Annotated in this window: 41 protein-coding genes; 23 read left to right on the forward strand and 18 right to left on the reverse strand. The window is 38.1% G+C overall.

Annotation, left to right across the window (positions count from 1 at the left end; all coding sequences use genetic code 11):
• Window positions 1-85 precede the first annotated feature (85 nt).
• Together FD29_RS05605 and FD29_RS05610 are read right to left on the reverse strand one after the other, a co-directional pair.
• Complete coding sequence (locus FD29_RS05605) at window positions 86-1066, reverse strand: ribose-phosphate diphosphokinase (protein WP_057887970.1); 981 nt, start codon at window positions 1064-1066, stop codon at window positions 86-88.
• A gap of 15 nt (window positions 1067-1081) precedes the next feature.
• A complete protein-coding gene (locus FD29_RS05610; protein ID WP_057887971.1) occupies window positions 1082-1462 on the reverse strand; it encodes a YueI family protein in 381 nt (126 codons plus the stop codon).
• 120 nt (window positions 1463-1582) lie between these two features.
• On the opposite strand from FD29_RS05610, the gene FD29_RS05615 reads away from it, so the two are divergent.
• A complete protein-coding gene (locus FD29_RS05615) occupies window positions 1583-1822 on the forward strand; it encodes a hypothetical protein (RefSeq protein WP_057887972.1) in 240 nt (79 codons plus the stop codon).
• 84 nt (window positions 1823-1906) lie between these two features.
• Here the strand turns inward: FD29_RS05615 and FD29_RS05620 are convergent, their stop codons facing one another.
• The gene (locus FD29_RS05620; RefSeq protein ID WP_057887973.1) at window positions 1907-2572 is read right to left on the reverse strand and encodes a type 1 glutamine amidotransferase; all 666 of its coding nucleotides are present in this window, start codon (window positions 2570-2572) and stop codon (window positions 1907-1909) included.
• 197 nt (window positions 2573-2769) lie between these two features.
• On the opposite strand from FD29_RS05620, the gene FD29_RS05625 reads away from it, so the two are divergent.
• Complete coding sequence (locus tag FD29_RS05625) at window positions 2770-3663, forward strand: hypothetical protein (RefSeq protein WP_057887974.1); 894 nt, start codon at window positions 2770-2772, stop codon at window positions 3661-3663.
• Window positions 3664-3705: 42 nt separating this feature from the next.
• Here the strand turns inward: FD29_RS05625 and FD29_RS11260 are convergent, their stop codons facing one another.
• Window positions 3706-4506, reverse strand: a complete 801-nt coding sequence (locus tag FD29_RS11260) for a MerR family transcriptional regulator (protein ID WP_083477785.1) — start codon at window positions 4504-4506, stop codon at window positions 3706-3708.
• A gap of 121 nt (window positions 4507-4627) precedes the next feature.
• Here FD29_RS11260 and FD29_RS05635 point away from each other — a divergent pair, with 121 nt between their 5' ends.
• Entirely contained in the window at window positions 4628-5428 is an 801-nt protein-coding gene (locus tag FD29_RS05635) for a hypothetical protein (protein ID WP_057887975.1), read from the forward strand.
• A gap of 378 nt (window positions 5429-5806) precedes the next feature.
• Here the strand turns inward: FD29_RS05635 and FD29_RS05640 are convergent, their stop codons facing one another.
• A complete protein-coding gene (locus FD29_RS05640; protein ID WP_057887976.1) occupies window positions 5807-6757 on the reverse strand; it encodes a zinc-binding dehydrogenase in 951 nt (316 codons plus the stop codon).
• A 206-nt stretch (window positions 6758-6963) separates the two neighbouring features.
• Entirely contained in the window at window positions 6964-7725 is a 762-nt protein-coding gene (locus tag FD29_RS05645; protein WP_057887977.1) for a glycosyltransferase family 2 protein, read from the reverse strand.
• Window positions 7726-7790: 65 nt separating this feature from the next.
• On the opposite strand from FD29_RS05645, the gene FD29_RS05650 reads away from it, so the two are divergent.
• From FD29_RS05650 to FD29_RS05660, 3 genes are all read left to right on the forward strand, one after another.
• Window positions 7791-8543 carry a tyrosine-protein phosphatase gene (locus FD29_RS05650; RefSeq protein ID WP_057887978.1) on the forward strand — a complete coding sequence of 251 codons (753 nt, stop codon included), beginning with the start codon at window positions 7791-7793 and terminating at the stop codon, window positions 8541-8543.
• 532 nt (window positions 8544-9075) lie between these two features.
• On the forward strand, window positions 9076-10428 hold the full coding sequence (locus FD29_RS05655; protein ID WP_057887979.1) for a zinc ribbon domain-containing protein: 1353 nt from the start codon (window positions 9076-9078) through the stop codon (window positions 10426-10428).
• Window positions 10429-10582: 154 nt separating this feature from the next.
• Entirely contained in the window at window positions 10583-12604 is a 2022-nt protein-coding gene (locus FD29_RS05660) for a hypothetical protein (RefSeq protein WP_057887980.1), read from the forward strand.
• Between the two features lie 430 nt (window positions 12605-13034).
• Here FD29_RS05660 and FD29_RS05665 read toward each other — a convergent pair whose 3' ends face one another.
• The 4 genes from FD29_RS05665 to FD29_RS05680 all read right to left on the reverse strand — a co-directional run bounded on the left by FD29_RS05665 (window position 13035) and on the right by FD29_RS05680 (window position 17583).
• Complete coding sequence (locus FD29_RS05665) at window positions 13035-13778, reverse strand: glycerophosphodiester phosphodiesterase family protein (protein WP_057887981.1); 744 nt, start codon at window positions 13776-13778, stop codon at window positions 13035-13037.
• Between the two features lie 146 nt (window positions 13779-13924).
• The gene (gene nagA / locus FD29_RS05670; protein ID WP_057887982.1) at window positions 13925-15085 is read right to left on the reverse strand and encodes an N-acetylglucosamine-6-phosphate deacetylase; all 1161 of its coding nucleotides are present in this window, start codon (window positions 15083-15085) and stop codon (window positions 13925-13927) included.
• A 136-nt stretch (window positions 15086-15221) separates the two neighbouring features.
• Window positions 15222-16157: an L-lactate dehydrogenase gene (locus FD29_RS05675; protein ID WP_057887983.1), complete on the reverse strand. Its 936-nt coding sequence runs from the start codon at window positions 16155-16157 to the stop codon at window positions 15222-15224.
• Window positions 16158-16671: 514 nt separating this feature from the next.
• Window positions 16672-17583 carry an L-lactate dehydrogenase gene (locus FD29_RS05680; RefSeq protein ID WP_057887984.1) on the reverse strand — a complete coding sequence of 304 codons (912 nt, stop codon included), beginning with the start codon at window positions 17581-17583 and terminating at the stop codon, window positions 16672-16674.
• A gap of 477 nt (window positions 17584-18060) precedes the next feature.
• Between FD29_RS05680 and FD29_RS05685 the strand changes: the two genes are divergently transcribed.
• Window positions 18061-19095, forward strand: a complete 1035-nt coding sequence (locus tag FD29_RS05685) for a helix-turn-helix transcriptional regulator (protein ID WP_057887985.1) — start codon at window positions 18061-18063, stop codon at window positions 19093-19095.
• A 294-nt stretch (window positions 19096-19389) separates the two neighbouring features.
• The gene (nagE, locus tag FD29_RS05690) at window positions 19390-21366 is read left to right on the forward strand and encodes an N-acetylglucosamine-specific PTS transporter subunit IIBC (protein WP_057887986.1); all 1977 of its coding nucleotides are present in this window, start codon (window positions 19390-19392) and stop codon (window positions 21364-21366) included.
• Window positions 21367-21502: 136 nt separating this feature from the next.
• On the opposite strand, the gene FD29_RS05695 is transcribed toward nagE, so the two are convergent.
• Complete coding sequence (locus FD29_RS05695; RefSeq protein WP_057887987.1) at window positions 21503-22558, reverse strand: D-alanine--D-alanine ligase family protein; 1056 nt, start codon at window positions 22556-22558, stop codon at window positions 21503-21505.
• 175 nt (window positions 22559-22733) lie between these two features.
• Between FD29_RS05695 and FD29_RS05700 the strand changes: the two genes are divergently transcribed.
• The gene (locus FD29_RS05700) at window positions 22734-23678 is read left to right on the forward strand and encodes a DUF1002 domain-containing protein (protein ID WP_057887988.1); all 945 of its coding nucleotides are present in this window, start codon (window positions 22734-22736) and stop codon (window positions 23676-23678) included.
• 470 nt (window positions 23679-24148) lie between these two features.
• Here FD29_RS05700 and FD29_RS05705 read toward each other — a convergent pair whose 3' ends face one another.
• Window positions 24149-24814 carry an MmcQ/YjbR family DNA-binding protein gene (locus FD29_RS05705; RefSeq protein WP_057887989.1) on the reverse strand — a complete coding sequence of 222 codons (666 nt, stop codon included), beginning with the start codon at window positions 24812-24814 and terminating at the stop codon, window positions 24149-24151.
• 226 nt (window positions 24815-25040) lie between these two features.
• Between FD29_RS05705 and FD29_RS05710 the strand changes: the two genes are divergently transcribed.
• Complete coding sequence (locus tag FD29_RS05710; protein WP_057887990.1) at window positions 25041-27755, forward strand: HAD-IC family P-type ATPase; 2715 nt, start codon at window positions 25041-25043, stop codon at window positions 27753-27755.
• 71 nt (window positions 27756-27826) lie between these two features.
• Here FD29_RS05710 and FD29_RS05715 read toward each other — a convergent pair whose 3' ends face one another.
• The gene (locus FD29_RS05715; RefSeq protein WP_057887991.1) at window positions 27827-28519 is read right to left on the reverse strand and encodes a ribonuclease H family protein; all 693 of its coding nucleotides are present in this window, start codon (window positions 28517-28519) and stop codon (window positions 27827-27829) included.
• 69 nt (window positions 28520-28588) lie between these two features.
• Here FD29_RS05715 and FD29_RS05720 point away from each other — a divergent pair, with 69 nt between their 5' ends.
• The 7 genes from FD29_RS05720 to FD29_RS05750 all read left to right on the forward strand — a co-directional run bounded on the left by FD29_RS05720 (window position 28589) and on the right by FD29_RS05750 (window position 36231).
• Window positions 28589-29344, forward strand: a complete 756-nt coding sequence (locus FD29_RS05720; protein WP_057887992.1) for an alpha/beta hydrolase — start codon at window positions 28589-28591, stop codon at window positions 29342-29344.
• A gap of 98 nt (window positions 29345-29442) precedes the next feature.
• On the forward strand, window positions 29443-32145 hold the full coding sequence (locus FD29_RS05725; RefSeq protein WP_186810610.1) for a YhgE/Pip domain-containing protein: 2703 nt from the start codon (window positions 29443-29445) through the stop codon (window positions 32143-32145).
• 27 nt (window positions 32146-32172) lie between these two features.
• Complete coding sequence (locus FD29_RS05730) at window positions 32173-32622, forward strand: hypothetical protein (protein ID WP_057887993.1); 450 nt, start codon at window positions 32173-32175, stop codon at window positions 32620-32622.
• 5 nt (window positions 32623-32627) lie between these two features.
• A complete protein-coding gene (locus tag FD29_RS05735) occupies window positions 32628-33320 on the forward strand; it encodes a zinc metallopeptidase (protein ID WP_057887994.1) in 693 nt (230 codons plus the stop codon).
• A 234-nt stretch (window positions 33321-33554) separates the two neighbouring features.
• Window positions 33555-35021 (forward strand): cardiolipin synthase, encoded by a 1467-nt coding sequence (cls, locus tag FD29_RS05740; protein ID WP_057887995.1) that lies wholly within the window; start codon window positions 33555-33557, stop codon window positions 35019-35021.
• Between the two features lie 76 nt (window positions 35022-35097).
• Window positions 35098-35745, forward strand: coding sequence for a pyroglutamyl-peptidase I (gene pcp, locus FD29_RS05745; RefSeq protein WP_057887996.1), 648 nt, complete (start codon window positions 35098-35100; stop codon window positions 35743-35745).
• 150 nt (window positions 35746-35895) lie between these two features.
• A complete protein-coding gene (locus FD29_RS05750; protein ID WP_057887997.1) occupies window positions 35896-36231 on the forward strand; it encodes a hypothetical protein in 336 nt (111 codons plus the stop codon).
• Between the two features lie 62 nt (window positions 36232-36293).
• On the opposite strand, the gene FD29_RS05755 is transcribed toward FD29_RS05750, so the two are convergent.
• Window positions 36294-36560, reverse strand: coding sequence for a hypothetical protein (locus FD29_RS05755; protein ID WP_057887998.1), 267 nt, complete (start codon window positions 36558-36560; stop codon window positions 36294-36296).
• Between the two features lie 151 nt (window positions 36561-36711).
• Here FD29_RS05755 and FD29_RS05760 point away from each other — a divergent pair, with 151 nt between their 5' ends.
• Window positions 36712-37362 carry an endonuclease III domain-containing protein gene (locus FD29_RS05760; protein WP_057887999.1) on the forward strand — a complete coding sequence of 217 codons (651 nt, stop codon included), beginning with the start codon at window positions 36712-36714 and terminating at the stop codon, window positions 37360-37362.
• Here FD29_RS05760 and FD29_RS05765 read toward each other — a convergent pair.
• A complete protein-coding gene (locus FD29_RS05765) occupies window positions 37333-37938 on the reverse strand; it encodes a TetR/AcrR family transcriptional regulator (RefSeq protein ID WP_147007932.1) in 606 nt (201 codons plus the stop codon). The two genes, FD29_RS05760 and FD29_RS05765, sit on opposite strands and share 30 nt — an antisense overlap.
• Window positions 37939-38128: 190 nt before the next feature.
• On the opposite strand from FD29_RS05765, the gene FD29_RS05770 reads away from it, so the two are divergent.
• On the forward strand, window positions 38129-39055 hold the full coding sequence (locus tag FD29_RS05770) for an ABC transporter ATP-binding protein (RefSeq protein ID WP_057888001.1): 927 nt from the start codon (window positions 38129-38131) through the stop codon (window positions 39053-39055).
• Window positions 39045-40661 carry an ABC transporter permease gene (locus FD29_RS05775; RefSeq protein WP_057888002.1) on the forward strand — a complete coding sequence of 539 codons (1617 nt, stop codon included), beginning with the start codon at window positions 39045-39047 and terminating at the stop codon, window positions 40659-40661. The genes FD29_RS05770 and FD29_RS05775 overlap by 11 nt, the downstream gene beginning before the upstream one ends.
• A 109-nt stretch (window positions 40662-40770) precedes the next feature.
• Here FD29_RS05775 and FD29_RS05780 read toward each other — a convergent pair whose 3' ends face one another.
• Window positions 40771-42036 (reverse strand): methionine gamma-lyase family protein, encoded by a 1266-nt coding sequence (locus tag FD29_RS05780; RefSeq protein ID WP_057888003.1) that lies wholly within the window; start codon window positions 42034-42036, stop codon window positions 40771-40773.
• Window positions 42037-42049: 13 nt separating this feature from the next.
• On the reverse strand, window positions 42050-44149 hold the full coding sequence (locus FD29_RS05785; protein ID WP_057888004.1) for a putative ornithine decarboxylase: 2100 nt from the start codon (window positions 44147-44149) through the stop codon (window positions 42050-42052).
• Between the two features lie 283 nt (window positions 44150-44432).
• On the opposite strand from FD29_RS05785, the gene FD29_RS05790 reads away from it, so the two are divergent.
• Together FD29_RS05790 and FD29_RS05795 are read left to right on the forward strand one after the other, a co-directional pair.
• Window positions 44433-45848 carry an APC family permease gene (locus tag FD29_RS05790; protein WP_057888009.1) on the forward strand — a complete coding sequence of 472 codons (1416 nt, stop codon included), beginning with the start codon at window positions 44433-44435 and terminating at the stop codon, window positions 45846-45848.
• Window positions 45849-46401: 553 nt separating this feature from the next.
• Window positions 46402-48912 carry an isopeptide-forming domain-containing fimbrial protein gene (locus tag FD29_RS05795; protein ID WP_057888005.1) on the forward strand — a complete coding sequence of 837 codons (2511 nt, stop codon included), beginning with the start codon at window positions 46402-46404 and terminating at the stop codon, window positions 48910-48912.
• Between the two features lie 63 nt (window positions 48913-48975).
• Here FD29_RS05795 and FD29_RS05800 read toward each other — a convergent pair whose 3' ends face one another.
• Window positions 48976-49713, reverse strand: coding sequence for a CPBP family intramembrane glutamic endopeptidase (locus tag FD29_RS05800; RefSeq protein WP_057888006.1), 738 nt, complete (start codon window positions 49711-49713; stop codon window positions 48976-48978).
• Between the two features lie 407 nt (window positions 49714-50120).
• Between FD29_RS05800 and FD29_RS11635 the strand changes: the two genes are divergently transcribed.
• Window positions 50121-50321, forward strand: a complete 201-nt coding sequence (locus FD29_RS11635) for a hypothetical protein (RefSeq protein WP_057888007.1) — start codon at window positions 50121-50123, stop codon at window positions 50319-50321.
• Window positions 50322-50412 lie beyond the last annotated feature (91 nt).

Genomic DNA, 50412 nt, shown 5'->3' on the forward strand with positions numbered 1-50412 from the left:
ATTATCAAATGAATTTATATTATTTCATATGACAACCACAAAGGGATTATCGCAAATGAATTGATTGGTCCTTTTAATTTATAAATTATTTGATTTCTGTGTAGCTATCACGAACAGTAAACAATGAATCGATTGATTCGTTTGATTCTGTCATGAGAATAGCATCACCGATAAGATCAGTCACTGATAAGATCTTCAATTTATCAAATTGACATTCGTCAGGAACAACGATTGAATCTGATACTAAAACATCCATCAAGATTGAATCTTGCAATCTCTTAGCAGCGTTCTTTGAAAAGATTGGGTGCGTTGCGGCAGCAGAAACAGTTTTGGCACCAGCTGCAGAAACAGCTTTGGCACTATTAACCATTCTTGTACCTGTATCGATAAGATCATCAACGATAACACATTGTTTACCATCAACGTCACCGATAATGTCAGGAACCACATCTTCATCTTCAGTTGATCTTTGGTCAACGATAGCGATTTGTGAACCGAATACTTCAGCTAGTGAACGAGCACGTTTAGTTGAGTTGTGGTCTGGAGCTACGAAGACGAAGTCGTCTGGATTCTTGATCTTCTTTTGGAAGTAACTAGCGAAAATAGGCATTGCACGTAAGTGATCAACCGGAATATCAAAGAATCCTTGGATTTGATCAGCATGCATATCGAGTGCGATCACACGATCAACTGAACCTAATTCCAACATATTAGCAAACAACTTAGCTGAGATAGGTTCTCTTGAACGAGACTTTCTATCTGAACGAGTATATGCAAAGTATGGTAGTACACAAGTAATTGTACTTGCACTAGCACGTCTCAAAGCATCGACAGCAATCATCAATTCCATGAAGTTGTCATTAACAGAATCTGAAACTGAGTGAATGATGTAGACGTCTTTTCCACGAATACTTTCATTAATTTGAATGTTGATTTCACCATCACTGAAGTGTGAAACTGAAGCATCCAACAATGGAACTCCCATGTAGTCAGAAATTCTCTTAGCTAATGGTTTATTACCATTTAAAGAAAGTAAAGCAATTTTATCTAATGTATTATTAGACATGTTTGTCCTCCAAAATTATATAAGCACTGGTCTATCAACAGGTTTACCCTCGTTTGCGATTACCAATCCCATGTCATTGTCAGTCAATTGACGGTCTCGGTTACGCATACCCGATTGTGAAACTATTGTAAACTTATACTTTAATTTTACACTCAATCGTAGGTATTTATCCAGTATATATGAATCAATTTTTCCATTTATATAAAGATGATAATCCGGATATTTTTTCATAACGCTTTCAACCGTTGCGACATTTGCATCGTTTTTCAGTTGGGCAACCGTCAAAGCAATCGCCACGCGTTCCGCAAAATTACCTAGAAACTTGTTCTTCTCGTCAGGTTTTAATTGTGGCTTACCGAAAATGTTTTGTTTAATATAATCCTCAACGTTAGTCATTTTTTACCCTCCATACGTCATAGTATAGCTGAGAAATTCCTTTTGTAAAAGGATGATAAATCTACCTTTATCTAGGCTGACAAATGTATAATGGGGATAAATAGAAAGGATGTGTTACTTATGGACGAAATGGTATTTTTTAATCCCGGCGATGCAATTGCCAACTCAAAAGATTATGGCGAGGCTGTCCGTGGAGCACAAATCTACAAAGCCAAAGATCCCTATGAATCATCCCTCGTTGTCGCTCAAGATGTCGCTGACAACAAGAGCTTTGCTGTTTACTTTGCTAAAGACGAAAAGAAAGATATTAAAGATACTGACACAGGTGTTGTGCAATATCATTTGAAAAAGAAAATTTAATTATCAAATTAAAAAGTGCTTCAAGCAGCTGACTTTAATCAATTGCTTGAAGCACTTTTTTGGTTACAAAGAATCAAGAATAAATTATTCGTTAATATAATCCAACAATTTATACAAAGTATTCCGATTATCATCAGAAACCTTTTCCTTCAAAATATCATCAGCTGTTTGATTCAAAACTGAACCTTTAATATAAGGAAAATCATTTACGACCATTTCGCGGACATTATCATCTTTTGGTTCCAAATGAAATTGCAAACCAACCATCCGATGATTCATGATGAAGCCTTGATTTTCCACAGCATCACTGGAGAACAACAACTGTGCTTCCTTTGGTATCTCAAACATCTCTTCGTGCCAGTGCAAGACTCGTAACTCTTCGGGAATCTCTAAATATTTCACATCCCGGCGATAAACTGGTGCCCACCCAACCTCTTTGGCGGGAGCTTTAGTAACTTGATAACCTAAAGTCTTAACAATCTGTTGTGCACCGTAGCAAACTCCAAAAATAGGCTTATCTTGAGCAATCAATTCTTGAATTAAAACTCGTTCTTGCTTGATCCACTCAAGTTCGTCATTGGGACTCATCGGACCACCAAGAATCACTAACATGTCAGTGTCGCTTGCCTTTGGTAAATGTCCAAATTGATAGGGATGGTAAATATACATTTCGTGGCCATGCTTTTGTGACCAATCTTGAATCATCCCTGGGCCTTCATTTGGCGTGTGTTGTAAAACGTTAATTCGCATCGGAATTCCTTTCACATCAACGGCAATGTTTGAAATGGGTATCGCCTGCATTTACCCAAGATGAATTTATTATAGCACGGTCAGCCCTTTGTGTTTGAAGCTTCCCATATGCCATATTATGACGAGAAACTATTTATAATAGAGTTATAAAGCAATTAAGAGTTTTACCAAATTAAAAAATAAGGGAGAAATTTCTCATGACAAACTTAAATGATATCCTACACCAATTGAACAGTATTAACGCTGATTTTTCTAACGACTCTGACAATCACTACACACTTGCTGATTTCTCATCATTCTTCTACAATGTAACGTCTTTACCTGACGTTAAACAAATCATTGCTGACTTTGATGCTGCTGACGAAAAAATTCTTCCTACTTCACTTATCAATAAATATCTCGTTGATCCTGCTTTTAATCAAGAAATCATTGCAAAAAATCCTGCTACCAATCGTCAAGTCATGACTGTCGGTCTAAATGTAGCTGTTCGCAATGGTGTCAAAAAAATAGGAAAATACAATAATTCCCACGATAAAATAAACATTACTAACACTCTACGTATGAATATTTTAATGAATGACCCTCGTTTCCGCGGGTGTTATATGACTGACCTAATCAAATTGGTCAAAGATAGCAATTCCGATAATATTAACCATGATTTTTTCATCACTCATAAAAAATTAGGCTTTGGAACTGATGCGACTGACGAACAACGTGCTAAACAATATATGAAATGGGACCAGGCCAATGTTGATAATCCTAAAAAGCCAACCTACAAAACACTTCGTTTCCCTGATATGAACGCTGCTCTTAAAAAGGTTCGCGAAAATCGTATTATTTTTAACAAATCCATCGAACTTTTCATTGCCGAATGCAATATTATCAAACCTGAACGTCTCGTTGTCTTCGGTGATTCTGCCTTCACTGCTCTTCATTTATTGAAAAATATCCCTGCAATCCAAGCTAATCCTGCAATCATTAAACTAATTGATGAAAGTATTCACGCTCCTCACTATTCTTCAATCAATGACTTTGAAAAATGGTGTAAAACCGAACCACAAAAATTGACTGCTGCACTTGATAATGAATAATGCAAAAAGGTTCAACAAAATTTTGAGTTTTGTTGAACCTTTTTATTTGATCAAATACTCCAACCACAAGTCCTCTGAACCACCACAGTTAACCAAAGCCTTGTCAGTATTCATTTGCCACATATCTGATGACGATTCCAAATCATTCTTTTCAGCATACTTTGCCAATTCATCTAATCCCCGGCAGACACCCGCAGTACTGTTGTCCACTCTAACTAGCAAATAAGTTCCCGCGGCTTTTTCAATTTTGGGCATAGCTTTACCAGAGTTGTTCGTTGATGACTCTTTAACGACTCTAAAAGATGCATCGGCATATTTTTTTGATGATGCTTCCGGCAAATCAGTCAAAAAGCCCGATTGGTTGCCATCCATCAAGGCTAATTTGTCCAATTGTTGATAAAATTCCGCAAATAATTGAGCAATTTCTTCTTCTGTACACGATACCGATTCACGCGAACACCAGAAAGTTAATTTGGGCCGCTTGGCAACTATCGGTTGATAGGGTTCTGCTGTCAATTCCGATCCTTCTGAAACCTTTCGGGAGACGATCGATTGGATCCTTGCTAATTCATCCATTTTTTTGTCAATCGTTGTTTGGACATTTACCAATTCGTCCATCACTTTATTGTTTGGTTTATCTTGCAAACTTTTGATTTTTTCCAACGACAAACCCAGATTCTTCATCGCCAAAATAAATAACAAATCATATAACTGGTCATAATCGTAATATCGATAGCCGGCATCACTGCGTTTCTTAGGTTGAAAAACTCCTTGTTCATCGTAAAAAATCAAAGTTCTTCTAGTCGTGTTCGCTAATTTTGCCATTTCACTGATTTTTATCATAATATTCCTCACTAAAATAAATTATATGCTAAAAGTCATTTCAGTAACACAGCCGTTATATGACGCATAGTGTCTTAATGTAGTGAGATAATATACTTATCAAAGAATTGGAGGTAATTCTATGACACTAATCAAGGTCAATACTGATAAACAATTATTCAACGCCGTTAAAAATTCTGCTACTAACGATATTATCGAACTAGAATCTGACTCATATTTCACTGATTCTCCCGCAACTTTACCCATAACCCACAGTCTGACTATTACCGGCCGCTCTCCTAAGGCCAAATCTACTATCAATGCCACTTTCATAATCGGTAGCAAGCCAACCAATCAAACAATTCTCATCCTCAAAAATTTATCAGTCGACTTCACAGGCGATAATATAACAACCATTGCCCTCTACGATAATTCTCAACTATACTGCCACAACGTCATCGTCAGTGCCAACAACGATAGTAAATTTGATACGATCTATTGTCGTGATTCCGCCATTTCGCTAGACAATTCCGTCGTACTTACTAATGAATATAACTCCGTCGGCATGTCGCTTGAAAACAGTCAAATGACGGCCGTAAATTCGGACTTCAATACCTTAGGTCTCAAAAATTCAACCGTTTATCTCAAAGATTGCCTAGTCAATGAATACGTCGGCGTGCTGAACAAATCGAGCCTATCTTTCAGTGGTCTGGCCATCGACTCTCGTTCAACTGAAAATATCAGTGACCTTTATGTCGAAGATGAATCCGATCTCCGTGGCAACGACCTATCCTTCACTGCTCCCAATCCTTCAATCAGTATTACCAACAGTAATTTTGATAACGTCAACTTTCTTTCCGACATCAACAAAATCGATTGGTTTTACGATGATGATTCCAAAGTCCTTGCCAATGGGCAAGAACCACGCAACAGTAATATTTAAAACGAAAATAAATTTATCCCGAAAAAATAGATCATCCAGTTTTTTGGATGGTCTATTAGTGTATCTAAACAATTGTATGTATCCAAAGTTCAGAAAGAACCCAACATTCCCTATTTTTTCATAATTTACGAAATATAATTAAAATTCAAATATCTTTAGCATTACTACTATGAAAATAAGAAAAAGTCATTAGTCTGGAATAAAATTCTGGTGGATGCTCAGCCGTGGTAGTCCCTTAGCTGGCGTACTCTGCCAGGTTAGAGACAGACAAGCTTAAAGACAATTCATAGAATTGGCTCTAAGTTGCTCTCACAGTATTCCAAATCCACCAGAATTTCATGGAAGACGGCAAATTAAACATTTCCCTATTCTGACTTTCTAATCAGTTGTAACAATAACTTGGCCTATTGGACGATCATGTTGCATGATATATTCCTGTGCTTCCCTGATTTCATCCAACTTGAACACCTTAGAAATAGGAATCGTCAAATTATTATCTTTGATCAAATCAAACATTTCCGTAATGATTTCATTACTGATATCAACCCCATCAAAGGCAGTGATATATTTGCCACCAATATTTTCGAATGGATCGAAGTTTTCCCAGATCCACTTACCAGAAAGCAAACCAACTGTTGTGTAATAGCCGCCACGAGTGACATGTGCCAACGAATCACTGATCACCGGAGCTCCCACCATATCGAGAAATCCATCATAAGTTTTATCCGTTTGCAATTTGCCGTCTTTATCAATAACGACATCAGTGGCACCCATATCCAACAACATTTGACGACGCTCTTCACGACGAGTGGTTGAAGTTACTTTGATACCCAGCGCATTAGCTAAAACCAATGCAGCCATGCCGACGCCAGTAGTTCCACCACGAACTAACAACGTTTGACCAGCTTGCAGTTTAGTCGTCTTCAAAGCACCAAAGGCGGTATAGAAGGTTTCCGGATAGTTGGCAAATTCAACCCACGAACCATCATAGTCAACGGGACGAATAATTTCATCAGGTACTAAGGCATATTGTTGTTCACTACCATCGAATTCGCGGCCAAAACCACCATTGACGATCAAAACTCTTTGACCCTTAGCGAGTTTGCTATTCTTTGATGGTTGATAAACTTCGCCGACACCTTCAACTCCGATGACTCTTGGGAATTTAACTGAAGGAGAACCACCCTCACGAGTTAAAACTTCATAACGGTGAACGGCAAAAGCCTTGATGTGAATAACGGTTTGGTCGTCAGTTGCCTCAGGAATTGGACGATCAACGATTTCTAAAACTTCTGGACCACCAGTGTGACTAATTACAACTGCTTTCATATATCTCCTCTGTATTTAATTATTTATATTGATCTTAACAATTGAATACTATAAACCGTCCCGTTACGTTACAGTCAATGGATATTTTTCAAAAAACTTCGTGAAAGCACTCGATGCCCCTTAAATGGTATTCTAAAGGTGCTGAAGAATTGCAGACCACAAAAAAAGCCCAGCATTCAGCTAGACTTACCCACTATCAATATATATCAAATCTGATTTTTTTCATTTCGAGTACTGTCTCGAATTGTTTTATAAACTTTCATTCTAGCAACTCCGACATCGCGGACATTCTCTACGGCAAATTTCTGAGTAATACTGCCTTTTCTAGAAATATAATGATACAAAGGTACATTATCCAAGTAAAATTTACGTGCTACGGTCGCATATTCAACGTTGAAAACTTGATCTTCCATCAAGTCCAAGTCGGTTGCAAATGCCAACTGGTTTTCTTCGATAATTGATCGAATATAAGCTTTGTTCCACGTGTAACCCATCACTGTGCCAGTCATTTTGATGATTTGTTTGATCACTTCATCACGACCAACGATTTCTGTTTGACGTTTGGCAATCTTATTCTTGACCTTGCCGTTTTCGTTCTCATTAAAGAAACCGCAAGTGACCATATCAACATCTTCATTGTTAAAAATCGTTAAAAAATGATCCACATAGTCAGGTTCCACACGGTCATCGCCATCAATGAATGTTATTAATTCACCATCGGCATGCTTCAAACCAGTATTTCTAGCAGCTGAAACGCCTTGATTTTCGGAGTGACAAATAACAGAAATCCAATCATAGTCCTTTTCATAAGAACGGGTTATCTTCTGAGTTTGATCTGTAGAGCAATCGTCCACAATAATTAGATTGAAATCTTGATTAGTTTGAGCAATCACTGAATCAATCGTGCTGGAAATATAATCAGCTACATTATAAGCTGTCATAATAATTGAAAGTTTATTCTTCACCATAAATCACCTTATTATTATTTTACTTCTAATGACCTAAAATACGCAACGACTCGGGGAGGAGAAAAATGAAACGTATATTAAATCTCGAAGGTGCAATAAATTTACGTGAACTTGGTGGATATCCCACTAAGGATGGTACAACAATTAAATATAATAAACTCTTACGTTCAGGGGATATAAGTAATCTAACAGGAAAATCTTTAAGCTACCTTAAAAATTACGGATTACGATATGTCGTCGATTTTCGTTCTAACAGCGAACAACAAACTTGGGCTGACAAAACAGCTGACTTTTATAAAATTTATTCCGACCCAGTTTATCCTCTCAAAGGTAATGGCGACAAGTTAGCTGGCATCATCAATCACGGCGATTATTCTTATTTAGGCATGATCTACCAAAGCGTCGTTTTGGATCAACACGGTCAGCAAGCTTATAAAATTTTATTCGACTTATTACTGAATAATGACCAAGAGCATCAAGCCCTGTTGTTCCACTGTGCTGCTGGTAAAGATCGGACCGGAATCGGCGCTTTGTTAGTTCTCAAAGCTTTAGGCGTTGACGACGAAACTATTACTCGTGATTATTTATTGACGAACTTGATGTATGAGAACCGCCAAACTATCGAAGCTACTTTGAACAACGAAAATGGCGACCAAGATATTAATCAAATGAACATGACCAAGGGAGATCTCGACGATATAACTTCAGTCTTCAAAGCTATCGAACATTATTACGGAACTTTCGACAATTATTTGGATAAAGCTCTAGGCATCGACAAGACCAAACTCAACAAATTGAAAGCAATTTATACTGAATAATCGACTGACTAATATTTTGTTATATCAAACTAGGTTGGCGAAAGGCAATTTACTTTGGTTATAATTGTTCTTGCAGGAGAGGCGAACCCTCACCTCTTACCACTCGCAAAAAATCCAGCCTGTCCTTTCCTGCATACTGATTGGCAACATTTCCATACCTTAAAGTTTGACTAATACAAAACCAACAATCGTTTTCCTCACGTATTCCCAATGCGTGAGGTTTTTTTATTGCCAAAATCCGAAGTTTGATTAATCACTGCCGTCTTCCATTGATAGGATTTAGTGGTTTAAATTCTAAAAATAGTTCATTCGGACTTTCTAGATAACCTATGTATCCAATAATTCAATTAAAAATTAACCTTTATAGCTCACTTTCTAGAAACATTTTTAAGCAAAATATAAGAAACTTTTGTATAATTAAGTTTCGGAATATACAACATGTGACATTTCTGTGAACTTTCACCGAATGTCTTCCTATGATTTAATTAGTCTTGTATACTTGATTTGTCAACATAATGGAGGAATGCAAATAATGTTTTGTCCAAATTGTGGCCATAAAGTTGAACCGGATCAGAAATTTTGTGATAACTGCGGTTGGGCCCTTAAAAAGAAAAATACCGAGGATACAAAAGAACAAAAAGACGATGACTCCGTTCGTTCATTGTCTGAAATTGAAAATGAACTAAATGAGGAAGATCCAATCGTAAAACCCACGACTGAAACTAAACCTCATCTAGAACAAGCACCTGCGCAACAACAAGAATACGGTTCCTTCGATCATCCCGAGCGTAAAACTACTCGTCCTGATCCTGAACCTGAAATGAAAACTTTTGAACGTAAAGAATCTACTCGTCCTTCATCATTCGAAAAATCAAATTCTAATGCACCACTGGACGATAGAACGCAAGTTTATAGTAAAAATGATTTCAACCCCATTTCTCAAAAGCCTTACAAGAACAACCCTGAACAGGCTCAAGAAAAACCATATTCAAAACCTTTCGTAGATCCAATCAAGGATCCCATCAAAGATCCCTTTGCACCAACGGAAAGCGAAAAACGTGCTGCTGAAGCAAAGAGACAGGCAGAAGCCGTTGATCCTAACGATGGTTTTATCCACAATATGATCAAATTTGCTAAAAATAACGCTTATGTCAGCATCTTTGCCGTCATCATCGTAGCTATTCTTCTAGTTGTAAAAAGAAATTACGGTTATATCGCTTTGGCAGTCGTTCTGATTGCTTGGTTCCTATTCTCACAATTGCGTCATGGCAATGAGTTGGGTGCCAATAAAGCTTTGAAGAAGGAAACTTCGCTCAAGAAGAATTCTGATTCAGATGAAGATACTCCCGATAAAACTGAAACATATGCTGCTCCTAAACAAAAAAAGGAACATCATAAAACAGCTGCCGATCGATTGAAGCCTAATCACAAGACGACGACCCAAAAAATCATTATTGTCTCGTCAGTTATCGGTTTCATTGCTTCTATCAGTGGTCCATTCTTGGATGGCTTGTCACTTTCAAGTACCATCGCCGGTGCTGCTAATTACACCGCCAACAATCTAGGTTCACAGCCTACTTGGTTCACTAATGGTTTTTCAGCTATTCGTTTGATCTGTTTCTTATCACCAGTCATTGCTTTATTAGCCGGTTGTTTCAGATCACGTGGCAGCATTCGTTTGACAAGAATTTTTACTTTCTTACCAACAGTACTCTATGCCGCCCTTTATGGAGCTTTATCAGCTGGATTAGTTAATTCTTCAGCCATCACTGGTCAAGTCGTAGCTAACGCTAGTCGTTCATTTGGTGCCAGTTTCTATGTTCTATTGATAACATCAGTTGTTTCATTAGTTATGGCATATACTTTACGTCCTAAAATTAAATAATTTTGAATTTAATTAACTAAAGACCTATCAAATTATATTTGATAGGTCTTTTATTTATACTCATTTTATTAAAAATTAAATTCGCATTTTTCACTTTATTGATTATATTCCTTTGTTTATACTAATGAATGGTATAGACATATTGGAGGGTGCTATGAAAGTTTATCTTAATTTGAAATTTCATAAACTATTGATTTTACCTATTCTATTTGTATTTTCAATTGTAGCTTTCAATAACCAGACTGAGAATATCGTCACAGCTAAGGAGGCTACTATTCCCACTGAGGGTTTCCCAAGTACCCCTGCCCCCATTTGGGCAATTATTTGGATGAATAGTGGTTTTAGTAAACCACCTAAAGAAGTTATCAGTGCTACTATTGATAATACAAATTATAGTAACAATATTATTCCTATCAGTAATTCTTTTATAAAATCATCGCTTACATTGCCTTCAGCCTCTGGAAATTATACGTGGTATAAAAAAATTGACGATGGTGCTTGGAAAGTAAGTGATTCAGGCTACGTTTCGGCGCTATCTGTCAATTCTAATCGCAAATTTAATACATCCTTAAATTTGCTTGATTTTAAAAATTTACATAGCAAAAAAATAATAACCGTCAAATATCAATTAGCTTACATACTTGGAGTATTTTCTAAAGATCGTTACTACTCACGAATAATTACGGTTCATATCCTTCCTACGAATGTTAACGCTAAATCTATAACTATAGAGACCGATAATGATTACCTCTATAACAATAAAAACAATGATTTAGGAACCAATGTCACATATGCTCGAGCTACAACCGATCCAGAATTTGCAACGGCTCAACCTGAATGGTCAGTCAGTGACGAAAGTAAAGCCACAATCGATTCGAATGGGGAAATTACGGCTAAACCCACTGGATCATCTGCTAACGATTCCAATCAAATCAGTAGTTTCTTCGTTTACGCAAAAATCAAGAATGCCGACGGAACTATCGTTACAGCCAGCAAGTTAATGAACGTCGGTGAAGGTCTATACGATCAAAAAGCAAGAGCTGGTGAAAGAGCCACTTTTGTTCTTCAAGGATTTGATAATTCTACAAGAGACTCATTTAAAACTGACGTCAAATGGTATAAAAAGAAAGGAAAGAATGGTAAGCCATCCTCCCCTCTACCCAAACAAGACGATCCTTTCAGATACACTACCGAACCTCTTACCAAAGATGATGATGGTGACTATTACTACGCAACCATCAAGATGACTTACGGCAACAATGATACTCAAAGTTTAACTACCAACGATGCTTTACTAACCGTTAATCCAGCCTTGAATCCTAACGTCAAATTGACTAATCAAGTCGAAAATGTCTCCTCCAAAAGCGACCAAGATACTCCGTTGATTTTAAATGACATCGTAAATAACGATTTGATCGATTACAAATTTCAATTAAACAACGACGGCGAACGCGATCTGAACAACACTACTTTATCAACTTATCTCAGTCTCGGTACCGAAATAGTCGGCGTTAACGTTGATGGAACGGATCTTACCGATTCACAGTATTCAACAACTGCCCACATCAATAATCGCAATCAGTTACTCCAAATCAATATTGGCAGTCTCAAAATAAATGATAAGAGAAATATCATCGTTCATACACTGACGCATGACATTGACCGCAATTTTGCTTTTGCGGCAACACCATTTTTCATCGGAACGGATGATGACCAAAACGACTATCAGAGCATTGGCTCCAAATTCAAATTGAATTATTTAAATAACGAACTTATTCCACACATCAAAACTATTAATTTTGAACCTATCTATCCATTTGACGTTAATGTTGATAAATATCGTTTGAACTCAACCAATTCACCGAATGAAATAATTACTTTTGAAGATCACCGTAAGAAAAAAAATCCTCTCAAAGTTTATTTGAATGAACCAGATAATTTGATCGATACCCATAACAATTCTTTAGCGGCAATTTTTAAATTTAAAAATGACACCTCACCATACCCTCAACCGATCAAGGATAAGGTTCTCGTTGCGCAATCGGCACAAGATCAAACTTTACAACCAATTCGTTGGGATAAAGATAAAGGATTATTGTTACACGTGACCAAATCCAATATTATTGCTGGCGAATACCACACTAAATTATCTTGGAGTATTCAAGACAGCGTCTAATTGTACAAACAGTATGATACATAGGCCTTTGGTTGGATAATCGACTCGAGTGTTTATACTGAGAGTTGAGGAGAACAGAAATGAAATTAAGTAATTTCTATCCTCCGAAGTCTCACGCAAGTGAGCAAACATCTACCAAGACGTCATCGGTTTAACAAGATCGTAATTAAGGTAGTTGCAACTGAATGGGATCAGTCAAAAAAATTAGGGTTGAATCGAGATGAACCAAAATCAAAAGTAATTTTAGATTTTGTAATATCAATCAATGTTAATCCTTAAACCTCACATTTGGAGTCAGCTTACCCTCCTTTTTAATACCAGTAAGTTATTAATTTTCATAATGAATCCTCCAAAAACACAAATAAGTCTAGACAAAAAAGCCTCAGAATAGATCAGTTAAGCACTGATAATTCTGAGGTTTTTGTCTGCATTATTTTTCTAAAAAGCTCATACGGTCAGCGATGTTAGTAATTACACCATCAACGCCCCAACTAAAGAGCTTTTGAGCGCGATTGATGTCATCAACGGTCCAAACATTGATTTCATAACCATAATCCTTCATTTTTTTGACCATATCTTCAGTCAAGCCAGTACTATCTGGGTGAACGATCTTAGCGTGGCAAGCTTGCATGACTAAGTTCCAATCGTCGCCTAAAGTTTCGTGACTGAACAACACTGCATATTTCAAATCTGGTTTTAATTGGTACATTTTTTCTAACATGATGGGATTAAAACTGGAAATAATTAAATCAACATGTTCGTCCAAACGGTCCAAAGCTTCCGCAAATTTTTCAACCAGTTTATCGGCTAAATAATTGGCATTGTCCCCTACAACACCTTTTAGTTCGATATTAGCATTGATCTTGTGAATATTAAGAAAGTCGATCAATTGATCCAAAGTTGGAACTTTTTCCCCACGGAACTTTTCAGCGAACCAATAGCCAGCATCGGCGCTCAAAACTTTTGAACTATCAACAGTTTCAATTGATCCCGATTCATTAGTTGTACGGTCTAACTTATCATCGTGAATCACGAAGACCTGTTCATCTTTGGTAATGCTTAGATCAGTTTCAATCCATTTAACATCATGATTAACAACGACATTGAATGCAGCCATCGTATTCTCAGGTGCCAATGTTGGTATTCCTCTATGAGCAACAATTTTTCTATCCATAATAATCCTCCAATAAGTAGAGTATACAACAGTATGCAAGGGGCAAAAAAACCGAGGTTTACTTGATGTATCCTCGGTTTTTCAGTATTTTTATAAGTAATTATCTATCAGATCAGACAATTCGTATTGTTTTTATTTGTTTAGAATTAAGCTTGGTAACGTGAAACACCATCTAAGTATGTTTCTCTCAATGTCATATCATCATCAAGAACGATAAAGTCAGCGTCACGACCGTCGGCAATGATACCACACTTGTCAGCAACTTTTGAACTCTTAGCAGCTGTGTAACTAGCCATTTCAACAGCTTCTTCAGCAGTAGCAATGTTCCAGTCAACAACGTTCTTAATAGCTTCGTTCAACATCAAGATTGAACCAGCAAGGTTGTGTGTTTCATCCTTTAATCTGGCAGTACCATTAGCAACAACAACTGGTAATTCACCAAGTACGTAGTCGCCATCTGGCATAAGACCAGCACGCATACAGTCAGTAATTAGGGCAACATGTTCTGCACCCTTCTTTTCGATAACGATACGAGCTGCGAATGGGTTAACGTGGTGACCATCACAGATCAATTCGTCATCAACTAAGTGCATTGAAAGAGCTGCACCAACCATACCAGGTACACGGTGGTTCAAGCCGCTCATACCATTGTATGTGTGTGTAAATCCAGTAGCACCAGCTTCGACACAAGCCTTAGCTTGTTCAAATGTAGCATCACTGTGGCCAAGATAAACAGCAACTTTGTCAGAAGCTACGGCTTTAGTGAATTCTGGAGCACCTTTTCTTTCAGGAGCAATAGAAATCTTTCTAATCATGCCGTGAGCAGCATCTTGCCAATCTTTGAATTCTTCAGCATCTGGATCTCTGAAGTACTTAGGATTTTGAGCACCCTTGTGCTTTTCTGTATAGAAAGGACCTTCAAAGTGAATACCTTGAATTTTGGCACCAGTAGCCTTCTTGTAGTTATCACCGATTGTTTGGCAGATATGTTTTAGTTGATCATGTGAAGCTGTCAATGTTGTAGGCAACCATGATGTAACACCAGCTCTTAGTAGACCTTCTGACATTTCATTCAACTTTTCAAAGTCATCGTCCATAACATCGTGGCCAACAAGACCATGAATGTGAGTATCAACAAGACCTGGGGCGATAAATTTGTCTGAATAGTCGACAATCTTACCTTCTGGTTTGTCATCTTCTGCAGTAAAGAATTTACCAAACTTACCGTCATCAGTAACTTCTAGATAGCCACCGTTTTCAGTTGTGTTTTTCAAAAAGAATTTTTTAGCATGAATATAATATGACATTATCTACTCTCCTTCTAATATTAACAAGTTCATTATAGCATTCACCACTGGTCTATACCATAGTGTAATGTATTTTTTATTAAAAAAGTTGGAACAACTTAATGTCCCAACTTCATCATAGCAAATATTTTTAATTTTAGTCGCTCGTTACTTGAAATTCTTCTGGTAATTTACTCTTAATAAAATCAGCCGAATATTGTAATTTATCCAACTCTTCTTGTGGCAAATTCAAATGAATTTGCTTGATGATGCCGTCACGACCAACGATAGCTGGATATGAAAGGTAAACACCATATTCTTCACGGAAATTAGATACTGGCAATTCGATATAAGCATCGTTTAAAATGGCCATCGTCAAACGTACGGCAGCCGTTGAAATACCATAGTTAGTATATTTTTTACCACTGAAGACTGTGAATCCACCCATGCGAATATCTTCATTCAATTTATCGAGATCGAGACCATCGTCTGCGGCTAATTCAGCAATCGAGTGATCCAATACTTTTACAGTTGACCAAGCGGTAAATTGTGAATTACCGTGCTCACCCAAGTTGTAGCCAGAAACCGAACGTGGGTCAACGTTCAAAGCTGCCCCCACAGCTCGTTTCATTCGGGCTGAATCCAACAAAGTTCCGGTGCCCATGACATGTTTCTTAGGCAATCCAGTAACTTGTTGATAAATTGAAACCATCACATCGTTAGGATTGCTGATGACAACGATCTTGCCATCAAAAGCCGTCTCTTTGATATGTTCGGCTACATCCCTAACAGCGTTGCTAGTGAATTCCAATTCAGCGAAACGATCTGGTTTTACCCGATCCTGCAATTTAATATTTCCCACAGCTGAAATAATTACGTCAGTATCATCTAATTGCGAATAATCATTAACAAAGACATTCGTGTGATATGGCAAGTTAGCCATCGCATCTTCAAAATCCAATGCATCGGATTTGACTTTCTTTTCGTTGATATCGATCAATACCAAATCATCAACGAATCCATTTGAAACGATATAGTGTGCACAAGCAGCGCCAACGTTTCCCATTCCAATAATTGCAACTTTTCTTGTCATATAAATTACCTCACAGTCTTTACTTCTTTAAAACACTAATTTTAAGTTGTGACTGCAATTATACTCTAATTTGATTAAAAAATAATTAACAAACAAAAATTAACAAATAAAAGCCTAATTTTTAACAGATTTGGCTATTTCACTGCCGTCTTCCATGAGATTAAACAATTTTTACTTTTTATATTACCGTAAATAATTATAGTAAACGGCCATCCAAAAAATTGGATGACCTTTTTCTTTAATATAATCTCTATAATTTTTCATTATTAGAATTCAAAATTTCAATACTAACAATGTAAAACAAAAAATCCTTAAACTCTCTAGTCTGGAATGCAATTCTGGTGGATGCTCAGCCGTGGTAGTCTCTTAGCTGGCGGTACTTTGCCAGTTTAGAGACAGACAAGCTTAGAGACAATTTGAACTGTAATTGGCTCTAAGTTGCTCTCACAGCGTTCCAGCAATCCACCAGAATTGCATGGAAGACGACAGTGAACAACCAAATTTAAAATCTTTATTATTTAAGGTTCTTCTTAATATAATCTGCTGAATATTGTAATTTATCCAATTCTGCTTGTGGCAAGTCCAATTGCAATTGTTTCAAAATTCCTTCACGACCGACGATAGCTGGGTATGAAAGATAAACGCCATATTCTTCACGGAAGTTGGATACTGGCAATTCGATATGTGCATCGTTTAAAATTGCCAAATTCAATCTAACTGCGGCCGTAGAAACACCATAATTAGTGTAGCCTTTACCATCAAAGACCGTAAAACCGCCCATTCGGACATCTTCATTGATCTTTTCAAGATCCAAACCACTTTCTTGAGCCAATTTTTCGACTGGTTGATCCATTACTTTAACAGTTGACCAAGCAGTAAATTGTGAATTACCGTGCTCACCCAAGTTGTAGCCAGAAACCGAACGAGGATCAACTGAGAAAGCTTTACCAACTGCGCGCTTCATTCGAGCTGAATCAAGCAATGTCCCAGTTCCGATAACACGTTCCTTAGGGAAACCTAGAATTTGTTGATACATAGCGGTCATTACATCGTTAGGATTACTAATAACGACCATGATACCGTGGAATTTTGTTTGTTTAATTTTGGCAGCAACGTCTTTTACTGAATCCCCAGTTGGTTTCAATTCACCAAAACGGTTGGGGTGATTGCCACCGATCAAACTGATGTGACCGACAGCGGAAATGATCACGTCAGCGTCATCTAATTGAGAATAATCGTTCACTGAAATATTGGTGTGTGTTGGCAAATTGGCCATCGCATCTTCAAAATCCAATGCATCTGCCTTTACTTTTTTTTCGTTCTTATCAATAAGTACTAAATCGTCGACAAAACCAGCGGATACAATGTAATGGGCACAAGCAGCGCCAACATTTCCCATTCCAATAATTCCTATTTTTCTTGTCATAAAAACAATTCCTCACAGTCAAAGATTCAATTTTGTTCCGTATAATATCATACGCCAACTCTTTAATTATATAAAAAAAGTCCGCTTTCGCAAAAGGATACGGCCCTTAGCTTTGACTATAATATCTAAAAATTCGAAGGATTTTTTCAATCCAATTGACGGAATTTCATTTTAATATTGCTGATTCAAAAGGAAAAATCATTTAGTCTGGAATGAAATTCTGGTGGATGCTCAGCCGTGGCAGTCTCTTAGCTGGCGTACTCTGCCAGTTTAGAGACAGACAAGCTTGGAAACAATTCGTAGAATTGGTTCGAAGTTGCTCTCACAGCGTTCCAGCAATCCACCAGAATTTCATGGAAGACGGAAGTGAACAATTTTTATACCAAGCCATCATCAAGGACATATTGTGACATTTTCATATGCTACCATTTATGCTGATGAAACGGTTATATACTTCACAAAGGCAGGTATTCAAATATGGAAAGCAATGCAAGAATTACTAAGATTTTTGCTCGACTGCTCAAATCAGAAAGAGTCAATCTCTACGACGTCATGGAAGAGTTTGATACATCTTCCCGCACAATTCAACGTGACATGTCCGCAATCAAGCGAGCTTTGATCAATCCAAATCCCACTGGTGACAAGGAAGAAAAACGTCCTTTACCTTTCAAACTTCACCACGAATTAGATAGCGAAGATTATTATTTAACTCACGGTGATCTAGTTTCTTTTGATGATATCTTTGCTATCTTAAAAATCGTCCTTGGTGCACGTGTCTTTAAACCAGTTGAACTTCAACATCTTCTCGATATCTTTACGCCACTGGTAGGTACTGACAAGCAAGTCCATCTCGATAAATTATCGAATTTTGTCGACAAGGATTATTTGCCGGTTAATACTACCGATAATTTGATTGAAAGAATTGCTATGTTCCGCGATCTGATTGCCCAACAAACGTTGATTGGTTTTTACTACATCAATAGTTCTCCAACTGGCCCATCATATCGCAAACACTTCGGCGTTCCCTTGGATCTTTACTATAGCAACGGCCATTTTTACGTTATTATTTATTCTCAAGCCAATAAAGATCACGCCGAAGGTAGTTTAGTCTACCGTTTGGATCGATTCCGTGACGATGACTTCACTCGTTCAAGAAAATCCATCCCTATTCCACGTGATAAGCGTGAGAGTAAAACTTCCATTCGCCAAAAGTCTTATCTTTTAAATAGTGGTCAAATGGTCGATTTTTCTTTGATTTATTACGGTTATGAAGACACAGTACTGAGTCAATTACCCAATGCCAAAATAAAAAGAGACGAAAATAATAAAATAGTTAAAATCAAAGATAAACAAAACGACCGCGTAGGTATTTATGTCAGTGGACGAATACTTTCAAACGGTCTAAATATGTGGGTCCGCAGTCAAGGCGACTTAGTTGTTGTCCAATATCCACAATCGATCATCGATGATATTACTGCCACGGCGCATAAAATTTTAAATTATTACAAGTAAAAAATACTCATAACTGTCGGATTTTGTTCCGATAATTATGAGTATTTTTATTTAAAAGGAATTCTACAAATAAATTTTATGCATTTTTTCACAAATTATTTTGCTTTATAAGTATCCCATCCATATTGCTGTCTAATTATCAAAAAAAATTTTTAGCAGTCAAAGCCTTTTCACTGTAAGCGATTACCAATGAACAGTATGACATGATTTATAAAAGTGCTTGCAAATATAGGTCTATACCATTATATTAAATCTTGTTGTAAAAATGAATAATCTTTTAGGGGGAAACAACACATGAAAACCTATCTTCAACGTATGGGTAGATCACTTCAATTACCTGTCGCTGTGCTCCCAGCCGCCGCTCTGTTACAAGGTATCGGTCACTGGTTGCCACAAAAGTGGGCTTTAGCTCAATTTCTTCAAGCAGGAGGAACTGCCATCCTAGGCCAACTAGCATTGTTATTTGCTGCTGGTTTAGCAATCGGGATGTCAAAGGAAAATGATGGTGCCACTGGTATTGCTGGTGTCGTTGCCTATATTGTTCCTATCAACGTTTTAAAGCCTGAAAATGTTGCTTTATTCAAGGGTATTGATGTTAAAAACGTTGACCCAGCATTTAATGCGATTGCTGGTAATGTGTTAATTGGTATTATCGCTGGTTTGGTTGCAGCGGCAATGTATGATCGTTTCCACGATACTAAATTGCCAATGGCTTTATCATTCTTCAGTGGGAAGAGATTAGTTCCAATTGTTTCTTCAGTCGTAATGTTATTTGTTTCAGTTATTTTGCTATTCATTTGGCCTGTCTTTTATAATATTTTGGTTAGTTTTGGTGAATTCATGATTAACCTTGGTTGGATCGGTGCTGGACTATTTGGGTTCTTCAACCGTCTCTTGATCCCAACTGGTTTGCATCAAGCCTTGAACCAAGTATTCTGGTTTAACCTTGCCGGTATCAATGATATTGGTAACTTCTGGGCTAATAAGGGAACACAAGGTGTTACAGGAATGTACCTTGGTGGATTCTTCCCAATCATGATGTTCGGTCTTCCAGCTGGTGCACTTGCTATTTACAAGAATGCTCGTCCAGAACGTAAAAAGTTAACTGCTGGATTAATGATGGCTGGTGCCTTCGCCTCATTCTTTACAGGTGTTACTGAACCATTGGAATTCTCATTCATGTTCGTTGCATGGCCACTATATCTAATCCATGCTCTATTCACAGGAATCTCAATGGCCTTCGCAGCTTTCATGCACTGGACTGCTGGATTTACATTTAGTGCTGGTCTAGTTGATTACATTCTAAGTTTCCACATGCCTATTGCTAATAAACCATACATGTTATTAGTACAAGGTCTTGTAATGGCTGTGATTTACTACTTTGGTTTTGATTTTGCAATTAAGAAGTTTAACTTAATGACACCAGGTCGTGAAGTAGTTGACGACGTAAATGATGCCGATGCTGTTGAAGTTTCAACTGATTCAAATGATGACAAGTACATGATCATGGCTAAGAAAATTTACGCAGCTATTGGTGGATATCAAAACATTAGTGTCATCGACAATTGTACGACTCGTTTACGTTTGCAATTAAAAGATACGGGTAAAGCTAATCAAGCCCAAATCAAGAGTGTTGGTGTTCCAGGTGTTAACGTTCTAGATAAAACTAATATTCAAATTATTGTCGGAACAGATGTTCAATTTGTTGCTGATGCTTTAACAAAACTTTTCAATGGAAAAGCTGATGTAACATCGTCAACAAACGCTGCTCCAGTCGAACAAGAAACAGCTAGCGATGTTAAATCTGGCAAAACTGATACTTTCTTCAGCGTTGCTAATGGTCAACTTGAAGATATTGAGAAAGTTTCCGATGATACCTTTGCTAAAAAAATGCTCGGTGATGGTTATGCAGTTGTCCCAACAGATGGCAAAATTGTATCTCCAGTTGATGGAACAATCACATCTATTTTCCCAACTAAACATGCACTAGGCATTAAAACTGCCAGTGGATTAGAAGTTCTCGTACATATGGGAATTGATACTGTTGAAATGAAAGGTGAACCATTCGATATTAAAGTCGATGAAGGACAAAGTGTGAAACATGGTGATCAAATTGCCCAAGTTGATTTGAATAAAATTACTGAAGCAGGCAAAAAGACCGACATGATGGTCATTATTACCAACATGCCAAGTGTTGCTTACATGAAGTACGATGGTTTAGATCGTAAAGTTGATTTAAATACTGAAATTGTTAAAGTTACAACAAAGTAATTTTTAATTGTCAGACTTACCCTTCATATAGTTAAAAATACATAATCCACAAAAATAACCTTGAGAAATCTAATGATTTCTCAAGGTTATTTTGTTGTTTTCTACAATTTAAATACTTTAGTAAATCAATGACTCGCTATTTACCATCTTTGTAATATTGAACTTTACTCTTAATGATTCTTTCACATAAGTCAGCGTATGAGATTCCGGCTGCTTCTGCTTCTCTTGGCATCAATGATAATGGTGTCATACCTGGTAAAGTATTAGCTTCCATTACATATAGTTGATCGTCGCGCATCAAGAAGTCAACACGACCGTAGTTGCTCATACCTAAAGCTTCGAAAGTTTGTTTTGTCAAAGCTTGCATCTTGGCGTGAATTTTATCATCCAAGTTGTTTGGTGGTGTGATGAAGTGAGTTACATTATTTTCTTGGAACTTGTGTTGGAAATCATACCAACCAGTATCAACAGTAACTTCAACTGCTGGAAGTACAAGTCCGTCAACGATAGCAACTGAGAATTCGCGACCCTTGATATATTCTTCAATCAAGACTTCACTGTCAAATCTCAATGCATCGGCAACTGATTCACGTAATTCAGTTGCGTTGTTAACGATATGTGTACCAACACTTGAGCCACCGTTAGATGGTTTAACTACCATTGGATAGTTGAATGGAATGTCTTCTGACAAGATCTTGTCAGTCTTAGTTGTAGTATATTTGGCAGTTGGAATACCATCTTGAACAAAAATTTCTTTAGAATATTTCTTATCCATAGCAAGACCTGAAGCTAATGAACCACTTCCGGTATATTTGATATCAAAGACATCGAATACCGCTTGCATCTTACCATTTTCGCCATCTTCACCGTGAAGTCCCATGTAGACAATATCGGCGTGTTGGCAGATCTTCAAAACGTTTCTACCGAGAAGACCTCTAGTACCATCAGTACGCAAAGCATTGATCTTAGCATCTGTTAAAACTTCATCATCAATGATAAGCTTGCTTTCGCTTTCTGGTTCAGTTGTGAATAGATCGTCAATTTTATCTTCATCAACGTCTTTTCCTAAAAATGAATCAACATAAGCTACTTCATAGCCTTTGCTACGTAGTGCATTGGTGATTTTAACTCCGGAAGATAAAGAAACATTTCTTTCTGTACTTCTTCCGCCTGAAAGAACGACAATTTTCATTGTGTTTCACCTAATCCCTTTTAATTTATTACTTAAGCGTAATCCTAGAACCTATAGAATAGCATAATACGCGCAAAAAAACCATTTCGGAATTTAAGTTTTAAAAAAAATTTGGAGAAATTCTCGAATTTTTCATATTTCTCTGGTTTAATTAGGTTTATAGGAGGATATAGCCTTGAAAAAGTTAAATATCATTTTATTAGGTTTATTATCTGTAATCACGCTGGGAGTATTTTCAGCACAAACTGTTAAAGCTGACGATCTATCTGATCAACCAGTTATGACTTTGGGAACATCTTTGACTAGCGACCAACGTCAAGGTACTATCAACGCCCTATCTTCACAAATCAGCGACAGTAACTACAAAACAATTACCGTTACCGGAGATACTTTAGTTAAGTATTTGAATCCTAGTGGCAGTTCTTTCACTAGCAACTCAGGTGTTTGGTCATCTGCTTTGATCCAAAAGACTTCATCTGGTTCAGGTATCAATGTTAAAATCGTCGACTACAATGGTAAAAACAACATTACTACCATTACCGCTGACCAATATCGAAACGCTGCTGTTACCGCTGGTATCAGTGATGCCAACATCTACGTAACATCTGCCACACCAATCGATGGTTCTGGTGCTTTAGCAGGTATCTATGCTGCTTATGCCAACAGTGGCGATACTTTGAATCAAAGCCAAGTCAACGCTGCGCAAAAGGAAATGAATGTCCTCAGTGGCATCACCGATGCCAACAAAGGTACAAACGGTTATTCCGATAAACAATTAAACAATGCCGTTGCCGGTATCAAGTCAGACATGGCTCAAAAAGGTGACAATATCACCGTTAATCAAATTACTACTATTGTAAATAACAACTTGCAAAAGAATAATCTTCAAAATATCATCAACGATAATCAAAAACAACAGATCATCAATTTGATGGTTCAAATCAGAGATTCCGGTGCTTTGAAGAACTCAAACTTTAAGGAACAAGCTTCTAAACTAAGCAGCGACATCATGAGTAAAGCTAAAAATATCTTTAACAATTTAAATACTCAAGAAAATCGTAACTTCCTACAAAGAATTTGGGACAGTATCGTTTCATTCTTCAGTGGATTGTTTAATTAATATGTATAAAGTCATCTAGAAAAAATAGATGGCTTTTTTTATACAATTATTTACCATGGAGTACTCTCATTTGCTCTACATAGGACTTGACTATCCGTAAGATTTAGTCCGGAATGCAATTCCGTAGATGCTCAGTCGTGAAGATCTCTAACCTGGCAAAAACACGCCAGAATTTCACGGAAGACAGCAGTGAACTAATAACTAAATCATATTGTCGATATTTACCAAAACTGCCTATATGAATATCTCAAAACAAAAAAATCCTTAAATTCTCTAGTCTGGAATGCAATTCTGGTGGATGCTCAGCCGTGGTAGTCTCTAACCTGGCGGTACCTTGCCAGGTTAGAGACAGACAAGCTTTAAAACAGTTCGTAGAACTGGTTCAAAGTTGCTCTCACAGCGTTCCAGCAATCCACCAGAATTTCATGGAAGGCGGCAGTGAACAGCCAAAAAAAGACCCAATTTTATGATTATTTCGTAGCCAATTGATAGCTTGCTTGAATCCGTTGCATGATCTCATCATCAGAAATCGTGTCATCCAAAATAATCGTGTACCAATTTTTCTTATTCATGTGATATCCCGGCAAATACTTTTGATTATCCACCAGTGCTTCAGCTGCTTCTGGAGTTGCTCTCAAATCGATTACCGTAACCAGCTCATCCGAAGCTAGACCTAACTTAGACTTAGCCACTGTCAATAAAGCCGCATACCACTTGTTCGTATCGTCGCGACGCCAAATGGCATTCTTAGGGAATTTCTTCCAAAGAAACTCTAATTGGTCATCGTAAGTATCTTTTACAAATTTAATGATCGTCTGAGCCTGTGGAGTTTTGAACACATTATTCTCGTAACATTGCAGCTTAATCTCGTTCAAAACTTCCTGATACTTTTGGCGTACTTTACTGACGAATTTGCCAACCTCAGTGGTTTGTAAGTGCAACGTGTACTCGGTATTATTTTCCACATCAAGTACCTTAGTATTCAAAATACCTGTTGCATCTGTCGTAATAATCAATTGAAATTGACCTGCAACAATCGATCGTTGATACTCATAGTTTTCGCCTTGTTTGATAAAGCCAAAATCGGTCAATTTAGCAACGTCAACCTTATAATCAGTAAACTCCTCTATTACCATATGTTCCCCCCCTGATCTAACTTTTCCTATATTAATATAATTATAATCTTCGAATTTTTATTGGGATAGGTACTTTTTGCTTTGACAATCACGGTCTAGCCCCATATCATAATATAAACAAATATAATTATTTATATGAAAGCTGGAAAGGACGTGGGCACCTTGGTCTTTGAGGATAAGATCTATCGCAATTTAACAGATAAATACAATTAGGAGCAAAACATAAATGCTAGAAGAAACTACTATTAGTTCAAATGATAATTCCAAAGAACCCCCGAGGGACTCAAAAGAATTATGGCAATTAAATGAAAATGAATTGGTCAAAAAATTCCAAACTGACCCTGAAGACGGCTTAACCAGTGCCGAGATCAAGCGTCGTTTGGACCGTAATGGCCGCAACGAGTTAGAGGTCAAGAAAACTTCTAAATTCATTCAATTTATCAAACAATTCAACAATAGTATCATCTATATCTTGGCCGCTGCGGCTATCATGACCTTCTTGATGCATCGTTACTCAGATTCGATCGTTATCGGTTTGGTTATCATTGCCAACGCTATTATCGGTTATGTCCAAGAACAACAAGCCGGCAATGCCCTAGAAAAAATTCGTGAAATGCTGATTTCCAAAAACTTCGTCTTCCGTAACGGTGAAAAATTGGAGATCGATGCGCGTGAATTAGTCGTCGGTGACTTAGTTAACTTGGAAGCCGGTGATGCCGTTCCCGCTGACCTTCGTCTGATCTCTGCCGATAACTTGAGCGTGCAAGAATCAGTTTTAACTGGTGAAACTAATCCGGTTGAAAAAATCGAGGAGGCTATCAGTGATCCTAAATTACCACTGGCTGAACGTAAGAACATGGTTTACGCCTCAACTGCGGTCACAAGCGGTTCCGGATTAGGTATCGTTGTTGCCACAGCTGGTGATACTGAAATTGGTCAAATTCAAGATTCAGTTGAATCCGTCAAAGAAAAGCCCACTCCTTTGATGAAAAACTTGAATTCACTTGGATTCGGTCTATCAATTGCTATTTTAATTGCTGCGGTAATTTTATTCATAATCGGTTACTTCATTGACACTTATACTTTACCTACCTTATTAATTGCTGTTATCACAATGGTCGTTGGTTCAATGCCTGAAGGTTTGCCAGCTAGTACTTCCGTTGTATTAGCTATGGGTACTCGTAAAATGACCAAGCGCAACGTAATCGTCAAATCATTACCTGCGGTTGAAACTTTAGGAGCCGTTGATATCGTCAATACTGATAAAACAGGTACTTTGACTAAAAATGAAATGACCGTCAAAAAAGTCGTTACTCCAACTCACAGCTTTGATGTAACTGGTGTCGGCTACGATGCTGACGGTGGCGTTGATTTCTCTGGTAGTTTGGAACTTGGCAATCAAAAATTCGACTGGAAAAAAGATTCCAGTATGCAATGGTTAGTCAATATTGCTGGTCAAACTACTGATGCTCAGTTGCATTTTGAAAACAATCGTTGGGAACTGACTGGTGAACCAACTGACGGTGCTTTGACAACTCTTTATCGTAAAATGACTGGAAATGATCCAGAAGTTGACGAAATTGATTCGTTACCATTCGATTCTGCCTTCCGTTTCTCAGCTCGTTTGGCTAACTTGAACGACCAACGAGTTTTGATGGTCAAAGGTTCTCCTACAACTATCATCAATGCGTCAGTCACATCTACCGACCAAACTTATTGGAACAATAAAATCAAAGAACTTTCCTCTGATGGCCTTCGTGTCGTCGCTTTGGCTTATAAAGTTGTCGATGATTCAGTTACTGAAATCATCCCCGATCAAATTTCTGGTCTTACTTTAGCCGGAATGGTCGGTATCATCGATCCACCAAGAGAAGAAGCCCGTACTTCGATCCACGAATTGCGTATGGCTGGTATCAAGGTAAAAATGATCACTGGTGACCACCCTGAAACGGCTTCTGCCATCGCTAAAAAGCTTGATTTAGATTCCGTCATCAGTGCTGTTACCGGTCCTGAGATCGATGCCATGTCTGACGACGAATTGAATGCTAAAATTGATAATTACAACGTTTTTGCCCATACTACTCCAGCTAACAAATTACGTATCGTTCGAGCCCAACAAGCTAATGACCACGTTGTTTCCATGACTGGTGATGGCGTCAACGATGCTCCAGCCTTGAAGCAAGCCGACATTGGGGTTGCCATGGGTATTAAAGGTACCGAAGTTGCTAAAGAATCAGCTAACATGGTCTTAGCCGATGATGACTTTGCCGATATTGTTGTAGCCGTGCGTGAAGGCCGACACGTCTTTGATAACATTCGTAAGACGATTCGTTTCCTACTACCTACCAGTTTTGCGGAAGGTTTGATCGTTGTTATCAGTATTCTTTTAGGTCAAGATCTACCGCTCTTCCCTGCTCAATTGCTCTGGATCAACATGGTTTCCGCTTTGACGATTCAGTTTGCTTTCATCTTCGAACCACCAGAAGCCGGCATCATGGCTCGTGGTCCTAGAAATGTTAAAGCCGGACTGTTGACCAAACTCGATACCTTTGAGATCGTCTATGTTTCTCTCTTGATTTCTGGACTTGGTATTTGGGCGTTCGACTTCTTAACTGGTCAAGGTATGCCCGAAGTAGTTGGTAGTACAATGGCCTTGAACATCATCATCTTTGGTAAAATTTTCTATCTATTCAATTTGCGAAATGACCACCCAGTTATTTCCAAATACTTCTTCCAAAACAAGATGGCATTCTACATCATTGGTATTTTGATTCTCTTGCAAATGGGAATCATCTACTTGCCATTTATGCAAGATATTTTCCACACGACAAGTATCAACCTTTACTATGGTTGGATCATTCCAATCCTAGCCGGTATTGTTGTCTTGATCGTAACTGAAATTGGTAAATATATTCGTTACCATATTTTAAGAAAAGATTAATAACAAATAAAAAGAACATCAGTCTTACTAGATATCTAATTCTAGTAACCATTGATGTTCTTTTTTATAATTTACATCTGATCCATAGTTTCATTCAAAAGTTCATCGACCCGATTATTTCCAACATTGGTTGCGTGTCCCTTAGTCCACTCAAAAGTTTTATTAGGAATTGTTGGTAATAATTTATCCAGTTCTTTCCACAATTCAATATTGACTGGAACGCTGCCGTCAGCCTTTTTGTAGCCACGTTTCTTCCAGCCATTCAACCAATTTTTAGTGATGGCATTTAGCACATATTGAGAATCTAGGACAAAAATCGCATTTTGTTTGTTGATTTTTAAGTCATTTAAACGAATAATACTCTGAATTAGGGCCATTATCTCCATGCGGTTATTAGTTGCTCCAAATTCACCGCCAGTTCCTTCATATGTCTGGCCTTTATTGTTGATATGATAAGCCCAAGCGGCTTTATCCGATGTCTTCACATGGCCACCCTTAAAGTTTCCGTGATTTCTAGACCCACCATCGGTATAGATGACGACATCAAAATCATCGATATTTGAAACTTTTGACTTGGCAGCTTTCTTAGGCGACTTCGTTGCGTTATAAGAATCTTTTCCGTTAAGAAATGCTTCAGCTTGGGCTTTATCGGTAAAGCTTTTGTATCTAGCACCTGCGAATCCATCGACTTGAGCCTTACATTCTGGCCAGGTCAAATAGATTCCAGGGGTCTTGCCACGTCTTACTGCATAATATTTTTGCAATTGTCATACCTCATTTGGTTAATATTTCTCAATAATAATTATATAATAATATATTGTTGGGGTGAATTTATGAAAAATGGGCAATGGCCGATTCTCTATATCCATGGATTTCGTGGTGGAGATTATACGACCGAAAAAATGATTGAATCTGCTTTGGAATGTAACGGTAAAACAAAAGACCAATTTCTCAAAGTAACAATTAACTGGCGCGGGAAAGTCACATATGAGGGAACTTGGACTGAGGATGAGCATCCCATTGTACAAGTCGTTTTTCAAAACAAATGGGTTGGCAGTAACCAGATGGAATATTGGTTAGTGAAACTCTTATTTGATTTGCGATTAAAACATGAGTTTACGACCTATGACGCGATTGGGCACTCGTTGGGTGCGGTTGCCCTAGTCTTAGTTAATTTGCGGGAAAAAATGCGTCCTTATATGCCCAGACTTAAAAAATTAGTACTCATTGCGGGGCCGTTCAACGGTATTCTTGGTTTAGGCGATCTTCCCAACATCAACCAGATCAAGCCTGACGGTCGGCCAACATTTATGAGTCCAACTTATTTTAGAATTTTTATTAATCGAAACAACATTTCAGATGATTTACGTGTCTTGAATATTTACGGTAACGTCGGTGATCACTCAAACAGTGACAAGTACATCTCCGTTACATCGGCCAAATCAATTTCTTATATTTTAAAGCCCCGTGCTAAAGAGTATAACGAATATTTGATCAAAGGCTCCAACGCGGAACATTCTATGCTGCACGATGATTCTGAGATTTTAAACATGGTCAACGGCTTCATTTACTACAATCCGTTACCATAACGTTATATAATGGCCATGCGCCGATCAGTTTTAAGAGAGATTTGGAGGGGATTTCTATCAAAGCTTGGGAGCTATTTAGACTAGATATAAAAAGGACTTTGCAGTCCAAACCCGCCACTTTATTGATGTTAGCAATGATTATCTTGCCATGTCTATACTGTTGGTTCAACGTTTGGGCTTTATGGAATCCTTATTCAAACACTGGTGGTTTAAAAGTTGGTGTTTATTCCGATGATCAAGCTGTCGAACTTGAGGGTCAAAAGATTGAAATCGGAGATCAACTAATCGCCAATTTAAAGAAGAACAAAAAATTAGGTTGGACTTTTGTTGATTCCAAAAAGGAACTTGACCAAAACGTTAAGGATGGTTCATTCTACGCTGGTATTTATGTACCAAAGAGCTTTTCTAAAGACATTGTCAGTTTCTTATCTGGAAATATCAAAAAACCTACCTTGGTATTCTCGGTCAACCAGAAAATCAATGCGGTCGCCCCGAAGTTAACTCAGTCGGGGGCCACAACGTTACAAAATACCGTTTCAGATGAATTTATTGGAACAATCAGTAAGACGATCACTAAGGTTTTGAACAAATCTGGTGGTGACATTCAAAAGAACTTGCCTATGTTGAGAAGACTTTCGAGTTTATTGATCACAACTGATGATAATTTGCCCGAATTGCAAGATATCATGGATAAAGTTCAAAAAGCCAACACGATCGTTCCTAACTTAAATCAAAAACTACAACAAGTTAACGATATGTATGGCTACATGCCATTGTTGAATCAGGATGCTCAGAAGCTAGTCAGCTTGAACAACTTCCTTCCATTAGCTGATGCTGGTGGCGGTGCTGCTAAACAACTTCAAAGCAAGATTCCCGAAATTCGTAACGCTGGTACGCAGATCAATGAAGTCGATTCTGACTTTGGCAAAATTTCCGATTTGATGGATACAAGTATCAATCAAGTTAAAAACGGAATCCAAGTTATCGACAAAGTTCAAGCCGTCGTACCTGACATCCAAAAATTAGGTGAAGATGCCCAAAACGCCACTGATAAAGCCAATAACGAATTGATTCCTAAGATCCAACAAGCATTGCCAGTCATTAAAACGACTGTCGATACTGGTCTTTCAATGGTTTACAACATTGCCAAACAGATCAGTACTTCAATGGACAATGCCAACAATTTGATCGACAAGATCAAAGATGATCCTAAGAATCAACAATTGAAGGAACAACTCAAGACAGTTATTCAAAACATCGCCAACGATGCTGCCCAATTATCGAAGATCAGTCGCCAAGTCGCTTCATCATTGACTGACTTGCAAAACTTCTTCAACAAATTGGCTGACCAACTTGGCAAAGATCCAATAACTATCTTCAATACGCCAATTCAACATCTCAACGATTTAGCTGATCTTAACGATTCCTTAGCTGATAAAGCTAACGATATCCTAAATCACTACGATGATCTCGATACAACTGATCTACAAAACAAGTTGTCTGATCTATCGACACAAGCTAAAAAGGTCGCTGATGGCGTTACAGACATCAAGGGTCTCAATATCATGGACAGTGTTTCAAGTACTTTGACAAGCATCAGTAACTTCTTAAAAGATGCTGGTTCAACTTTGAGCCAAGTCAATAACAACATCATCCCTGCTATTCCAGGACTTTTGAACAATACTAAAGGTGTGTTGGAAACTGCTTTGACATACCTCCAAAAGTACCAAAAACAATTACCTGCTTTAGGTAACGAAATTCACGATGCTAACCAATTATTAAACGGCAATATGAGTAATATCACGACCGGTATAAATCTGATCAATGATTTCTACAACAATGACTACCCTACTTTAAAGAAGAAGATGGCCACAGCAACCTTCTTCGTCCAATATCAATTGCCACAGATCGAAAATGAATTAACGACAACTTTGAATTTGGTCAACTCCAAGACGCCTGAACTAGAACAAGCTCTCTCGACTGCTAATGACTTCGCTAAGAACGATTGGCCACAGTTAAAGAAAGATGTTCACCATTCAGCTAATCTGTTGCGTAAGGGCCAAAAGAACGTCGATTTGGGTGCTTTGATCAAATTGATGAAATCCGATGCCAATACGGAATCTGATTTCTTCGCTAATCCGGTCAAATTAAAACAAGTCAACCTCTACGATGTGCCTAACTATGGTTCTGCTAGTGCTCCATTCTACTTGGCTTTGTGTATCTGGGTTGGTGCTTTGCTTCTATCCAGTGTCTTCACCGTTCACTTCAAGTTGAATGACCGTCAGAAGTATCGTTACTCATTCAAACAACGTTTCAACGGTCGTTACTTGACCTTTGGCTTTTTGAACCAATTACAAGCCATTGCCGCTGCGGTTGGTGATCTGCTTATCATTCACGCTTATACGAAAGAAAAACTCTACTTAGTCTTATTCTGTATGTTAGTTTCCTTTACCTTTATATCTATTCTGTACTCTCTAGTGCAGATGTTTGGTACCGTTGGTAAAGGATTAGGTATCATTATCTTGGTCCTATCAATTTCCGGTGGTGGTGGTAACTTCCCGGTTGTCCTATCAGATGGATTCTTCAAAGTCATTAATCCATACTTGCCATTTACTTACGCGGTCAATCTGATCCGTGAAGCGGTCGGTGGGATTTATTGGCCAAACGCAACCAAAGATATCATCATCTTAGTAGCCTTCGGTGTCGTCTTCTATCTCCTTGGTCTACTTACAACTGAAAAGATCAAGCCATTGATGCACAAACTACACCGTAGTGCTAAGAAGAGTATGTTGATCGAATAGTCTTATTTGAAAGAGAGAAGGATTTTAATGACTGATATAAAAATGAAATTTTATCGACCTTTCATCACTGAGAATTTCTTTTGGGATTTCCCCACTCACTTCAATCTAAAAAAAGTCAGTGAATTCTTAGGTCTTGAAATCGATCCGACTACACAATACATTTCTGACAGTGCCAAAACTATCATGCGAAACGACGGCGTCTATTGGTTGATTCAAAAGAAACATTCCGATGACATCGTAGCTTTGATCTCGCTGAGCGATTTGGATCTGGTCAAAAAACAAGCTGCCTTGATGATTACCTTCAAAGGTTTAAATGACGATGAAAAGCACGAAATTTCACAACGGTTATTAGTCTTTCTAAAAGATCAAATCTCACTTGAAGAAATTGAAATCAATCAATTGGACCACATAGTTCAAGAAAACTTCACAAATAATGGATATACTGTTAACAATAATAATTTATTAAAGAGGAGTTAACATCTATGTATGGATATGGTTACGGTTCCAGCTACTTGTTGATAATCATTGGTTTGGTTATCACCTTATGGGCATCATGGTACGTAAATCATAATTTCAAAAAATATGATCAATTTGCCAGTCGTCGCGGTACTTCTGGTGCTGAGGCTGCCCGTTTCATTTTGGACCAGGCTGGACTTCAAGATATACAAATCAATAAAGTCAGTGGTAATCTGACCGATAATTACAATCCGGGGAATAAAACCCTTAATCTGTCTGAATCAACGTATGATTCCACATCAGTTGCGGCCATTGGGGTTGCTGCTCACGAATGTGGTCACGCGATTCAAGATCAAAAAAATTACGCTCCAATGCGTGTCCGGGCTGCATTAGTTCCGGCTGTCAATCTCGGTTCTAATGCTTCATTTCCAATCATTATCGTTGGTGCTTTGTTAGGAATGAACCACTTCCTGATCACTATCGGTATCTGGTTGTTCGCATTGATAGTCTTGTTCCAAGTTGTAACTTTGCCAGTAGAATTCAACGCTTCTGGTCGTGCTATTAAGATTCTCAGCTCAGGCGATCTGCTTGATAGTGATGAAGTTCCGATGGTACGCCAGGTCTTGTTGGCAGCCGCTTTGACTTATGTCGCTGCAGCTATCTCTACTGCTTTACAATTACTTCGTTTGATTATCATTTTTGGTGATAATAGAAATTAATGATCGGAACAAAGTATGTTTAACATTCAGGCATTAACAAAAAGTCGTTTCTGATTCGCTGAATCAGAAACGACTTTTTTATTAGACAGAAAAACTATATTTTTTCCGCATTTGGTAGAGAATATAATCGTATTTCAAACCCTTTTTATTTTGCAATATCGGCTTAATAAATTAGATTTTATTAGTACTTTGAAGTAAACTTTTTAATAAGATTAATAGAGGGGAATTTATTTTATGATTGATGTTTGGATCATCTGGCTAATTCTCATTATTTTAGTAGTCAATACTGTTTCAGCTCTGATCACTGTTTTCCATAGACCGCGTAATATCGTTACTACCTGGGCTTGGATCTTAGTTTTGGTGCTGTTGCCGATTGTCGGATTCTTAATATATGCTTTCTTAGGGCGTGGGATCGCTCAGGAAAAAATCTTCAACATTAGCAAACAAGAGCACTATAGTTTAAGCCAATTGAAGAGAATGGCCATTGCTGCTCAAAAGCGGCCTCAAAACGCTTCAAGGTACGATGAAACACGTTATGCCGACCATATTATTCGTTTCTTCAATGAGACCGAAGAAGCTCCATTGACGCGACACAACGAGATCGAATTATTCTTTGACGGAAAAGAAAAATTCCAACGCATGTTCGAGGATGTTAGAAATGCCAAGGAAACCGTCCATGTCGAATACTATGCCTTTATCAAAAGTGATATTGGTGACAAATTTTTAAAATTGCTCACCCAAAAGGCCAAAGAAGGTTTGGAAGTTCGCTTGCTTTACGATCCATGGGGGTCTGGCGGTACTAAACCTCGTTACTTCAAGGAATTTCAAGCTGCCGGTGGCGAAGTGTTGCCTTTCATCACTTCCAAAAATGTGATTGCTAAAACTCGTTTGAATTATCACTTGCACCGTAAAATCGTTGTCATCGATGGAACAACTGGCTGGATCGGTGGCTTCAATGTTGGTGACCAATACGTCAATGTAACTGAGAAATTCGGTTATTGGCGTGACACGCACTCCAGAATCTTTGGAGCTGCTACATTATTGTTGCAAGAACGATTCTTCCGTGATTGGAACGCTTCCTTGGATAGAAATGCTGAACCATTGGCTTTCTTGGAAAAATATTTTCCATCCGATAAATTCAATACCGAAGCTAACATGCCGATTCAAATTATTTCCGATGGACCTGACAGCCGTGATGAGATATTGAAGGACGGTTTTATCGATATGATCGTCAGTGCCAAGAAGAGCGTTTGGATCCAATCGCCATATTTAGTTCCTGACGATGCCATGTTCACTGCTTTAACAATTGCTGCTCGTTCGGGAGTAGATGTTAGGATCATGATTCCATGTATGCCTGACCATCCCTTTATTTACCGTGCTACGCAATATTATGCCAACTTACTTACAACCTATGGCATTAAAATTTACAGCTATCAGAAGGGCTTTTTGCACGCTAAAACGTCAGTCTTCGATGGTAAGATTTGTTCCGTTGGTTCAATGAATCATGATTTCCGAAGTTATTCGCTGAATTTCGAGGCTAACGCTTTTATCTATGATGCTAAAGTTTCACATCAACTATCGCGTCAATTCGAAAAAGATATGACTGATTCACTATTTTTGACGCCTGAAATGATTAAGGAACAAGGTATGTGGTTGCACTTTAAACAACGTTTTTCACGATTATTGTCACCTATTCTTTAAATTTAAACTTTATTCTAGTCTATCGCTTATTGTGGTAGGCTTTTTCTAACCAATTTAAAATTATGGAGGTACATTTATGAAAATTCTCGTAACTGGTTTTGACCCTTTTGGTAATGACAAGATCAATCCTGCCATCGAAGCAGTTAAAAAACTTCCCGATACTATCAATGATGCAACTATTATCAAATTAGAAATTCCAACTGTTTTTAATCAATCTGCTCAAGTCGTTCATCAAGCTATTATCGATAATCAGCCTGATTACGTTTTAAATATCGGTCAAGCTGGTGGCCGTTTCGGTTTGACACCTGAACGTGTAGCAATCAATTTGGATGACGGTCGAATCGCTGACAACGCTGGCTTTCAACCAACCGATCAAGTTATTCAAGCCGATGGGCAGAATGCTTATTTCACACAATTACCCGTCAAAGCTATGGTTCAAGCAATTAAACAGGCTGGCATTCCTAGTTCCCTTTCAACTACTGCCGGAACTTACGTCTGCAATCACATCATGTATCAAGTTCAATATATGATCGACAAAGAATTCCCCACGTTAAAGGCTGGCTTCATGCATATTCCTTTCTTGCCGGACCAAGTCGTTAATCGTCCCAACACACCTTCTTTATCATTAGTTGATGACGTTGCTGGTATCACAGCTGCTATCGGAGCTATCGTTGACCGTGATGGTAAAAGTGATATTTCAATTATCGGTGGCAGTCTCAATTAGAGTTATCTGAAAAAATCATTCAGCTTTCAAAAGAATTTTCATTTAATCTAGGAAATGGCCAAATCGTACGCTATACTTAATTAGCTTAATTGCTGACAGTAAATTATCATCGGTGATTAAATCTATTATTTTAGGGGAGCGTATCAAATTATGGACGAACGTGGAACTGCTGTACCAAACGAAGTTAAGGTCTGGAATTGGGGCGCCTTTATGTTCAATATTTTCTGGGGAATTGGTAACAAAACTTATTTGCCATTACTTTGCTTAATCCCATTGTTCAATGTCGTATGGATTTTTGTAGTTGGTTTCAAGGGCAACTCTTGGGCTTGGCAAAATGGTAACTACAAAGACGTTGAGACTTTCAAAGCTGTTCAAGCAACTTGGAATCGAGCTGGATTGGTTCAATTCATCATCGCTGCAGCTTCAGTAGTCCTATACTTCATGTTCTTTGCCACAATTATTTCAGCATTTCTTTCTAACTATTAATCATATGCACACAAAAAGGCAGAAATTCCAGCTTAGGAATTTCTGCCTTTTTAAATCAAATTCTATTCGTAGATTCGATTAACAACTTTTTGATGATACAAGTCGTTTCCTTGTCCCCAGAAAATAAAGCTTAGTGACACGTAAACAACGGCCAAAATTATATTTACCGCATTAAATGGCATGATATTCATTACCATCAAACTGACGATGAAAACGATCGACAGCAATGAAATAATACTCCCCAACCAAGCGTGCGAATTATTTGCTAAAACATATTTTTCAAGAACTAAGGAGGCAATCGAGCCAATAACAAAAATAAAACCTAACATAATTACACCCCCATAATTAATTCAGCGTATATTATGTTAGCACAGATAATTTTCTGAAATAAATGATTTGCCTTTAAAAACGTCTCCAAGAAACATTCCAACACTTTTAGACGATTGTATTAGATAATATTCGGCAGGAGGATTATCCATTTTGTACAAACAAATAACGATTTATGACCTTTTAGACATCTTACACGATCAACTCGGTCAACAAAATTGGTGGCCAGCTGAGAATAATGAGAATATGTTGGCTGGCATGATCTTGATCCAAAACACCAATTGGAAAAACGCTGACCGTTCACTAGCCAATTTGAAACAAGCAACTAACTTTGAAGTCGACAAAATGTTGGCCTTATCAACGGAAGAAATGGAACGTTTGATTCAACCGAGTGGCTTTTTCCACAACAAGGCTATCTATCTTCGTTCTCTATTGACGGCCTATCGTAATGACTTCGACGAGTGGGAAAAACTACCTACTTCACTATTGCGCAAACGACTGAATGCACTAAAGGGTGTTGGTAACGAAACAGCCGATGTATTGTTGCTCTACTATTTCCACCGGCCTGTCTTCGTAGCTGATAATTATGCAATGAAATTATTCACGAATCTGCATACCTTCACTAAAAGACCCACTTACCTTCAACTAAAAAAAGCTGTCGAACGTGACTTCAAACTGACCTCCAAGCAAGCTGAAGAACTTCACGCTTTGATTGATGAATTTGGCAAATTACGCAGCGACTTCTTCAAAGATTATCAACTTCGGCTGCCAGATTTAGTGGCCCATAATTCCATAGAAAAATAACTGCATCAAGTCATCCTCATGATTCTTGATCTCAACTGCACTGTGAGCATTAGCCGGATTTTCTGACATCGCATAGCTGATGAACATATCCAAGTAGATCATCGCCCCTTCGTCAGTTATTTGCGGATTGACCATCTTTTCCTTGCGGCCTTGATCCAACAGCTTTTTCCAAAAGCCTCTTTTATAGGCGTTATATGTTTTCATCACGCTCGTATCGCCATTTTTACCACTGAACTCATCGTACATGAAAACAACGAAGTCATCATTGATGGCCTTGGACATCGTGGTACCAAAGTTCATCAGATTCTCCATTTTTTGGGCAAAATTAGCTTTGTCATTATCCAAAGCTTCTTCCGACCCTTTGTAACCGTCAATGATCAGCTTGATTACGACTTCTCGTGCTAGAAAAATTTTACTAGGAAAATATTTATATAACGTCACTTGTGATGAATTAGCCTCCTTTGCAATCTGTGCAATCGAGGTTTTTTTGTAGCCATCTTTAATAAAATTACGTTCGGCAGCATCCAAAATGGCTTGTTTTTTAGCTTTTTTTCGTTTCAAATTATTTGTCATCATAATTACCTTATTTATTTTTTATTGGAATATTTCAGTTTTCGTCTCGGCCTGTCAACAATCTCCAAAAAGTGCTTCAAAATAGTTCAATACCGGTATTCTTTGTGATTGACATCGCCTTTGTACGGCTCTAATATACTCGGTAAATAGTGAACTATTCAAGGATTATATTTCATTTTTAGAGGTAAATATTATGTTGAATCAAAATACACCGATCTTACATATCGATCATCTTCAAAAGAATTTTGGTAAATTTCATGCTTTAAAAAATATCACTTTTGACATTTATCCTGGGGAAGTTTTTGGATTTATTGGACCTAATGGTGCCGGCAAATCAACCACTATCCGGACTATTCTCGGTATCCTGCGGGCAACTGGCGGTCGTGCGACTATCTTTGGCAAAGATGTCTTCAAAGATGCCGTCGAGATCCACAAACGAATCGCCTACGTACCTGGTGATGTCTACTTGTGGCCAAATTTAACTGGTGGCGAAATCATCGACCTTTTCTTAAAACTCGGCCACAGTCGTCATACTGAAAAGACAGATCAGCTGATCAAACTCTTTCAATTGGATCCAACTAAAAAAGCTCGAACATATTCTAAAGGTAATCGCCAAAAAGTAGCTTTGATTGCAGCTTTCTCGACTAACGCTGACTTCTACATTTTTGACGAGCCAACTTCTGGACTGGACCCATTGAATGAAGAAGTCTTTCAAAAAGAAGTTCTCAAATTAAAACAAGCTGGTAAAGCCGTTCTCTTATCAAGCCACATTCTCTCCGAAGTTGAAAAAATGTGTGACAATATCGGCATCATCCGCAACGGAGAAATCGTCGAAACTGGTTCCTTAGCACAAATGCGTCACTTAACCCGCACGACTATCAAAGTTCAAACTAGGGACCAAACACCCGAATTGTCAGCTATGACCGGAGTTCACAACGTTAGCTTTGATAATAATAATCAAATCCTAACTATGTCTGTCGACTCTGAACATTTGGAAAGCATCATGTCTTATCTGACTCAAAAGCAAATTGTTTCCTTGCAAGCCACTCTACCAACGCTTGAGGACCTCTTCTTACGTTATTACGATTCCTCAAATGGAGGGACAAATAATGAACAGTGAAAAATTTCAAAAAACTGGCTTTTTAACGCGATTCAGCTTTAAACGTGATTGGCTCAGATTATCTATTTGGGCAGTCGTTTTGATTGGCTTCTTTGTAGGGGTTGCGGCTAAATTTACCGGCCTTTATGGTAGTAAAGCTGCCGTGGATCAAATCATTAAAACTTTAAAGACTCCAGCGATGGTTTCACTTTTTGGCAAAATGCCTGCCGGACCTTATACTACTGCCGATGTCTTTGCCTCCAAAATGACCGTCTTCATGGCTATCATCGCAGCTGTAATGAACTTCTACTTCATTATTCACAACACACGTGGCGAGAAAGAATCGGGAATCTTAGAAATGATTCAAGCTCACTCGGTTGGTCGGTTAGCCAACTTGGCAGCTGCTTTACTGGAAGTTTTTATCTTGAATTTCGGTATCGGTTTAATTTATGCTATCGGTTTACAGTTCGCTAATTTAACAGGAACTGATACTAATGGTAATTTTCTACTCGGTTTGGGGCTTGGAGCCGTTGGGTTCATGTTTGCGACGATTGCTGCAGTGATTGCCCAATTGACTGACAATTCTCGCAGTGCCACGATTTTTTCATATTTGATTTTTGGAATCATGTACATTGCCAGAATGGTTACTGACGTTACTCATCCCAAATACACTTGGTTCGTTCCCATGGGTTGGGTCGAAAAATTCTCAACTTATAAGCAAAATAATTGGTTGCCAATTTGGCTGATGCTGGGATTGTCTTTGATCATGGTCCTTTTAACTTTTTATTTGAACAGCCGGCGTGATATTGGTTCGGGAATGATTGCTACTAGACCAGGTAAAGCTCGTGCAAGTGCCTTGTTACGTGGTCCAATTTCACTATTTTGGCGTTTGAACCGAGTCAGTATCATCGTTTGGTTTTTTGGTATTATGATTCTCGGTGCCACATACGGTTCCGTCTTCAACACGATCGGTGATATTCTCAAAACTAATCCAATGTTCAAACAATTACTGAATACCAGTGCTATCAATGCTGCCAATCTTTTGATAATCAAACAATTTATCGCCATCTTGTTGATCGTCTTTGCAGCGTTAGCCTTGGTTCCTGGCATCAACTTGATCAACTATCTAAAAACCGGTGAAAATAAAGGCTATCTAGAAATTATTCACGCCACACCAACTAGTCGTTTGAAATTATTCTGCTCCGTTATACTTCTTGCAACGATAACCAGTGTGGCGGTTCTCTTCGCTGGTATCTACGGTTTATATGCCGGTGGTAACGCCGTTATGACTCATCATTTAGCTTGGTCAATTTTCCTTAGAGGGTTCTTAGGCTACCTTGCTCCCCTATTGATTTTCTTAGGCATCTCAGCTTGTCTAGTTGGTTGGTTGCCAAAATTAACAGCTTTGAATTACGGTTACTTAGTAGTTGGGTTCTTCGTTCAATACTTCGGTAAGCTACTCAAATTACCCGATTGGACTAAGAAGATCACTCCATTTGGCTTCATCAATCAAGTCCCTGTGAAAAACTTTGATGTCGCAACCTTCTGGTTCCAAATTGGCATTGCTGTTGTTCTAATAATTATCGGTTACATCGGTTATCGCCGGCGGGACTTAATTATTAACTAAATAATGCTCAATTTGTTTCACACAAAAGCAAATAGGCCAATATTCATAATACGAATATTGGCCTATTTTAATATATAAAATAAAGGAAAAAACATTAGTCTGGAAGCTATTATTTATAAAATGTTTCATTAACAGCTTGTGTGATAGCAATCTTAGCATGAGCATAAGATAAACCACCTTGGATATAAAGTGAATATGGAGGACGAATTGGACCATCAGATGACAATTCAATCGTTGAGCCTTCAATAAAACTACCAGAAGCCATCACAACTTCATCTTCGTAACCATCTTGGTGATAAGGGATTGGGTCAACGAATGAGTTCATTGGTGAGAAGTGTTGAATAGCGGCACAGAACTTGATCATTGGATCAGGTTTGCCGAAGGAAACAGTTTGCACGATATCAGTTCTAGGTGCGTCCCACTTAGGTGAAACGTTCATACCCATTTCTTCGCAGAGAGCTGAAGTGTAGACCATACCTTTCAAAGCTTCACCAGTTGTGTGTGCAGCCATGAAGAATCCTTGATAGAAGTCACGCAAGTAACCCCAAGTAGCACCCTCGCCTTTACCAGCACCAGGAACCGTCAAACGTGCCCCAGCACCATTGATCAAATCTTGACGACCAACTAAGAAAGCACCACTCTTAACAATTCCGGCCCCGGCATTCTTGTAAAGTGAACCGGCCATAAGGTCAGCACCGTAGAATGTTGGTTCTTCACATTCGGAAAATTCACCGTAGCAATTATCGATGAAAATATTAACATCAGGACGAATATCTTTAACGAATTTAATCATCTTAGCAATCTTAGCAACTGTAAAACTGTCACGAACCGCATAACCACGTGAACGTTGAATAGCAACGACTTTGATCGTCTTGTCAGCTTTCAATGACTTCTCGGCGTTTTCATAATCGACTTCACCGTTGTCTAATAATTCATCAGTTTTAAAACCGATACCGTAATCTTTCATTGTTCCCTGATTATCACCGGCAATCCCGATTACTTGTTGAATCGTGTCATAAGGTGTTCCAGTCAAATAATAAAGCGTATCGCCGGGACGTTGCATGCTGAACAAGGCCGTCGAAATAGCGTGAGTACCAGAAGCAAATTGTGAACGAACTAAGGCATCGTCAGTTTTGAAATAATCGGCATAGATTTTTTCGATCTTGTCACGACCGATATCATCATATCCGTAACCAGTTGAAGATACTAAATCCTCTTCACCAACGCGGTTTTCTCTGAACAAATTCAAGACACGTTGTTGATTGTACAAAACTTGTTGGTCGATCTCGTCGATTTTTGGTTGAATCAACTTCTCAACTTTACTTACTTTCTCACTTAATTCTGTTGGTAAATCTTTTTTCCATGATAAGACCATGATCGGTCCTCCTCTATTTATTCTTCAATACTTCTGCTTGAACGGAAATAGTTCCATCTGCATTTTGATTCCAATAAACACCTTGAATTTCCGGCACGAAACCTGGGAAACTTTCAATCGCACCAACCAAAACTTCAAAGTACTTCTGATCAATTTTGGCCCATTTTTCACCTGGCGCCACAATGAACACCCCAGGAGGATATGGCAAAGCCCCCTCGACAGCTACTCGCCCTAAAATATCCTTTAGATCAACCAATTCACTCTGGTTCTTCATGAACAACTGATCAGCAGCCTCCGGCGTCATTTCGTAAGCTTGCATGTTTGGTTTAGCAAATAACTCTTTTTGCAAAGTGAAGGTCTTGTTCTCACGATAATATTGGTGCATCTCTTGGCACAACTGTTTCAAAGTATAGCCGTTATATCGGTCCGGATAGATCTTAGCTAATTTTGGCAACACTTTAGTCAATGGTGCATCTGCCAAATAATACTTTTCAAATTCCAGAAAAGTCTCTAACAATGTGTCGAGTTCTTCCTTAGTATCTCCGGGTGTCAATAGGAACAAGAGTGAATTCAAATCATCTTTGGCACGGATGATTCGCTTTTCCATTAAGAATTCAGCTACTACGGGACCGGGAATTCCATTTTCCTGATACGTGGCGTTTTTGACATCAATACCAGGCGTCATAACGGTTATTTTAAGTGGATCGATCATTGCCTGACCTTTAGCCATCTCTTTAAAACCATGCCAATTATCGTTTGGATCGAATTGCCAATATTTACTATTAGTCGCTAAGTCATCAGTACTTATTTCGGCAAAATTATCGGGCACGAATGGTCTGAATAATTTAGATCTCTTGAGCAACTCTTTTCGCCATTCGATTCCCAAGCGTAACGTCTCATCCCACCAATTCTTGTTACCTTGGCCGGCTGTCAAATAGGCATTGACTGTCAAGGAAGCATAGATTGGATACGAATAACTGGAAGTCACGAATTTCAAATAAGTATTGTTAAAGTGCTTGTGGTCGACATAACGGTCTTGGCCCTTTAAATGACTGTCTTTTTTCAATATTTGCGATGTTTGCGCCAGACCTGCTTGTTGCTTGTGCAACGACTGCGTCATCAAAATACCAGGGTCATCAGGACCGTATTCCAGTTCCAAGGGCGACAAGTGTTTCATGATTGGTACGAACTGTTCAAAGCCACCCCAAGCACAGTCGAAGAGAATGTAGTCGCACAATTTACCAATTTTGTCGATGATCCATTTAGCATCGTAGAAAACCCCATCGTATGTTTCCAATTGAACGATGGCCAATCGGAATGGTCGTTTAGCTTGAGCTTTTTTAGGATCAACTTTGGCAATTTCAGCTCGAATGCTTTTTTCATCCAAAGCTTCAGGATTCATCTCGCCAATCAAGCCTAAGGCGTTACGGTCAGTAGGAATGTAAACTGGCTTGGCTCCACTCATAACTAAAGCACTGTTGTAGAGTGATTTGTGATTGTTTCGGTCAAATAAGACCAAATCGTCTTGAGCTAACAGAGCACTGGCACAGATTGAATTGGAACTCGTTGTTCCGTTAGTACAGAAGTAAACTTTATCGGCATTGTATGTTTCAGCGGCCTTTTGTTCAGCAGTCAAAGGTGTTCCACCGTGAGTCATCGTATCGCCCAATTCATCGACCGTATCACTCGTATCGGCAAACATCAAATTCTTACCGAAGAAACGGTTGAAGACAACGCCGGCTGGATGCTTTTCATAATATTGACCGTTATGGTGTCCGGGTGTCGTAAAACTGATTGGTCGATCCTCAGCAAAATTGACTAGGTCCGTCAAAAAGCCTGGTACCATTTGATCACGATATTCGTTGGCTTTATTTATGATATTAGCTTGCTCTTTTTGAGAAATAGCCGTATCACTAACTTGAATAATAGGAATGCCAAGTCCTGATGTTCGTTGTAGATTTTGTGCATGTTGCAAATTGGCCGAGTCGTTGGTACTCAATACGATGGCAGCCAATTCTGCGATATCAGTCTTTTCTGTAAATGGAACAATGTCCCAATCCGTTAAAGACTGAATTTTCACATCATTACCAATGGCAATTTTCAGAAAATTCATAATTTCCCCCTATTTTTTAAAATGTTTTCAAAAAAGTATTGCAAATGATATATAAATCCCTATAATTTTCTGGGTATGTTTTTTTTATATTCGCAATAACTATTATGAATAAAATATTACGGCATTGATTATATATACATATTGAGGTTATAAACAAGTGAAATTAAATAGTTCTCTGTTAACATTAAAACCTCCAAATGCTTAAAGCTTGATACATCAAGACTTTTAGACATTTAAGGGGAAAATAAACTTGGAAACTCTCGAACCGAACCAAAAACATTATATGAGCTGGCCGGTCATTGCTTTGATCGACTTCGTTACAATTATCAGTTTTGAAAATATCTTCTATCCATTCCAAAACCAAGGACTATCCGTTGTTATTTCATGGATCTTCCTACTTTTTGCATATGTTATTCCTTATGCATTGATTTCTAGTCAAATGAGTTTGACCTTTGATAACCAAGCCGGGGGGCTGGCTTCATGGGTCCGTCACAGTAGTAATGATACTTTAGGCTACTGGACTTCTTGGATGTATTGGGTCCAAAGTGTGCCTTACATCGTCGACGTTTCAAACTCCGTTATCGTCTCCTTCAGTTGGATGTTCTTAGGTAACAACACTTTAGATAAAAGAATGTCGACCTTCTGGTTCGGTATTTTAACTTTCATCATTATTTTATTATTTATTCTGCTAGAAAATGTTATCAAGAATTCTCTAGAAATCCTTTCACTTATCGGTGGAGGGGCAATGTTCATCATGTCAGCGCTCTTCGTTTTGCTTGCAGGATACGCTGTACTTCATGGTCACCATATCGCTACTCAACCTTTCAACTGGGGTGCTTTCAAACCCTCGTTTAGTCTGAAATACTTCTCAACAACGGGGCTTTTGATCTTCGCCATGTCCGGTGCTGAATTGGCTGCTCCATACGTAGTCCAAATGCGCGACCCTAAGCACGAATTTCCTAAAGCTATGTGGCTACTTGCTATCATGACTGGTTTCTTAACTATCTTTGGTACATTAGCTTTGGCAATGTTCTTCAATGCCAATCATATTCCACACGATTTCAAGATGAACGGACCTTACTATGCTTTCCAACTATTAGGTAACAGCTTGGGTGTTGGTAAATTATTGATGTACATCTTCGCTGTCGTTCAAGCAATCTTTATGATGGCTCAATTAGCTGTCCTACTTGATGCTTCAAGTCGGGTCTTTGCCGGTGATGTTGCTGATAAATTCATGCCTAAATGGCTCACTAAGACTAACAAAAATGGCCGTCCGATCCACAGTTACACAATGACTACTGGTTTGAGTTTGTTCCTATTATTGCTAACTGGTACTTTGCCAAATATCAATACGATTTATAACTGGTTGTTAAACATCAACGGTATCATCTCACCATATAAGACTTGTTGGGTCTTCTTCGCTTTCGTTGCTATGCGTTGGAATCAAGACAAGTTCCACTCAGATTATACTTTCATCAAAAACCGGACTGGTGCCTTACTTGTCGGTGGCTGGTGTCTAGCATTTACTTTCATCTGTGCTACTTTGGGATTCATCCCTCAAGAAGCTAAATTCGGTACAGGTGCCTTCAATCACCAATTATTATTGAACTTCATTACTGTTATCGTCTTGTTTGGACTTGGTTTTGTAATGCCATGGCTACGCAAACGTGAACAAAGACGTGAAGGTTTGATCGATTAATTATTGTAGAAAAAGCCCCAATATTCATAATGCGGTTCTTTTTCAAGTTTGGTCGTTCACTGCCGTCTTCCATGAAATTCTGGTGGACGCTGGAACGCAGTGAGAGCAACTTAGAGCCAATTACAATTCAAATTGTCTCTAAGCTTGTCTGTCTCTAACCTGGCAAAGGACGCCAGCCAAGAGACTACCACGGCTGAGCATCCACCAGAATTCCATTCCAGACTAAACGGTTTTTTATTTGTTTTACATTAGTAGTGTTAAAATTTTAAATTTAATGATTCGATATTTTATTTACGATAATACTAAAGATAGGTCATCCAGCAGATTTTGGATGGCCTATTAGTATATCTAAATAATTGTATGTAACCAAACTTAAAAAAGAACCATAATGCGAATATTGAGGCTTTTTTACTACTACTCAGAAGTTGACCGATTTACTCTGATCTCTAGTCTTTGATTTCATTATATTTATAATATTTGTAAGCATTTTTGTTACAATAACCATAATATTAACAAACGAATTTTTTTATTGATTCTTTTGGGGGAAATTATAATGAATCGATATAATATCTTGAAAAAATTTTTACCGGTCTTCTTCTTACTTTTGCTAACTTTTCTTATTGGATCGGTCAAATCCGTCCAAGCTGCTACTATCGGTCCAAATGACTTTGGCGATGGTATTAGTAACTGGTCATCTTACGGTTCCAATCCATCAGCTCAAGTTACAACTATGCCGATGGCTCCTTACAGTACTTTAGGGGTGGGCTATTCCTTTGGTTTAGCTGCCAATAACAAGGGTGTCGTCCCCAACAATGGTCAATCGGCTTCCGATACAGACTTTCTCAAGCCCACTGTGGTTTCTGGTGGGAATAACTCTCACTTCTCAAAGATGAATGAATTCATCAACGACAATGGCAGTTATATCAATGCCCTCTTTCAAGGTAGCATTACTTCCAATCCTACCGAGGGAGTTTCTTTTACCTCACCCGATTTTATGATTGCTCCAGCCAACAGTACCTCTACTGCCGTTACATCCGCTAACTTTTCCCTTCTGGGGACTACATTTAGTGGTAATTATAATTACGGTTTAACTAATAAGAAATATTACGTTGCCAAAATGGGTACCGACCCTCAAGGTAACGCTCGCTATGCTTACAAAATCGTTGGTGACTTCAAACGTACCAATACTTCCAATTACGATAATGGTACTTTCGATTTGCAAGCTGAGATTCTTTTAAGACCATCCCCTACGAACGCCGCTATCGTTCAAAGAGAATTGTATTTACACAACGCCACATCCGCTAGTCAAAACTTTGTCATCCTCTTCGGCGAAGATACCAACATGGTCAATGGTAGTAGTTTGCCTGATAACGTTGACGTTAGAGATCTCGGTAACAAGCGTGGTCTCTATATCGAAAGTGGGTATTACAACGGCCACAATTACCGACTCTACGTTACGAATGAAACCCCTGATGGCTTTACCTCCTACTCCGGTCAGTTGAGAGGTGGCAACAATAATGATAATTGGGCCAGTGGTTTTACTGATGGAAAAGTTACCGGTACTGGAGCTGAAACTAGCAATAATGACTTTGGTGCTCTTTTGACGCCAAAACTTGGAAATACTATTTATACACTCAAGTGGAATCCCACTAACTTAGCTCCTGGAGCAACCTCGCATTACAGCTCAACTTTTGGTGTCGTTGCTAGTCCAATGTCTATTCCCACGCCTACTAAAACTTACGTCAACGAATCGCGTTCTGACGGAACTAATCAAGTTAATGATAAATTGAAATTCACCTTAAAAATGATCAACAACGGTTATGGTGCTCAATGGAATTACACTAAATTAGTCGACCAGATTCCTGAAGGCCTTCAAATCGATCCTAATTCCATTACCCAATCAAACAACGGTGTCGCTGCTCCTAATCCTTTGCCTAGCGATTACGATGCCTCTACTAGAACGCTAACGATTTATCCCAACACCTCACTGACCGATCAGCAGTACACTACGATCACCTTTGAGGCCAATATTACTAAAGATGCTATTGATCACTTGGATGCTAACGGCAATTTAACTAATTCGGCTACCTTCACTGGTATCGATCAAAAAGTTGCCAATTCAACCAGTCACGATTACCCAGCTTCAGTTGATATTCCGGTACAAAAACCAAGTTTCTATTATACTTTCTCCAAACAAGTTAGAAATCTTGGTAAAGACGGAACTGACACCTCCGCGACTTATGAAGACAGTACTGATGCCAAAGTTGGCGATGTTGTTCAATACTTTATCGAATATAAAGTCAGCAGTGGCAGTAAAGATTCATTAGCTAGCGGATCCAAATTATCTGACGATTTTCCAACTGGAATTGTTCCCGAAGGAGGCTTCATGATCAAGGGTCCTAAAGATGACCAAGCCTACCATTATGGAAGTATGAATACCGGAATCAATCAAGTCGATCCAGGTGAGACTGTCACGGTTGAATTCAAGGCTAATGTCACCTCTGCAGCCGTCGGGGCAGTCACCAATGTAGCCAAAGTTACCGGCGGCACTTCCACTTCTGGCTTCAATCCGGGTGATATGGTCACTAACGGTGCCACTGTCAATGTGCAAAAGTCTAACGCCTTTACTAGTGTTCCTAAATTGATCGATTTTGGTTCCACTAACATGTATGGGAAAGCTAAAACGCTTGAGAACGTTAATACTGAAGGTGAATTGATCGTAACGCATCCCGATTCCAATCCTTTCAATGTCAGCGTTTCTTACGACAATGACAATACTGACGACCAAATGAAAAATCAAACTACCGGCAGTACGATTCCAACCGATGGTTCTGGATTGCTTTTCATCAAGCAGAGAACCAATTCTGCATCTGATTCTGGAACTTGGAAACCAATTTTGGCATCCGGTGTTCCTATTCAAACCGATAATTTTGCCGGCAACCAACAGGCTCTCAACCTCTCCGATTACGTCGGTGTAGGCGATTGGCAAATCAAACTTAGTCCCAACACTGAGGTTGGTAATTATAAAGGTACTTTGTCCTGGAACTTAGTTGAATCAGTGTGAGTTTTTAAATATTTATCTACAAAAATAGCTCTTAACCAATTTTTTTGGTTAAGAGCTATTTACTTACAATCGATTTTTACCAACTAAAACGGTTCTGTTAATAACAAAGGTAACTACAATCAGAGTGATAATAAGTATCCATCCTAGCAGATCAGTCGACACTTGTGTACTAAATCCCGTGTTGCTAAACATCGAGCTGAATAAATCCGAAATACTGTACGCTACGATTGGGAAAATAACATTATGTGTTTTCAAATAACTAATAGCAAAGACACTTCCGAGACAAAACGCATATATAACTTGAATTACAGTCTGAGTCACACTCTGATTTATGCTAATAATATTATAAAAATGAGCTAAAGCAAAAATCGTTGTCGTTAAATAAATTTTCCAGTAATCTAATTTAATCGAAGGTTTGAAAAACGAATCTAATAAGTGAAACGGAACAATCCTATACATAGTTTCTTCAAACAAACCAGTTGTTATTGCATCATATAGATAACTATTATGATAGCTAAATGAAGTAAAATCGTGATTCAAGATCAGCGTCAGTGACATAATCAGTAAAATTGAGATCATGCCAAATTTTGCTTGTCCTTTGCCTAAAATATTCTTGGATCCACTCACATATAAGTAAACCATCAAAGATAATGCCACGATTATTAATCTGAAATTATTAGCATCAGATAAACCTAAATGAAATATTTCTTCACCAATAAAACCACTAATTATTGACAATATGATATAAATAAAAATTATCGTCAGAATAGACTTTAATAAATTAAAAATTTGTTTTTTCATATTTATCTCCCTCAAATAAAAGAGACTTGCATAAGATTAGCAAGTCTCTTTTTTATATTACCAGAAATGCCACCATGGCTTTTGAGGCTTCGTAACTACTGTAACACGAGCTCCACCACCATTACTTGAGGCATATAAATATTTTTTCTGATTTTCATCACTATAATGCCACTCTATATAAAAAATACCTTCTTCAATATTTTCCCATTATTAAAGACGAATTTAGATTGTTTTTATTAACGTTTGACTTTTTGTATTAACGTTAGTTATTTAATATCTCTTTAACGTTAATATCCAAAAACCGACGATTATATTATTTTGAATACTATGCTTCTAATTAAGATATAGTAGGTCTTGTAAAGGTGACAAATCAAAAATATGTTATCTAATAGTGAAGGAAGTGACGTCTGATGATTTATTCATATTTGAAATTAGGTCCCAGAGATGGAGTCATGTTGGTTTCAGTTATTATTATGTTAGTTTTAACATTAGTTTTTAAATGGTCAGTATGGGAATTTTTGTTTTCTGTTGTTGCAGTCATAATTGCATTCTTAGCAGGAAACATGAAACCAGATAAGAAAAACGTACTTGCTTTCTTAAAAAGATAGTTATATGCGCAAAAACAATAACCAAAAAAGGATACCAAATTAAAGTGCAACACAAAAGTTAGACAAAATTAAATATTGTTAAGCTGCTAAG

The sequence above is a fragment of the Companilactobacillus mindensis DSM 14500 genome, from assembly GCF_001434275.1.
Taxonomy (GTDB): Bacteria; Bacillota; Bacilli; order Lactobacillales; family Lactobacillaceae; genus Companilactobacillus; species Companilactobacillus mindensis.

Bases quoted from the DNA above. Each gene is read 5' to 3' on its own strand.
- FD29_RS05605 (WP_057887970.1), bottom strand. From the start codon at position 1,066: ATGTCTAATAATACATTAGATAAAATTGCTTTACTTTCTTTAAATGGT.
- FD29_RS05610 (WP_057887971.1), bottom strand. From the start codon at position 1,462: ATGACTAACGTTGAGGATTATATTAAACAAAACATTTTCGGTAAGCCA.
- FD29_RS05615 (WP_057887972.1), top strand. From the start codon at position 1,583: ATGGACGAAATGGTATTTTTTAATCCCGGCGATGCAATTGCCAACTCA.
- FD29_RS05620 (WP_057887973.1), bottom strand. From the start codon at position 2,572: ATGCGAATTAACGTTTTACAACACACGCCAAATGAAGGCCCAGGGATG.
- FD29_RS05625 (WP_057887974.1), top strand. From the start codon at position 2,770: ATGACAAACTTAAATGATATCCTACACCAATTGAACAGTATTAACGCT.
- FD29_RS11260 (WP_083477785.1), bottom strand. From the start codon at position 4,506: ATGATAAAAATCAGTGAAATGGCAAAATTAGCGAACACGACTAGAAGA.
- FD29_RS05635 (WP_057887975.1), top strand. From the start codon at position 4,628: ATGACACTAATCAAGGTCAATACTGATAAACAATTATTCAACGCCGTT.
- FD29_RS05640 (WP_057887976.1), bottom strand. From the start codon at position 6,757: ATGAAAGCAGTTGTAATTAGTCACACTGGTGGTCCAGAAGTTTTAGAA.
- FD29_RS05645 (WP_057887977.1), bottom strand. From the start codon at position 7,725: ATGGTGAAGAATAAACTTTCAATTATTATGACAGCTTATAATGTAGCT.
- FD29_RS05650 (WP_057887978.1), top strand. From the start codon at position 7,791: ATGAAACGTATATTAAATCTCGAAGGTGCAATAAATTTACGTGAACTT.
- FD29_RS05655 (WP_057887979.1), top strand. From the start codon at position 9,076: ATGTTTTGTCCAAATTGTGGCCATAAAGTTGAACCGGATCAGAAATTT.
- FD29_RS05660 (WP_057887980.1), top strand. From the start codon at position 10,583: ATGAAAGTTTATCTTAATTTGAAATTTCATAAACTATTGATTTTACCT.
- FD29_RS05665 (WP_057887981.1), bottom strand. From the start codon at position 13,778: ATGGATAGAAAAATTGTTGCTCATAGAGGAATACCAACATTGGCACCT.
- nagA (WP_057887982.1), bottom strand. From the start codon at position 15,085: ATGTCATATTATATTCATGCTAAAAAATTCTTTTTGAAAAACACAACT.
- FD29_RS05675 (WP_057887983.1), bottom strand. From the start codon at position 16,157: ATGACAAGAAAAGTTGCAATTATTGGAATGGGAAACGTTGGCGCTGCT.
- FD29_RS05680 (WP_057887984.1), bottom strand. From the start codon at position 17,583: ATGACAAGAAAAATAGGAATTATTGGAATGGGAAATGTTGGCGCTGCT.
- FD29_RS05685 (WP_057887985.1), top strand. From the start codon at position 18,061: ATGGAAAGCAATGCAAGAATTACTAAGATTTTTGCTCGACTGCTCAAA.
- nagE (WP_057887986.1), top strand. From the start codon at position 19,390: ATGAAAACCTATCTTCAACGTATGGGTAGATCACTTCAATTACCTGTC.
- FD29_RS05695 (WP_057887987.1), bottom strand. From the start codon at position 22,558: ATGAAAATTGTCGTTCTTTCAGGCGGAAGAAGTACAGAAAGAAATGTT.
- FD29_RS05705 (WP_057887989.1), bottom strand. From the start codon at position 24,814: ATGGTAATAGAGGAGTTTACTGATTATAAGGTTGACGTTGCTAAATTG.
- FD29_RS05710 (WP_057887990.1), top strand. From the start codon at position 25,041: ATGCTAGAAGAAACTACTATTAGTTCAAATGATAATTCCAAAGAACCC.
- FD29_RS05720 (WP_057887992.1), top strand. From the start codon at position 28,589: ATGAAAAATGGGCAATGGCCGATTCTCTATATCCATGGATTTCGTGGT.
- FD29_RS05730 (WP_057887993.1), top strand. From the start codon at position 32,173: ATGACTGATATAAAAATGAAATTTTATCGACCTTTCATCACTGAGAAT.
- FD29_RS05735 (WP_057887994.1), top strand. From the start codon at position 32,628: ATGTATGGATATGGTTACGGTTCCAGCTACTTGTTGATAATCATTGGT.
- cls (WP_057887995.1), top strand. From the start codon at position 33,555: ATGATTGATGTTTGGATCATCTGGCTAATTCTCATTATTTTAGTAGTC.
- pcp (WP_057887996.1), top strand. From the start codon at position 35,098: ATGAAAATTCTCGTAACTGGTTTTGACCCTTTTGGTAATGACAAGATC.
- FD29_RS05750 (WP_057887997.1), top strand. From the start codon at position 35,896: ATGGACGAACGTGGAACTGCTGTACCAAACGAAGTTAAGGTCTGGAAT.
- FD29_RS05755 (WP_057887998.1), bottom strand. From the start codon at position 36,560: ATGTTAGGTTTTATTTTTGTTATTGGCTCGATTGCCTCCTTAGTTCTT.
- FD29_RS05765 (WP_147007932.1), bottom strand. From the start codon at position 37,938: ATGATGACAAATAATTTGAAACGAAAAAAAGCTAAAAAACAAGCCATT.
- FD29_RS05770 (WP_057888001.1), top strand. From the start codon at position 38,129: ATGTTGAATCAAAATACACCGATCTTACATATCGATCATCTTCAAAAG.
- FD29_RS05775 (WP_057888002.1), top strand. From the start codon at position 39,045: ATGAACAGTGAAAAATTTCAAAAAACTGGCTTTTTAACGCGATTCAGC.
- FD29_RS05780 (WP_057888003.1), bottom strand. From the start codon at position 42,036: ATGGTCTTATCATGGAAAAAAGATTTACCAACAGAATTAAGTGAGAAA.
- FD29_RS05785 (WP_057888004.1), bottom strand. From the start codon at position 44,149: ATGAATTTTCTGAAAATTGCCATTGGTAATGATGTGAAAATTCAGTCT.
- FD29_RS05790 (WP_057888009.1), top strand. From the start codon at position 44,433: ATGAGCTGGCCGGTCATTGCTTTGATCGACTTCGTTACAATTATCAGT.
- FD29_RS05795 (WP_057888005.1), top strand. From the start codon at position 46,402: ATGAATCGATATAATATCTTGAAAAAATTTTTACCGGTCTTCTTCTTA.
- FD29_RS05800 (WP_057888006.1), bottom strand. From the start codon at position 49,713: ATGAAAAAACAAATTTTTAATTTATTAAAGTCTATTCTGACGATAATT.